The organism is Halomonas sp. AOP43-A1-21 (assembly GCF_052376775.1).
Classification (GTDB): domain Bacteria; phylum Pseudomonadota; class Gammaproteobacteria; order Pseudomonadales; family Halomonadaceae; genus Vreelandella; species Vreelandella colorata.
The window spans coordinates 1-57671 of sequence record NZ_JBQSWC010000034.1 but is presented as its reverse complement, the minus strand read 5'-3'; the positions used below and the strand labels follow the sequence as shown (position 1 = coordinate 57671).

The following is a 57671-nucleotide window of genomic DNA, read 5'->3' as shown; positions in this document are numbered from 1 at the left end:
GGTCGGGGGGAGAGCGCGTGTGATATCTGTAAAGCGCTTTGTCAAGTGTCGCAAGGAACGACCGTTCTCACTGGCTCTTAAAATGCCGCGCAAGGTAAATGACTGACACATAGCGTCTGCCGCACTTTATCCGGCCAAGGACGGCTTAAACAGACGCATAGATGAAGTCGTCTACTTGCTGCAGAATTGCTTCTTAAAATGCTAAGTGGTTATGCAGTGTTGTGATGGATAGGTTTTGATAGATAGATTTTGATAGACAATTTTTGATAGATAGTCTTTGAAAAATTGTTTTGGCAGATTGTTTTGGCAGATTGTTTTTGCGGAATATCTCGACGTGCTATGTTGGTTTAGGCACATAGCTTATGTCTTCAACATATGTTTTAAAAAGGCTTAATAACAATAGAGCTACGCCATGACCTCATCAATCGCTTATCACGACCACTGGGTGTCATTGTCTCACGGACACCTGTTTGCACGCAGCTGGGAACCCTCGGCGCTGAGTTCTGATACACCGATTATTTTATTACACGACTCTCTCGGCTGTACCGCCTTATGGCGTAGCTTTCCAGCAGCGCTATGCGAAAAGACCCGACACCGCGTTATTGCCTATGACCGGCTGGGGTTTGGTCAATCGAGCGCCTGTCTTGAGCCGCCACCGTTGAGCTTTATTGACGATGAACCCGGCACTGATTTTGCCGCTTTATGTGCAGCGCTTGCGATAGACCGCTTTATTGTATTAGGCCATAGCGTGGGCGGCTGCATGGCCATTCACTGTGCTGGCGCTTATGCGTCACGGTGTCTGGGGCTGATTACGATTGCTGCTCAATCGGCTAACGAGGCGCGTACACGTTCTGGTATCGAACAGGCAAAAGCCGCTTTTAAAGCGCCAGAACAGTTTTCAAAGCTGGAAAAATATCACGGTCATAAAGCCCGCTGGGTGTTAGATGCCTGGGTTAATACGTGGCTGCATCCTGACTTCATCAACTGGTCATTGGTACCCGCGCTTGAACGCGTGCATTGCCCCACATTGGTATTGCACGGCGAGAAAGATGAATATGGCTCGCACCGCCAGCCGGAACGTATTGCCCGGTATATCCAAGGCCCGGCGCACTGCGAAATACTTAAAAACCTTCACCACACCCCTCACCGCGAAGATGAAGCGCAGGTGATCAGGCTTATCGACTCGTTTATCGAAGAGCTTTCCCGTTAAGGAGATTGGATGCGTCTGCGTATTTTATCCGACCTGCACTTGGAGCACTTTGCGGACAGCCGCCCGTTATCCGATGTAAAGGCCGATGTTGTGATGTTAGCGGGGGATATTCATCATAAAGCTGAAGGCTTAATCTGGGCACGGGCGCAGTTTCCCACGCTGCCAATTCTGTTTGTGCCGGGGAACCATGAGTTCTATGGCACCTGTATGCCGCTGATGCGCGAAGAGCTTAAGAAAGAGGCCAAGCGGCTTGATATCGAACTGCTGGATAACCGCGCCGTCACGCTCAACGGCGTACGCTTTTATGGCACGACCCTCTGGACCGATTTTGCGCTTTACGCCAGTGATCCGACGAAAAATCCAGCCCATACCGAGTCCAAAGCGCTGCGCTACATGCCCGATTTCAGAATCATCCAAACGTCACCGGGCACGACGTTGACACCCCAAGCGAGTCAGCAGCTGCACACTGAAGCCCTCGCTTGGCTTGAAGGCGAACTGTCCAAGCCGTTTGATGGTCCCAGGGTAGTGATCAGCCATCATGCGCCGCTTCACCACTGCATTCCTGATCAATATTTAGGTGATGCGCTATCCCCAGCCTTTGCCTCTCATCTGCCGCAGTTGATGGGCAAAATGGATCTATGGATACACGGTCACGTTCATGAACCGGTGGATCTTATATATGCCGGTACGCGCGTACTGGCTAACCCTGGCGGATATCCGGATGAGTTTAATTCACCGCTTTTTAAGCCGGATTTAATCATCAATATTTGATGCCTACCGATATTAAGTTGGTTCCGGCAAAATTGCTTAGGGGCTATTGTTCTCCATGAAGGTGCACCCTCTAGGGCAAAATCTTGTTTTTATTGCTTAAAAAAATTACTGGGTTTTTAAAAGATATTTTAGACGCTAGCACTTTGGTCGAAGCTTAAAGCTTTTTACTTGCAGGTGTTGCGCGTGTTGATTATTTTCTAGTTTGTATGATGTATGACAAATAACTAGTTTACTACGATTTTACCTATTGCCATGTAATTAAACATGGATGAGAAAGCATGAGGACGTTTCTGTGAAATTTTCCAAACAAGAAGTAATACAAGCAGTTGGAGATGGACTACTGTCATTTCCCATTACCGATTTTGATCAGAACGGAAAATTTGACGAAAAAAGCTACCGCGAGCGCTTAGCGTGGTTTATCAGCCACGACATTTCTGCCGTGTTTGTAGCTGGTGGTACGGGCGAATTTTTCAATTTGACGCTTGAAGAGTATCGCCAGATTGTTCGTGTAGCGGTGGAAGTAGTCGATGGTAAGCTGCCGGTAATCGCAAGCGCTGGGTTAAGTGTTGAAGCGGGCAAGGCCTTTGCTGATGCCGCCTCTGAAGCCGGTGCCGATGGTATTTTGTTGATGCCCCCGTACCTGACAGAGTGTCCGCAGGATGGATTAGTCGAGTATGCGCGGCAAATTTGTGATGCCACTGATATCAACGTCATTTACTACAACCGAGGGAACGGGGTTCTGAATGCCGAGTCGGTGCAAGCACTCGCGGATGCCTGCTCGAACCTTATCGGTTTGAAAGATGGTAAAGGCGATATTCAGGCACTCAACAAAATCATTAAAACGGTCGGTGATCGCTTAGTGTATGTGGGCGGTGTGCCTACGGCAGAGATTTTCGCAGAAGCGTACCTGTCAATTGGCGTTAATACCTATTCATCTGCGGTATTCAACTTTGTACCCGATATGGCGGTTACGTTTTATAAAGCGCTCCGCAACGGTGATAAAGACGTCGTTAAACGAATCACGAACGATTTCTTTATTCCATTTATTGATCTGCGTGATCAAAAAGCCGGTTACGCGGTTAGCTTGATTAAAGAAGGCGCGGATATTATCGGCCGCCCGGCTGGAAGCGTTCGTGCGCCTTTAACCATGCCCACCCAAGAGCAACGCCAGCAGTTAGAGCGCCTGGTTGGTGTAGCGCGTTCTTTCTAAAAGCTGAAAAAAACCACAAGTAATAATAAGAGGTTTTAAGTGATGAAAACAAAAACTATCCGTCGCCAAGCGCTGTTTGCCCTAACGGGTGTCTCGCTATTAGCCGCTGCTGTTTCTGCCCAAGCCGATAACTGGCGGGGCTGGAATATTCACCCTGACGGTTACCCCAATACGGTAGCGCTTGAAGCCTTTGCCGAGGCAGTTAAAGAGCAAACAGAAGGGCGCGTTACCCCCCGTGTTTACAACAATGCCGTGCTGGGTGATCAGTCTGATGCGATTGAGCAAACCCGCAATGGTGCGTTGGATTTCGCTAATTTCAATATGGGGCCCATGGGACCCATTGTTAAGGAAACGAATGTTTTCTCGCTACCTTTCCTATTTACCGATGTAGACCATATGCACACGGTAATGGATGGCGAGATTGGTCAGCGCTTTGCTGATGCATTGGAAGATAAAGGTCTGGTAGTGCTCTCCTGGTTCGATTCAGGCGCCAGAAGCATTTACAACACCAAGCATCCGATCAACACCCCAGAAGATGTTCAGGGCTTAAAGATCCGGGTCATGAATAACGATCTTTACGTCGAGATGATGGAGGCGCTTGGCGGCAATGCGACGCCAATGGCGTATGGCGAGGTTTACCAGAGTTTAACCACCGGTGTTCTGGATGGTGCTGAAAACAACTACCCCTCCTTTGAATCCAGCAACCACTACGAAGCGGCGGAATACTACTCCTTAACCGAGCATTTGATTATTCCCGAGTGCCTGTGTGTTGCCAAAGCCAGTTGGGACAAGTTATCCGAAGAAGACCAGGAAATCGTTCGTGAAGAAGCGATGAATGCTTCCACCATGCAACGTGAGCTGTGGGTCGAAAGCTCTGAAGAGAGCCGTCAGATTATCTTGGATAACGGCGTGGAAATTAATGAAGTAGAAGATAAAGCGGCTTTCCAAACATTGATGGAGCCGATGTATGAAAACTTTATCGCTAATAACCCGGGCACGGGTGAGCTGATCGAGGAAATCAGAGCCGCTCAATAATTTTCTTATGACTTCCTTTCGGCGGCTTGATGCCGCCGAAAGATTAAAAGGAAATGTGTCGTGAGTATAGAGCTTGAAACACCCAGCAGTAGAAAAAGCACGACAAAAGAAGGCTCTGTAGACCGCGTGTTGGATGGCATGGCTGAGCTATGCGTGCTTGTGGCGGGCATCATGCTGGTCGTTCTTATTGCTACTTTCGGTTGGCTAGTCTTTGGACGTTATGTGCTTAACAACACGCCAACCTGGGTAGAGCAAACCTCCCTGATATTAGTGGTATATATCACCTGTTTGGGCGCCGCTGCCGGCGTCAGATACCACAGCCATCTGAATATCGACTTTGTTCGAGAGAGCTTTCCTCCTTTTCTGCGCGGATTAATGCACCACATCTCGGATCTTTTCATTCTTGTATTTGGTGGTTTTATGGTGGCTCAGGGCTGGAAGCTGGTCATGACAAACATGGAAAGGGCTATTCCAATGATTGGTCTCTCTGAAAGCTGGCGTGCAGCCCCACTGGTAATTTGTGGCGTGCTGATCATGCTGTTTGCAGGGGCGGATATAGTGCAACGATTACTGTCTCGAAACGCTGGGAGGGCATAAGTCATGGGGCTGATGATACTGTTTGGAATTTTTTTTCTCGGCCTTGTCGCAGGTGCACCGGTCGCTTTTGCCGTTGGGCTGGCCGCTGTCGCTGCGTTTATGTATGAAGGGCTACCGCTGTTTGTCGCCTTTCAACGTATCTTATCCGGCATTTCCGTTTTTTCGCTACTGGCGATTCCGTTTTTCATTTTCGCCGGTGAGCTGATGCTTCACGGCGGCATTTCAACCCGGCTTGTTCGCCTGGCCTCCGCTATGGTGGGGAGGATGCGCGGCGGTCTGGGGATGGTCAATATAAGCTCTTCGATGCTGTTTGGCGGCATCTCGGGTTCAGCGGTAGCCGATACGTCTGCCTTGGGCTCGATTCTTATCCCGGTGATGAAAGAGAAGGGCTACGACGCTGACTATGCCGTCAACGTTACGGTGACCTCGTCGGTCGCCGGCGTGGTCATTCCGCCCAGCCATAACATGATTCTCTATGCCGTAGCGGCGGGCGGCGGTATTTCCGTTACCCAGCTTTTTATTGCCGGTATCGTGCCTGGCATCCTGATGTGCTTAAGCCTGGCCGTGGCCGCTTATATCGTGGCCGTTAAGCGTGGCTATAAAGGTGAGGCATTTCCCGGCTGGCAAGCCCTGTTTCTTAGCCTGATCGCCTCGCTGCCTGGCTTGATGACCGCTGTCATTATTGTCGGCGGCGTTCTTTCGGGCATCTTGACGGTAACGGAGTCCGGGGCTTTTGGCGCCATCTACGCCATTATCGTGACCGGGCTTGTCTACCGTGAACTTAAGTGGTCGTCCTTCAAGGCTGCCGTTATTCAGTCGGTTAAAACCACATCGCTGGTCATGATTCTGGTGGGCTGCGCATCGGCTTTCTCTTATATGCTGGCGCTCTATAACGTGCCTGAAATGCTGACCACCGGGTTAATGACGATTTCAGACAAGCCTGTGGTTATCTTTTTGATGCTTAACCTGATTCTACTGGTATTGGGCATGATCATGGATATGGCGGCGTTAATCCTGATCTGCACGCCCATCTTCCTGCCGGTAGCCATGCAGTTTGGCATGGATCCTATCCAATTCGGCATCATTTTAATGATGAACCTGGGGCTGGGTTTATGTACCCCGCCGGTAGGCGCGTGCCTGTTTGTGGGCTGCGTGATCGGGAAAATTAAAATTGAGCATGCAGTTCGCACCATCTGGCCCTTCTTCCTGGCGCTGTTTGTAGCGCTAATGCTGGTGACTTACATCCCGGCAGTTTCATTAACGCTACCTGGCCTTTTTAGATAACGCCATGACAGGAAAATCAGCCATGAGAATAGAAGCGGTCAAGACTTATATTCTGGATCATAAGCTTGAAACAGCGTTTGAAAGTGCTTCGATGTCATTCACGCGCCGCCAGCACTGCTTAGTCGAAATCATTTGTGAAGACGGCACCATTGGGTGGGGCGAGTGCTTGGGGCCTGCCAAGCCCAATGCGGCCATTGTCCAGGTATACGCCCAGGCGCTGATTGGCGAAGACCCGCTGCAAACAGAGAAAGTATGGCTTAACCTTTATAATCGGCTGCGTGATCAGGGCCAGCGTGGCTTAACCATGACTGCTCTGAGCGGTATCGATATTGCGCTTTGGGACATCAAGGGCAAGCACTTCGGCGTACCTGTTTCCACGCTGCTTGGTGGGAGGTTCCGTGAATCTGTGCGCGCCTATGCCACCGGCTCGTTTTGCCGCGAGGGTGTTGAGCGTGTCAGCGACGTAGCGGCGGAAGTAGCGCGCTATCGTCACGAAGGCTTTCATGCCGTAAAGATCAAGATCGGCTTTGATGTTGAAGAAGATCTGAAAGTGATTGAGGCCGTGCGTGAAGCAATCGGGCCGGATGTGCGCCTTATGATTGATGCCAATCACGGCTACGATTATCTGGAAGCCATCGAGGTAGGCCAGCGTGCGGCGGCGTTTGGTATCGACTGGTTTGAAGAGCCGGTACTCCCTGAGCAGATTGAGACTTACCAAGCGGTAAGAGCGAGCCAGCCCATTCCCGTGGCAAGTGGCGAGAACTGGCACGGCCGCTACGCCATGCAGGAGCCGCTTGCACGCAGGGCTATCGATATCATCCAGCCGGATATCTGTGGCGTCGGCGGCTTTAGCGAAATGCGCCGAATTGCAGATATGGCCGCCATGCACGGCGTGCGCTTAGTGCCTCACGTATGGGGAACCGCAGTATGCCTGGCGGCGAGCCTTCAGTTTATGGCTGCACTGCCGCCCAATCCGCCACGGCGCTCGCCACTTGAACCCATCATGGAGTTTGACCGCACTGAAAATCCATTTCGTCAGGCCGTGGTTAAAACGCCCCTAGAGCATCACCAGGGGGTTATGAACATTCCCGATGGCCCTGGCTTGGGGATTGAAATCAACCGCGATGCGCTGATTACCTATGCTTTGAAGGAGTTTTGAGTATGTCCATCCCAGCCAACACGCGTCCACTGGAAGGGGGCGCGCCGCGTTTGAAAGTGCCGGCTGGCGCGACCGACTGCCATATGCATTTGTATCTGCCGGGCTACACCGCACAGCCTGGCGGCCCCGATGTTAAAGAACTGGCGACGGTTGAAAATTATCAAGTAGTACAGCGCAGGCTCTCGCTTGAGCGCGTGGTTGTTACCCAGTCCAATGCTTATCAATTTGATAACAGGGCCGTGCTTGAAGGCGTTACCCAAATCGGGCAGGCAAATGCACGTGCGATTGTTGCCGTCAGGCCTGATGCTACGGAGGCAGATATTGATGCCTTTCATTCTCAAGGTGCCCGGGGCGCCCGTATCATGCAGCTTCCCGGTGGTGCCGTGGGGATGGATCAATTGAGCGACGTTGAAGCGCGCATTCGGCCACTTGGTTGGCACTTGATGGTGCAGTTCAACGGCCGAATGATCAACGACTATATGGCCACTCTCAAGGCCATCCAAACCGACTATATCATTGACCACATTGGCAAATTCATGGATCCCGTAGCGGCTGATGATGAACGCGTAGACCGTATTGTCGAGTTGCTCGACCGGGGCAACGCGTGGATAAAAATATGCGGGGCGTATGAGACCAGTCTAACCGGCGGTCCGGGGTATAACGATGTAGGGCCTGTTGCCAAACGGCTTATTGAGCATGCGCCCGAGCGCGTGCTATGGGGCTCAAATTGGCCGCATGTGGGGGTGCCCCGGGAACGCTATCCTGATGACGCCGAGCAGCTTGATGTACTTTTGGATTGGGCCTCTGACAGCGTCCAGCAAAAAATTCTGGTTGATAACCCGGCCAAGCTTTACGGCTTTTAGATTTCAATTTTGATGGATATCACCTTCGCTCAATGCCAACAAGGCAAACAACAGACTAAGCAGGAGATAGCATGTTTAATCGTATTCTAGTGACTGGGGCGGCTGGCGGATTGGGGAAAAGTTTGCGTCCGCATCTTGCCGGGTTTGCCAAGCATGTCCGCCTTTCGGATATTGCACCTCTGGACAATGCTCAGCCAGGTGAGGAACTGATCCAGGCGGATCTCAGCGATCAACAGGCTGTAGCCGAGCTGGTACGAGGATGCGATGGCATCATTCATCTGGGCGGGATGTCGGTTGAAAGTCCCTGGAATGATATATTGAATGCCAATATTATTGGTACTTACAATCTTTTTGAAGCCGCACGGCTTAATGGTAAACCGCGTATCGTGTTTGCTAGTTCCAACCATGCGATAGGCTTTTATAAGCGCCATCAGCGAATAGATAATCAGGTTCCTCAGCGGCCGGATTCGCTTTACGGCGTCTCAAAATGCTTTGGCGAAAATCTGGCCAGTCTCTATCACGATAAGTTTGGTGTCGAGACACTTAGCGTGCGCATTGGCTCCTGTTTTGACAAGCCCGTTGATACTCGCATGATGGCCACTTGGCTGAGCCTGAATGACTTCATTAGCCTGTTAAAACGTGCCTTTACAACCCCTCGGCTGGAGCATACCGTGGTTTATGGGGCATCTGACAATGCTGAACAGTGGTGGGATAATACTCATGCCGGTTTCCTTGGCTGGGTTCCAAAAGATAGCTCTGAACCCTGGCGGGAAGAGACGGAACAGCGCGATCGTAATCTTGACTGCGATGATGTTGCCGTGCGTTATCACGGTGGCAAATTTGCTGCTATTGGTCATCCAGACGATAGCCAATAGCACATAGAGCGCTGGTTGTACGTTATGGTGCAACTGGATATATACATGGAAAGGATAACAGGCATGGCCAAGCAAACGCCTACTATGGCGTCGTTTCAGGTTAACCGGATCGCTCAGCAGGGCAGTTTATCTGTTCACGTAGCGAACCAGTTGGAGACGCTGATTACCCAGGGGAAAGTGGCGGTTGGCGATAAGCTGCCTACCGAAAATAGCCTGTGTGAATCTTTTGGCGTTAGCCGCACGGTCATTCGCGAAGCTATCACTCATCTCAAGTCTCTGGGATTGGTTGAAACACGCCGTGGTGTCGGCACGTCGGTCTTGCGTTCCTCTAAAGTGGAGGCGCTTCCAGCCGAGCGTATCAATCCCACTACGGTGGAAGACATTCTCTATCTTCTGGAGCTTCGCTTAACGCTTGAGCCCGCCGCGGCGGAACTTGCTGCCTTACGCTACGATGCTGAAGACCAGAAGCGGCTGGAAGCGCAACACCAAGCGTTTGCCAACGCGTACGCCACTCAGTCGCAAGCTCGAGAAGAGGATTACCTGTTCCATTTTGCTATTGCTACGGCGACTAAAAATCCTTTCTTCAAATCGTTCTACGAACAGTGGAGCCAAAGCGTTATCCCTCGCGCCAAACTGCTGAGTAACGATATCAATCCGCTCTCATCCCAACGCTACCTGGAGCGGGTACAGGAAGAGCATGCGCATATCCTTAACGCTATCCTTGCTCGTGACGGCAGCGCCGCACGAGAAATGATGCACCAGCATCTTAGCCGTGCGCGTGATACCTACGCGCAGTACCGCGATCAGGCGTAGCGAGCTATGGGCATCTTCGGGTGTTTACTGCAGCAGAGCGTCGTCATGGGATGGGATGCGCAACATTGATTCAATGATGAACAGACTCCTAAGCAGGTAAGCAATTACCTGCTTTTTTAACGCCTCTATCTAATAAAAATGAAGAGAGTTGATGATGAGCGAAGAGATTACCCTATCGCTTAAGGATGCTGAATCCTTGAGCCTGAACGTACTTCAGCATAATGGTTATAACCAGGCCCATGCAGAAGCCATTACGCGCAATGTGCTGACGGTTCAGCGCGATGAATGCCATTCCCATGGTTTATATCGCCTGATCGGCTGTGTTCAAACGGCGCTCAATGGCGGCGTTGATACGCATGCCGTACCGGAAGTAATTGATCAAGCGCCCAGCGTGGTTAAGGTCAATGCCCGCCAGGGTAACTCCTTGTTAGCGTTTGAAATGGGTAAAGAACAGCTTGTAGAAAAAGCCAGGCAAACAGGGCTAGCCGCGCTGGCGATCAATAACGCCTTTCACTTTTCAGCCCTATGGCCTGAGGTCGAGGCCCTTTCAAGTGAAGGGCTCATTGGCATTGCCATGACCCCCAGCCACGCTTTTGTAGCGCCAGCGGGTGGCACGAAGCCTTTGTTGGGCACCAACCCTATCGCGTTTTCCTGGCCACGTCCGGGTAGCGCGCCGTATACGTTTGATTTTGCGACCAGTGTGGTGGCGCGCGGTGAGATTGAACTGTATAAGCGCGCAGGCAAACAGATTCCCACAGGCTGGGCAATTGATGCTCAAGGTGAAGCGACGACCAGCCCTGTAGATGCGCTGGCGGGGGCGATGCTCACGTTTGGCGGGTATAAGGGTTCGGCGCTGTCTACCATGATTGAGCTATTGGCCGGGCCGCTAATTGGTGATGTGTTGGGCCATGAAACCCAGCCCGCCAACGAACAGAAAACCGGTAAGCCGTTTCATGGTGAGCTGATTATCGCCATATCGCCGGACGTTTTCTTGGGCCAGGATGCTGCTCGTCATCTTCAGCATGCTGAAGTGCTGTTTGAAAACATTTTAGGCCAGGGCGCTCGGCTACCCTCACAGCGCCGTTTTGAGGCCCGAGAAAATAGCCTGCGTGATGGTATCACCCTACCCAAAGCGCTTTATAATGAGCTTATCGCACTGACCCATTGATTCATCGAGAGTAAATAGCACTGTCGTTATACGATAGCGCTTTTATGATCTGCTTTATATTGTCAGAAACAGACACTTCATGAGGATCAACGCTCGTATGGATACACCGCATGTTTGAAGTTGCCGCCATCATCATGCCTATCTTTTTATTGATTGCTGTTGGCTATTTTTCCATGCGGATCCGTATTCTCAACCGCGAGCAAATGCAGGGAGTGGGCCGATTTGTGCTGTATATCGCCCTCCCTGCACTGTTAATCCGCGCCATTACCCAGAACCCTCTGGAAGAAGTTTTCAATATCAACTACCTGCTGGCCTACGGGCTAGGCTCGCTGGGTGTTTTCGGATTGGCGCTTGGGTACACCGTCATGCTGAAAAAACAGCCGCTGACCACCGGAAGTATCAGCGCGCTGGGGATGTCGATGTCCAATAGCGCGTTTAGTGGCTACCCGGTCGCGGTGATGATTATCGGCCCGCCTGCGGCTAATTTTTTAGCTTTGAATATGATCATCGAGAACCTGCTGATCATTCCGCTAGCGCTTATCCTAGCCGAAACGGGTCAGCAGGCCGGTCGCGGCGTTATGAAATCACTCCAGAAAACGCTCAAGCAACTGGTTAAAAATCCCATCCTCATTGGCCTGTTTATCGGAGTTCTGATCGCCGTTACCGATACACATCTGCCTACTTCGGTTATCCAGGCGGTTGATATGTTGGCAAAAGCGGCGGGCCCTGCCGCGCTATTTGCGATTGGCGGCGCGCTCTATGGCCTGCAAATTCGCGGCGTAGTGGGGGAGGTGAGCCAGATCGTTACGGGTAAGCTCATCATTCATCCACTGGGTGTCTTGATCTGCATGTGGCTGATTGCGGGCAATGACGCTTTACTGATTGCCGGTGGCTTACTGTTTGCAGGCGCTCCCATGGCAAGTGTCTATCCGTTGCTAGGCCAACGTTATGGTATGGGCAACGTAGCGGCAGGCGCCTTGATGGCGGGCACGCTCATGTTCTTTATCACCATTAGCATTATCGTTGGCTTGATGACCTATTTCGGCGTGTTGGCTTAACGGCTATTAGCTTCAATAAACGCTTTGGCTCTAGGGTCCTGCATATAGGAAACGTTGAGACGCAACCAGGGGGTTGTCGCATTGTCGGGTAGGAATAGATGGCTCGGCGAAAGCATGATTTCGTAGCGCTGTGCAGCTGCCTTAAGCGTTTCATCATCCGTGGGTGGCTTGGCCCAGACAAACATACCGCCCGCCGGTTCGGTAAACACTTCCCACCCTGATTTTCTTAGTAGCGTTAATGCTAGTGCCATCTGATTGGAAAGCCGGGTTCTTAATCGTTCAGTGAGTTTTCGATAACTGCCGTTTTGCAGCAGCATAACCAGTACCTGTTCTGAAAACAGTGATGCAGAAATGCTGGTCAGCATTTTGATATCTACCAGGCGTTGTACTAGATCCGGGGGAGTAGCGATAAAACCCACGCGAAGTGACGAGGAAAGAGTTTTTGAAAAGCTGGCTAAATAGATAACACGTTTAAGCCCGTCAAGGGCTGCTAACCGTGTGGTTGGAGTATGCTGAAAATCAGCATAAATATCGTCTTCAATGATCCTGAAATCATACTGCTCGGCAAGCTGTAAAACGCGGTGCGCTACGGCGGGAGTCAATGTGCTGCCGGTAGGATTGTGGAAAACGCTATTAATGTAGAAAAGTTTGGGTTGGTGGTGGGCTAACAAACCTTCCAGGCGCTCGATATCGGGCCCATCGGCTAAGCGGGGGACCCCAATCACGCGAATGCGCTGCAAATGCAGTAGCCCAAACAGGTTGTAATAACCGGGTGATTCCACAAATACAACATCGCCGGGCTCAAGCAGCAAACGTACTAACAGATCTAGAGAATGGCTACCGCTGTTGGTTGTCACGATCTGTTGGGCATCTGCGGTAATCGCAAGCGGGCGCAGGCGCTCTTGTAGCAGACGGCGTAAGGTTAAAAGCCCGTGCGGCGTACTGTATTCAAAAATTCCTGAGCGGCTGTGACGGGTAACTTGGCGGATAGCGTAGGTAAGATCGTCGCTCTCGCGCCAAGTGTTGGGCAACCACCCACAGCCGAGCTTGAGGGTGTTCTCTTCTGCGCCGAAAAGCCCCCATAGTCCATTGGTGACTTCCTGTAGCGGGCTAGAAGCGCGCTGTTGGTTGGTCTGTACGGCGACGCTATCCGCAACATAGAAGCCTGAGCCGGGTTTTGAGCGAATTAAACCTGACGACACTAGTCGTTCGTAGGCATCGATGACCGCATTACGGCTGATGTTATGTGTCGCTGCCAAGCGGCGTATTGAAGGTAAACGAAGACCGCCGCCTGCGCCGTTGTGTTGAATCCACTGGCGAAGGCTTTCTTCCAGCTGTTGAGCCATGGGGGTGGCAGCGTGTCGGTCAACCTGTAGTTTCATAAGCGCCCTTGTTGCCCTCAACTGTTCTTCAAAATGGCAGAACAGTGCCTGGGTAATAATGGCTGAGTGTACCTTATCCCGGTTCTTTAAGAGTGCGAACGTAACGGCTCACATGAAAACTGAGGCAGGTACAAAGTGACGAGACGATCGAACGCCCTCAAGCTGGCTTTTGCGCTGTGCATGATTACCACGGCGGTCAATTTACAAGCACCGCTTTATGAAGCATTAGCGGCTCGTGATGGCTTGGGCGTTGGCGCAACAACACTCGCTTTTGCCTGTTATGTAGCGGGTATTATGCCGGTATTGTTGGGGCTTAATGGTTTGTCTGAGCGGGTAGGCTGCAAGCCGTTGATTATTGCTGCACTGCTCTTATGCCTTGTGGCTACTTCCCTAACATTGATCGTGCCAGGTTTAGTGACCCTGGGAGCGGCTCGGTTTTTACTCGGAATAGGCACCGCCCTGACGTCAGCGGTTGCGCCAACCTACATGCACCGGCTGCTCACTGGCGGGGATAGCAGCATGGCAACCAAGTACGTGACAACCAGTACTGCGATGGGATTTGGCCTGGGGGCGGCGGTTACCAGCTTGTTTATCTTCCATACACCCAGCATAACGCCACCCAGCTTATGGTTGTATTTGGGTGCTGGCGTCGTCGCATTAGTGGCCGTTAGTACACTGAAAAACACGGCCCCAAACCCTAACAAGTGCGCGATGCTGCGACTACCCAGCTACCCACCCGGTACGCTCGGCTATGGGTTGGCCATTTTGCTTGCCTGGGCAACGGTGGGGCTGGTGATTGCTATTTTGCCTTCTGCATTACATGCGCACGGTTTAACGGCCTGGAGCGGCTTTGCTACGTTCGGTATTTGTAGCTGTGGGGTGTTATTTCAACCTTGGGCAAGAGCGCTGCGGCCAGCTCATTCCACAGTGCTGGGTCTTGTCATCTTACCGATCGCCTACACAGTGATCGCCTGGGGAGCGGTTCAGGGAATGCTTGTGGCTGTGTTGGTCGGAACGGTTGCCGCTAGTAGCGCCTGTTACGGGTTTATCTATCTAGGTGGCTTGAAGGGAGTGCTGGAAATAGCCAAAGCGGCGTCCACCCAGGTAAGCGCAGGCTATTTTTTGATGGCCTACATAGGATTTAGTCTGCCGGTAATTACCACCGGCGCTTTAATTGATGCCGTAGGCCATGTGGCCGCTTTAACCATCTTTGGGCTAGCGCTATCAATGGGCGCCATCACTACCATTGGCCTGCTGCTAATCAGTCAGGCTAGGTATTCGCAGCATCCGTCAGGCATTAGCTTTTAAGGCGTCCTATCAATCAGCAATCCACAGGAAGGCGCGGCCCAGTGTGTATTGGCGGTAAACACCACATCGCACACCACCGGCGAATAGCAGCGGCGTATCTCATCATCAATACGTTCACGTAGAGCGTCTTGTGCCTTTAACGAGGCGCCGGTGCCTTCTTCGGGCAGAACAATGTGTACCATGACATAAAGCAAGCGGCCGGGCCGCACCATGCGAACACGAACCTCCTGGGTATGCGCGCCTGCCAGCGCCGTGGAGATGGCTTGTCGCACGGGAGCGGCAATGGTTTCATCAGGTGTTTTATTGAGCAGCTCTTTGAGCGCCTGGGACGCCATACGCACGGGTACGCCCAAGCAAAGCAACACCACTGCCATGACCAGAACGGAATCGACATACGCCACCACGTTGTTCCAGTTCAGCCACTCAAACACCATAACCATACAAAACGCTGCGAGTACTGCGGCGGAAATGATGCTATTGACTACCCAATTGAGTTTGTCAGCCGCAATTAGCGGACTATGGGTATAGCGCTGGCTACGATGCATAACCCACGCGGTCACCGAGCAGGCAAGCGTCGCAAACAGCGCGTAGATAACGGCAAGGCCTGCAGCAATTTCCCGACCACCTGTCAGTAAAGCGGCAATGGCGTCCACCAAGGCAAAGACGGATACCCCTAGAATCAGTAGCCCTTTGCATAGGTTAACCAGCGACTCGAAGTAACTGTAACCAAACGGGTAGGATTCGCTATCAGGGCGGCTGGCTAGTTTACTTACCTTGATCGTCACCAACGCTACGCTAAAGTAGATAAGGTTAAATAACCCATCGAGCAAAATAGCCTGGGAATTAGAGGCTAGCGTGGCGGTAATGCCGGCACAGCCGATTAAGAGTGCCATAAAGGCGGAAAATGCCAGCGTGCGTGCTTCTGTCTTCATGAATGTATTGGCTCCAACGCCATTCGTAGAACCCGCAAGCATAGCAATATTGATAGCTTATTCACTAACGATAGCGGCGCCCACAAGGACGAACGGCGATGACTCCACAAAGAGATGTACGTATTCGCCATACCAAGGATTTAACCTTCAGCCTGTTAACCCCGGAAGATGCCTTTGAACTGTTGGCGTTTGAGACCGCAGAGCGGGCGTGGTTTGAGCAGCATATCGAAGCGCGCAGGAAGCAGTTTTATACCCCGCATGGTGTGTCACAGCATATTGTTGAGTGTCTGGCACTCAATGCTCATGGGCGTATGAGCCCTCAGCTTATTCGCCATAAAGGCGTCATTATCGGGCTCGCCAATCTGCGTGATATTGATCAGGGCAGTGCTCAGGTCGGCTATCGCCTTGCTGAAAACGCCTGCGGGCAGGGAATCGCCCAAAAAGCGCTTCATCACCTGATGAAAGAGGCCCGCTGTATTTATGGTCTGGACACGCTGACAGCGACCGTTTCGGTTGAAAACAAGGCATCTCAGCGCGTGCTCGAAAAAGCCAAGTTCACATTAGTTGAAAAACTGTCGGCTTATTCTCACGTAGCCGATCAGCACCTGGAGTGCTTGGTGTATCAATGTGCGCTAAGGGAAAAGATTGAATGCCCGTAAGTTCAAGCTGTTCCCATACGGGCTGATCGTCTTTTGGTAAGTGGTAATAACGTGTACTAACCTTTAAACGCATTAATGGACAAACATTACGCCAACGGGAGGGTTTAACAATGCCTATGCTGAGCGTCGGCACGGAGCAGGGTACGCCGGTAGAGCTTTATTACGAAGTATACGGAGCAGGTAAGCCCGTGGTACTTATCCACGGCTGGCCATTGAGCGGCCGTTCCTGGGAAAAGCAGGTGCCCGCCCTGGTAGAAGCAGGCTACAAGGTTATTACTTACGACCGCCGTGGGTTTGGCTGGTCCACCCAGGCAGATGGCGGGTACGACTACGATACGCTGGCCGCCGACCTGAAAAAGCTGATTGATACGCTTGATCTTAACGATGCCACACTGGTGGGCTTTTCCATGGGCGGTGGAGAAGTGGCCCGCTATATTGGAAGCTACGGCACTGGCCGCGTGACGAAAGGCGTATTTGCCGCTGCCGTTCCGCCTTACCTGTATAAGGCAGATGATAACCCGGATGGTGGGTTGGATGACGCGACCATTAACGGGTTTTTGGACGGTGTTCGCGGTGACCGGATCGCATTTCTGGAAGACTTCACCAAGGATTTTTTCTCAACCTCTGATAACAGTGACTTAATCAGCGAGCCAAATCGACTCTATCATCGCGATATCGCCGCCTTTGCCTCGCCACTAGCCACCTATGAATGCGTCAAAGCGTTTAGCTATACCGACTTTCGCAAAGACCTGCCCAAAATCGACGTGCCTACGCTGATACTCCATGGCGACGGCGATCAAATTGTACCGTTTGAGGTCAGCGGCAAACGCGCCGCCGAGCTTTTACCTGAGGCGAAAACGCATATTATTAAGGGTGGCCCACATGCGATTAACGCAACTCATGCTGATGAGTTTAATAAAGTGCTGATCGATTTTATCAAGAGCTGATTAAACGATTATCTTGCCGTTAGCGCCGCCCCCGGGGCGGCGTTTTTAATGGCGGAGCATTAAAGCGCTAACACCAGGAGTTAACGATGAGTGACGCATCAGCGTTAAGAAAAGTAATGGCACCTACTGGCGTACTGCGCGCCACCATCAATGTCGGTAATCCTGTTCTGGCAGGGCTTGATGTCGAGCACCAGCCGTTTGGTGTGTCGGTTGATCTGGCAACATTGATTGCACATAGACTGGAGGTCGAGCTTGAACTTCAGGTGGTTGCCTCTGCGGGTGAGGCCGTTGACGTTGTCAGCCGAGAGGAAGCCGATATGGGCTTTTTTGCGCTCGACCCCAGGCGCGGCGAGAGCATCGAATTTACCGCACCCTATGTATTCATTGAGGGGTGTTACCTGGTCCGTGAAGACTCTCCGATCACGGCGCAGGAAGAGGTAGATCGCCTCGGGCAGCGTATCGTGGTGGGTAAAGGCAGCGCTTATGATCTGTACCTAAGCCGCACCATTGAACAGGCCGAGCTGGTCAGAGCCCCCACGTCGCCCAAGGTGGTGGCGTTCTTTAGAGAGCATCAGTTGGATATCGCCGCAGGCGTTAAGCAGCAGCTGGAAGCCGGTATCGAAGAGTTTGGTGGCATGCGGTTACTGCCCGGCCACTTCATGACCATTCAGCAGGCCATGGGCGTTCCTAAAGGCCGCTCGCCCGAAGCGGCTGCATTTCTTTCCGCGTTTATTGAAGAAGTCAAAGCGCAAGGTGAGGTAGCCCGTTTGCTGGAGAAGCACGGTGTTCAAGGAGTCTCGGTCGCGCCCAGCGCTTAATGGACTGACGCCAGGCCGCTTGAGTAAGCGGCTTGGCGGATTGATGTTCTTCATCGTTGTTTCTTGGTATCAACCCTCAATCCACACATCAGCTTCTTTAAAGCTCACCTTCCAGGTAGCTAGCGTGACGCTGTCGTCTTCCACGCACTGGCCATCTTCCAAACGAAAGTGCTGCTTGTAAATGGGGGAAGCCACCACGGCGGCGCCCTTTATATCGCCCACAATGCCGTGGGCAATCACATTGGCGTTGGAAAACGGGTCGTGGTGATCAATCGCGTAAAGCTCACGCTCAAAGCCCGGCAAGTAAAATAGCGCGACTTGCGTCGGCCCCTGTGGTGTTTCAAGCCACGCAGCAACCCCGGAAAACGCGACTAGGTCGGTTTTGCTGCACAGTTTATGGCCGGTCGGTGCCTGTCTGCTTTGTGTAACCGTTGCTTGCTTCACTGCGGTAGCGGTCATGGAGTAGCCCTTTAAAGTGATGTTGGTTAGGCAGGCCGTAGCTGGCCGCGCTCACTGGTCATGATGATCGATGGGTCGGGGCGGCTATCGTTGACGTAGCTTCTAAAGCGCTTGAGCTTATCCGGGTCACTGATGGCGCCTGCCCATTCGCACTGATAGTTATCCACCACGGTTTGCATCTGGCGCTCCAGTTCATCACCCATGCCCAAGCTGTCGTTGAGAATCACCTCTTTCAGATACTCCAGCCCGCCTTCCAGGTTTTCCCGCCATACCGAGGTACGCTGCAAGCGATCCGCCGTGCGCACGTAGAACATCAGAAAACGGTCGATGGTGCGGTAGAGGGCTTCGTCGTCAAGATCGGTGGCAAACAGCTCGGCATGGCGTGGGCGCATGCCGCCGTTGCCGCACACGTAGAGGTTCCAGCCGTTTTCGGTGGCGATAATGCCGATATCCTTGCTTTGCGCTTCGGCGCATTCGCGGGTACAGCCTGATACGCCAAATTTGATCTTGTGCGGTGCACGAAGGCCCTTGTAGCGGTTCTCAAGTTTGATCGCCATGCCCACGCTGTCCTGCACGCCGTAGCGACACCAAGTGCTGCCCACGCAGGATTTCACCGTACGCAGCGACTTGCCGTAGGCGTGGCCGGTTTCAAAGCCAGCTTCGATCAGCTCGCCCCAGATATCAGGCAGGTCTTCCAGGCGTGCGCCGAACAGATCAATCCGCTGGCCGCCGGTGATCTTGCTATAAAGGCCGTACTTTTGCGCTACCTGACCCAGCACCACCAGTTTATCCGGTGTAATTTCCCCGCCTGCAATGCGCGGCACGACCGAATAGGTGCCGTTTTTCTGCATATTGGCCATGAAAGTGTCGTTGGTATCCTGAAGCGGGATATGCGCAGCGTCGGTAATCGGCTCGTTAAAGCAGGAGGCGAGAATGGAACCGACCGCAGGCTTGCAGATATCGCAGCCCAAGTGGTGGGTGCTAGGCGCGCCGTGCTTTTCGATCAACTCGCTGAAGGTCTTGATGCCCTCCACGCGCACGATGTCGTAAAGCTCTTGGCGGGTGTGCTGAAAGTGCTCGCAAATCGACTTGTCCACCTCAACGCCGCGTGCGGCCAGCTCATGATCCACCACGCTTTTCAAAAGCGACGCGCAGCCACCGCAGCCGGTGCTGGCGCGGGTGTCACCTTTCACGGATGCCAAGTCGCTGGCGCCTGCGTCAATGGCCGCGCAAATGCTGGCCTTGGTGACGTTATGGCACGAGCAGATCATTGCCGTTTCCGGCAGCGCGTCCGGGCCAAGTGCCGGGGCGGCGCCGCTTTGCGGCAAAATCAATGAGGCGGGCTCTTTGGGCAGCTCGATACCGTTGGCGTAATACTGAAGCAAGGTGTCGTAGACGCTGTTATCGCCCACCAGCATGGCGCCCAAGAGCTTCTTGCCGTCGCTTGAGACCACCATCTTGCGGTAAATCTGGGTAAGTGGGTCAAGGTAGCGAAACATCCGTGCGCCGGGGTTTTGAGTGCCGTGGGCATCGCCAATCGAGCCGACGTCCACACCCAGAAGTTTAAGCTTGGTGCTCATATCGGCACCGGTAAAAGAAGCATCGCCACCGGTGAGCGTCGAAAGCGCTGTCTTTGCCATCTGATAGCCAGGCGCCACCAGGCCAAAAATGCTCTGATTCCACAGCGCCACTTCGCCAATGGCTAAAATCGCCGGGTCGCTGGTTTGGCACTGATCGTTGATCACTACGCCGCCGCGCTCGCCGATCTCCAGGCCGCACTCCCGGGCCAGTTGATCACGCGGGCGAATACCCGCCGAGAACACGATCAGGTCGGTTTCCAGTATTTTGTCATCCTGAAACACCATGCGATGGCGGCTGGCTGCACCATCTTCAATGCGCTGAGTGGCCCGCTCGGTGAGTACCTGAACACCCAAGGCTTCGATTTTTTCGCGCAGCAGCTCGCCGCCCTCGCTATCCACCTGCATGGGCATCAGGCGTGGGGCGAACTCAATCACCGCGGTTTCCAGATTCAATCCGCGCAGTGCGTTGGCCGCTTCCAGACCCAACAGACCGCCGCCCACTACAACGCCGGTGGCCGCACTTTGCGCCGCCTCGCGGATGGCGTCCAGGTCGTCCAGCGTGCGATACACCAGGCAGCCTTCGCGATCGTTACCGGGAATGGGCGGCACGAAAGGGTAAGAGCCGGTGGCCAGTACCAGATGATCATAGGCGTAATGGCCGTGCTCGGTGGCTAGCGTTTTTGCCGCGCGATCGATGGAGATCACCGCTTCGCTGCTGTTGAATGTCACGCCATGGCTTGCGTAGTAGTCGGCATCACACAGGGCCAGCGCTTCGGCGTCGCGGCCCTTGAAGTATTCAGAAAGGTGCACGCGATCATAAGCACGATGGCGCTCTTCGCCAAACACGGTGACGTTCATCTGTGACAGGGCACCGTTTTCAACCAGCTGCTCGACCAGGTGGTGGCCGACCATACCGTTACCAATAATAATCACGTTGCGTTTAGAGGTGATGGACATGGCTAAGCTGCCTCCAGCGTCGATGAGGGAGTGGGTGGGGTATCAAGAAGCAGGGCGTTGGCATCGGCTTCACCAAACAACAACGCCTGGCGGCAGGCGCCCAGATCGGTTTTGGCTAGCGCCTGGGCGAAATACCAGGGGCCGGAATGGGTATCGCCATACAGCACGGCGCCTTCAAGCCTTCCGTTGCGCAGTAACAGGCGGCGGTAGTCGCCGTTTTCCGGGTCGCTGTAATGCAGTACTTCATGTTCTGGCGCGGCCTCCGTGGGGCCAAACGCGTAGAGGGCCAGGCCGCTGATTTTAAGCTTGGTAGCGGTTGGCGCCTCACGATAGCGGACGCTGCCATCGCCACACAGCGTGTTGGCTAACACATCTACCTGGCGCCAGATCGGCTCGACCAGGCCGTAGGTGTGCTGCTCGAACTGGCAACACTCGCCCAATGCATGAATATGCGGGTCGGAGGTAGTGAGCGTGTCATCAACCATGATGGCGCGCTGTGTAGCCAAGCCTGCCTGATGGCCAAGTTCTGCGTTAGGTGTAACGCCGGTTGCCACGATGACGCTTTGGGCAGGCAGGCGCTGGCCATCCTCCAGTACAACGGCGGCCAGGCTTCCCGCGCCGTCGTCTTCAAAATGGCTGATGCGTGCATTGGTTAAGATGGTCAAGCCACGTTGGGTAAGCGTCGTTTCTAGAAGCCCAGCGGCCATGCTATCCAGCTGACGATTCATTAACCGCTTACTTCGCTGTAGAACGCTGACGCTGGCACCCCGCTTGCGAAGCCCTTCAGCGGCCTCGAGCCCCAACAGCCCGCCGCCGACCACGACGCATTCCCCGCCCTGCAAGGCAAACTTTGCGAGCGTGTCGGCATCTTGCAGGGTACGAAACCCATGCACGCCGTTAAGGCCAATGCCGGGTACCTCGGGCAGCGTCGGGCGTGAGCCGGTGGCAATCACCAGGCGGTCATAAGTTAGCGTGCGGCAGGGAGTGACAACGCGCTGTTCTGCACGGTTGATCTCCAGCACGCATTCATTTAAGTGCAGGGTGATACCTTGCTTGGCGTACCACTGCGCATCCCGCAAGGTGAGGGCGCTAGGCGGCATTTCATCGGCGAGCAGTGGCGATAGCAGTATCCGGTTATAAGCGGGAGATGCTTCTGCACCAATCACCGTTATTTGCTGGGGTCGGTGAGGCAATTTAACGACCGCCTCTAGCAGACGCTGGCTCGCCATGCCGTTGCCGATAATGACCAAGTGATCATCAGACGAGCACCGAGAGATAGCGATCATGGGTTGCTCCTTACTGTTTCGCGCTTGGCTGCCAATACCTGTCTACAAAGACCTGGCTACAAATATCTGGCAGCGATAAATGCTGTCGTGGCGCAGCGCTGAAGAAAAAACAATAAAAAAGCCCCTGAGTTAGCGTCCCGGGCAAGTGGATTGCCAGGAAAACCGTATCAGGGGCTTCGTTGCCCGGTAGCTGAGGCCAAACCCGTTCGTGGGTTAAGCACAGAGCAGCCACCGTTGGCTGCCAGCTAGACTTGAATTTATCTAATCAGTACAGGGCAATTAATCAGCCAAACATCGCTCGTTATTTATTTTTATATTACTTATCAATAGGTTGATTTAAATAAATAGGTTGAAGAAAGCGCCTTTTCAGCCGCTTAAGCTCAGCCTGCGCACGCTCTTGGTGCGCTAAGCGGTAAAGATGCACCGAGAGTAGTCAGCGTTTGAAAATAAACTGTCTACACGGTCGGTCGAAAGATATTCTATTGTTTATTAACCTGCTGTTTAAGCTGGTATTTTTATTTTAATAGGCTGGTTGGCGCAGGCCTTGCTATTACCTTGGTAACAAGCAACAAAGCACAGACGGGTTTATCGGCACAATAAAATGCAGCCATCGAGTTTGACGGGCAAATAACAACGCTAACGCCATCAGACGACAGGCCATTAATAAATGTGTCCAATCCCAGCAGTGCGACATTCGGCACCGGTGCAGGTGTCCCTGAGACAACGGCGTCCAGGCAGGCTTCTTATGAGGCTCGCTTGGGCGCTTTTTGCTTTTTAAGCGGGAGGAAATCAGTATGTCCCAGGCCACACGCTCGGCTTGTAAAGCAAACACGACGTGCCCTTATTGCGGTGTCGGCTGCGGCGTAACCGCCACTGTGGCAGGCGGCACAATCAGCGCGGTTGAAGGCGACCGCGACCATCCCGCCAATTTTGGCCGGCTGTGTGTGAAAGGCTCGGCACTGCACGAAACCCTTGGCCACCATGACCGGCTCACCACGCCCTGGGTCGATGGCCAGGCCGTTGACTGGAATGTGGCATTAACCACCTTGGCAGAGCGGTTGCAAACGACTCGCGCAACTTACGGCGCAGAGTCCGTGGGTGCTTACCTTTCAGGTCAGCTATTAACCGAAGATTACTATGTGGCCAATAAGCTGTTTAAAGGCTTTTTAGGCACGCCGCACCTGGATACCAACTCGCGACTCTGCATGGCTTCTGCCGTGGCGGCGTATAAACGCTCGTTGGGCGCAGACGCCGTTCCCTGCAACTATGAAGATATTGAAGAGGCCGAACTGGTGGTGCTGGTGGGCTCGAATCTGGCCTGGAACCACCCGGTGCTTTACCAGCGCTTGAAGGTCGCCAAAACGCGCAATCCGCTGATGCGGGTGGTGGTCATCGACCCGCGCGTGACCGACAGCTGCGAAATTGCCGACCTGTACCTGGGCATCGCACCCGGCAGCGATGCGGTGCTGTTCAATGGCCTGCTGGCCTGGATGGCTGAGAATAACAAGCTGGATCAGCTCTATCTGGATCGTCATACACAAGGTTTCGACGAAGCGCTGCTGGCTGCGAGCCACTGCGACATTGATGACGTGGCGGCGATATGTGATATCGACCCTGAGCGGCTGGAGACCTTTTACTACTGGTTTGCCAGCCAACTCCATGTCGTGACGCTCTACTCCCAGGGCGTCAATCAATCCACCAGCGGTACTGATAAGTGCAATGCGATCATCAACTGCCACCTGGCTGGCGGCAAAATCGGCTTGCCGGGAGCAGGGCCTTTCTCGATTACCGGCCAGCCCAATGCCATGGGCGGGCGCGAAGTGGGCGGGCTTGCCAACCAGCTGGCCGCGCATATGGATTACCACACCCCCGGCGCCCTCGGCCGGGTCACCCGCTTTTGGGCGACGGAAATGTTAATGCCCGAACTGCCCCTGGCGCCTGGCTATAAGGCGATTGAGCTTTTTGACGCGGTTGAGCGGGGCGAAATAAAGGCGCTGTGGATAATGGCCACCAACCCGGCGGTCAGCTTGCCGGATGCCGCCCGCGTGCGGCGTGCGCTTGAAAAGTGCCCGCTGGTGATTGTGTCTGAATGCGCCAGCCATACCGATCTACTGGCCTACGCCGATATCATTCTGCCTGCGACTGGGTGGTCGGAAAAAGACGGCACGGTGACCAACTCCGAGCGGCGTATTTCACGCCAGCGTGGCTTGCTACCCGCGCCAGGCCAAGCGCGTCACGACTGGTGGATTATGTGCGAAGTTGCCAAGCGGTTGGGCTTTAAGGAGGCGTTTGACTATAGCCATCCCCATGAAATTTTTGACGAGCACGCGCGCCTTTCCGGCTTCGAGAATGAGGGGGAGAGCAAACGGCTCTTCGATATTTCCGGTTTGGCGGGGCTTGGGCGAGAGGCCTACGATGCGCTGGCGCCGATTCAGTGGCCGGTTACCTTTTCAGCGCCTCACGGAACGGCGCGGTTGTTTGAAGACGGTGAATTCGCCACGCCTGATGGGCGCGCCAGTTTCATCGCCATAACGCCTCGCCTGCCGGGGCAACGCTTGAGTGACGCCTATCCGCTGCGCCTGAATACCGGGCGTATTCGCGACCAGTGGCACACCATGACACGCACGGCACGTGCGCCCCGGCTGATGAATCATCGCCACGAGCCATTTATCGAACTCCACCCAAGCGATGCCGCGCGCTATGGCATTGGCGATCAGCAGCTGGCAGTATTGTCCGCCGCCAGCGGCGAGTATCGGGGGCGAGTGCGTATCTCAAACGCCCAGCGGCGTGGCGAGGTGTTTATTCCCATGCACTGGAGCGATGCGTTCAGTAAATCGGCGCGTAGCGGCGCCATGCTGGAGGCCATCACCGATCCCGTTTCAGGCCAGCCGGAAGCCAAGCACGGCGCGGTGGCACTGGCGCCGCTGAACACGGCTTGGGAGGCAACGCTGTTGATTGCCCAGCCATTAGGGGATAATAGTCAGGAAGTGCCCGCGTGGTGCAAAAGCGATTACTGGGCGCGCGTACCCATGCAGGGCTGTCAGCGCTGGCAGCTGGCTGATGCAAATCCGGTACATGACTGGCTGGCGCTACTCGCCACGTGGCTACCCGATGAGGCTAGTTTGTGGTGTGAAGACAGCGGTAAGGGTCGCCTGCGCGCTGCGGCTATTGTGCAAGGCAAGCTGCACTGGTGGTTAATGGTTGGCCCGCCGCGCGAATTGCCGGGGCTTGCCTGGCTTGAAGCACGTTTTAACGAAACAGCCATAAGTGATAAGCACCGGCGCCGGCTGCTGGCGGGGTGTGATGATGGCGCAGCGGATACCGGCCCTGTGGTATGCAGCTGCCACCAAGTGGGCCAAACGGCGATTGTTAATGCCATTCGTACCGGTGATAGCAGCGTGGAAGCCTTGGGTGCACGGCTTGCCTGCGGAACCCAGTGCGGTAGTTGTTTGCCTGAATTGAAGTCCCTGATTGAAGAGGAGCGTTCACATGCGCGTGCTAAGCAAGCGTCTACTACACAAGTGGCCTGAGGCTTTGATGTGCTTTACGCAGCGTGTGCTGTCGCCATTTCAGCGCTCCACGCGCAGCGCACCAAGCGTGCCTTCGCTTAAACTACGCGGCGATTGCACGGCCGGGCATGTGTATCTGGTCGGCGCGGGCAGTGGGGATATGGAGCTGTTAACGCTGAAAGCCGCGCGGCTGTTAATGCAGGCTGATGCTATCGTGTATGACCGTTTGGTAGGCGACGATGTGCTGGGGCTGGTTCCGCTTTCCGCCGAGCGCTACTACGTCGGCAAGGCCAGCGGCCATCACAGCATGCCGCAGGCGGAAATTGGCGCCTTGATGGTCAAACTGGCGACCGCCGGCAAATCGGTGGTGCGCTTGAAAGGCGGCGACCCCGGTATATTTGCGCGTATGGGCGAAGAGCTTGCCGCCCTGGCGGATGCCAATGTGCCCGCGCACATTGTGCCCGGCATTACTGCGGCGTCTGCCGCTGCCGCAAGCCTGGGGATTCCGCTCACCGACCGCGGCCACTCTCAGCAGTTGCGCTTTATTACCGCCCAGCTCTGCCGTGAGGGTGGCGCGCCCGACTGGCAAACCCTGGCCCGCCGTGATGAAACCCTGGTGTTTTATATGGGGCTTTCCAAGGTAGAGGCCATTTGTGCAGGGCTACGCCAGGCCGGGCTGCCCGATGAGTGGCCGATCATGCTGGTAGCCAATGCCAGCCTGCCCGAACAGCAGGCGCTGGTGGGTACGCTTAAAGACATGCCCCAACGCCTGGCGGACCATCCGCTGCCGTCACCTTGCGTGATTCTGGTAGGCAGCGTGGTCAGTATGGTGGCGAGCAGCCCCGCGAATGCGCTTGCCTCAGCGGGCATCATCGAAGCGGTCGACCCGGCGTAACGTCGGGAACAGGCGCATCCACAGGCCGACCACCGCCAGCGTGCCCACGCCGCCAATCACCGCGGCGGGCACCACGCCAAACCCGGCCGCCATACTGCCCGCGCGGAACTCGCCCAATTCATTGCTTGAGCCAATAAACAGCATATTGACCGCATTCACCCGGCCGCGCATTTCATCCGGCGTGGCTAGCTGAATCACGGTGGTGCGTACATAAACGCTGATCATGTCGGCCGCACCCGCCACCAGCATGGCAATCATCGATACCCAGAACAGGGTCGAGAACGCGAATACCAGATTCGCCAGACCAAACACGGCCACGGCGGCAAACATCACATGCCCCGCGCGACGCTTGATGCCGCGAACGCCAAGATAAAGCCCCATCAATAGCGCGCCCACCGCAATCGCGCTGCGCAATGCACCCAAGCCTTCCGGGCCCACGTGCAGGACTTCCTGAGCGTAAATGGGCAGCAGTGCCACGACGCCGCCCAGCAGCACGGCAAACAGATCCAAGGATATGGCGCCCAGAATAATCGGCTGATAGCGGATATAGCGAATGCCGGCAGAAAAGCGCTTCCAGGCGGTACTTTCTAGAACCTTGGCTTTCTCGACATAGCGCACCGGTACCAGCACCAGTAAGGCCAGCGCGACGATAAAGCACCCCAAGCACACGGCATAAGCCAGGCTGCCGCCGCCCACACTGTAAAGCACGCCGCCCAGCAAGGGCCCGCTAATCACCGCGACTTTCATGATCGAGCTATTCAGCGCAATGGCCTGAGCAAGCTGAGCGCGGGGCACAATATTGGGCAACATACTTTGCAGCGTCGGGCCGGTAAACGCCCGAGCACAGCCAAACAGAGCCAGCACGGCATAAAATTCAATAACGCTACCGTGATTGGCCTGGGCCAATAAAAGCAGCAGCGCGCTACAAATGCCCTGTACCGCCCAGCTGAGTTGCAGAATGCGCTTGCGCGGAAAGCGGTCGACCACATCGCCTGCGGGCAGCAGTAAAATCACCATAGGCAGAAACTGCGCAAGCCCCACGTAGGCCAGCGACATGGCGTCTCGGGTAATGTCATATACCTGCCAGGCCACCACAATGGCCTGAATCTGCATGGCAAACACTGCCGCTAATCGAGAAAGAAGAAAGCTTAGAAAGCCCGGTTGGCGATGAATGGGAAGCAGCGGGACATCGGTAGCGGCAAGCGTGTCGTTATCGGGGGGCATGGGCGGTATCTTGGTTATTAAAAGAATGTTAGCAAGCGAATTTTCATAATTCTATCGCTTATAGCGCCAAACATGGATCAAAAAGCCCGTACATTACGCTTGGCTAATGGCAAACCGGTTAAGGGCTTTTTTCAACCAGTGGTTGAAGTCACGCGGTGGCTGCCCCATGTTAATTAACACGCTATCAATAGAAAAGGATGTTAATGATGCAAAAAGTTATGCCTAACCCGGGTTTCGGTACTTTTCGCCTGGAAGGCGATACGCTTAAAGAGAGTATCCATGCGGCGCTTGAAGCGGGCTACCGTCATATCGACACTGCCCAGTTTTACGGTAATGAGAAGGGTGTTGGCGAAGCGATTCGTGACAGCAGCGTGCCGCGTGGCGACATCTTTCTGACCACCAAGGTGTGGCACGACAATCTGGCGCCGCAGCGCCTGAAAGAGAGCGTCGATGAAAGCCTAGAAAAGCTCGGCACCGATTACGTTGACCTGCTGCTGATCCACTGGCCATCGCCGGATAACGAAGTGCCGATGAAAGAGTATCTGGCCGCTCTCAAGGAAGTGAAAGCGGTGGGCAAGGCGCGCCATATTGGTGTATCCAACTTCACCATTGAACAGCTTGATAAAGCGGTGGAGATTTTGGGTAAAGGCGAAATCCTCACCAACCAGATTGAAGTGCATCCTTTCCTGCAAAACCGCAAGCTGGTTGAGCGCTGCGAGCATCACGGTATTCAGGTAACGGCCTTTATGCCGCTGGCGGTGGGCAAGGTAATGGACGATGCCACCCTCAAGCAGATCGCTGATGCGCATGGCGTAACGCCTGCGCAAATTGCCCTGGCCTGGGTTAATCAGCGCAACATGATCACGATTCCCTCATCCACCAAGGCACGTAACATTCAAAGCAATATTGCCGCGTTTGATCTTGTATTAAGCGACAGCGAAATGGCCGATATTGCCAAGCTTGATCGCAAGGAGCGCATCGCCAACCCTGACTTTGCACCTAAATGGGATGAGTGATTTTAAATGAGTGCCTGGGAACATTAGGCAGCTCATAATGTCCTAGCGGTGCCTGTTTCAGCAGGCACCGCTTTTATATGAAAGTTGTATAACTCCGCTTTACAGGAAGATTCCATGAAGCAAAAGATTCGCGACAACGCGCTCAAAGCCCAGCTACGCACGCCCATGTTCAAGATGCAGCAGCAAACGCCCAAAAGAGGTAAAGGCAGCTACTCCCGTAAAGGGCGCAAGGCCCAGCGGGGGTATCGCCAAGCCGCTTGATCAGGCGTTTTGGCAATGCTTTTGAAACCATATTAACGTCTTAATCTTTGTACAAAAACTGCTTACACTCGACTATACAGCGTTAAAAATCAGCTCAAGCGTAAGTCCGAACTCGGCTTCCCATCAAAATACTCATTTATGCGCGTAAAATCGCTTGAGAGCCCAGTCCGTTTCCGCTAATTTTTGCCTTGCCTTGCCTTGCCTTGCCTTGCCTTGCCTTGCCTTAGCTCAGCGACGTTTCGCACAATGCCGAATGCATGCCTAAGTCAGACTAATCCGGCGCCAAGACGGGGTTACTGCATAGCACTAGTTCTCGGTGCAAGTAGTTTCAGCGCCAGTAGGCTGGCATGTCTCCAAGCGATAGCCCGACTGGTATATGCTTTTTAGACGTAGGCCATGCTGCCCATCTAATTCGAGTTTGCGCCGAAGACGGCTAACGTGGGTATCGACGGTACGCGTAGAAATATCACCTTTCATTCCCCATATCAGTTCCAGCAAATGTGGACGGGTAAGCAATTCCCCCGTTTTGGAAAAAAACAGGGCTGCAAGGCGGTACTCTCGCTCAGTCAGATTTACGGGCCGCTCATCCAGGTAAACAATACGCTTCTCGATATTGAGCGAATAGGTTTCAGAAAAATTAGCGGCTGTTGTAGAGGGGGTATATCCCATTCGTCGGCTTAATGCATTGACCCTAGCAATCAGCTCTTTGGGTCGGAGAGGCTTGGCCAGGAAATCGTCGGCCCCCTGCTCTAGAGCTTGTACGACGTCATCCTCATGCTGACTAGCGGTAATAAACAGAATCGGGCCTTTCCAGCCGTCATGCTGACGAAGGTGACTAACAACGTCCATGCCACAGCCATCGGGTAAGCGCCAATCAATGATAAGAAAATCGAATAATTGCTGCTGAGTGCTTCTTCGTAGTTCATTGGATCGACCAAACAATGACACCTCATATCCAGCCGAGAGCAAGCACTGTTTTATAAACTGTTGTTGATCCAGATCATCCTCAAGTACACCAATATGCATGGATTAATACCTATCCCCGCTATTTAAGCACTCTTTAACTATGTCGTTATAAACATTGTAAATTACGCAGCAACGTTAGCTAATTAGAGTTTATAGTACCTCCTTGACACAAAGTTTCACAGTTAGCCTTTAGGAGGCCGCTATATACTCAACCTTCAATCAACATGTCTTCTTGGGAGGGGCTTAATCATGGTTCGATATGTAGTTGTCCTAGTGGCTATCTGGTTTTTGACATTGCCGTTTCATGCTAGCGCTTTGGACAAGCCAGAAGGTCCTGTCATGCTGATAGTGACAGGTACATTGGCGCATCCCAATAGTGGTGATGAGGCACATTTTGACCGAGCTATGCTGGAAGCTTTAGAGCAGCATGATACGCTCACGAATACGCCCTGGCATGATGGTCAGGTTCGCTTTTCTGGCCCCTTGGGGCGTGCCATCTTGGAGGCGGTTGGTGGAGACGGCGAACAAATGCGGATCACCGCGTTAAATGATTATGCGGCTACGGTTCCGGTCAGCGATTTTTATCAATATGATGTGATTTTGGCCATGAGTGCGGATGACGAGCCTCTGCGCATTCGTGACCAGGGGCCTCTTTTTGTCATCTACCCTTTTGATGATTCACCAAAGTTATTGAATGAAGTAATACTCTCACGCTCAGTTTGGCAGGTGCATAGGATCGATATTGAATAATAACGCGAATCTTTAATGGATAAGTATCCAATGCTGTCAGGCTTGAAACGCTATTTTTCCCGGCGTGCACGGATTGCCACTTTTTCGGCAATCCTTTTTTTCTTTTCTGCTCTCACCACGGGCGGGGTTATTTTTCAGCGTCAACATGCGCTGGAAAACCGGCTGTTGGAAAACTTGCTTTGGGCGGGCTATCAGCTCGATAGAGAAGTCAGAGAATTCCGTTTAAGTCTTATTGAAGCAACAGCATACCCTGTCTCAGCGGAAGATATTTTATTACGATGGCTCTTCGACGTTGGGTGTGGAATTCGCCCCCTGAGCTGGGCCAGAATATGACCTCCACAGCGGCAGGAGGTATGACATGGACGGCACCCAGATTCTAACACTCGGCCTGGGCTTGGAAGCGCCCTGGATCCTCAAGAACCAGTACCTGGATACCGCCGTGTCGCCCCACCGCTTGGACCTCTATGTCGAGGCGGAGCGAGGCAGTCTCTATCCCTGCCCAGAATGTGGTAAGGCCTGCCAAGCTCATGACTTTGCCGACAAAACCTGGCGGCATCTGAACTTCTTTCAGCATCACTGTTACCTGCATGCTCGCGTGCCGCGCACGAAGTGTCCTGACCATGGCGTCAAGCGCATAGAGGTGCCCTGGGCCCGGCCGGGCAGCGACTTTACCCTGCTGTTCGAGCAAGCGGCCATGTCACTGGTCAAGGAGATGCCGGTACTGGCCGTCTCCCGCCAGTTGGAGATTTCCGACAAACGACTATGGCGCATCGTGCACCACTACGTTGGCCGCATGTTGGGGGAACTGGATCTGTCCAAGGTGGTGACGGTCGGCGTGGACGAAACCGCCTCCCGGCGCGGTCATCGCTATGTCACGGTGTTCCTCGACATGCAGCGCAAGCGGGAACCGGTTATCTTTGCCGTCCCAGGCTGCGGCAAGGATGCCATCCAGGCTTTCAGCGCCTTCCTGGCGGCCCATGGCGGCGACCCGAATAATGTGGTCGAGGTCGTCTGCGATATGTCGCCAGCCTTCCTTAGCGGCGTGACCGAGCACCTTCCCAAGGCCGAGGTAACGGTCGACTGGTTCCATATCGTACAGACCTTCACCAAGCGGCTGGACGAGGTAGGCAAGAAAGAGCGCCGGGAGCAGGGGCACCCCAAGTCGCTGCGCTGGGCCCTGCTGAAGAACCTGGATAACAAGAACCTGACACCCAAACAGCTTTCGGCGCTCCAGGAGTTGGTGGCCGATCAGAGCGCCACGGCCGATGCCTGGGTGATCAAGGAGAAGCTACGCTGGATCCAGAAGGCTCCAACGCCCAGAGCGGCTCGGTGGCGCATCACGAACTACCTCAAGGTCATGCAGGCGGCGGTGTCTGAAAAGCCACTGCTGAAGCCGATGGGGAAAGCCCTGGCGACGCTTGAGCGGCACGCCGACGCGGTGGTCAGACGCTGGCTCTCGGGACTGACGAACGCAAGACTGGAAGGAATGAATGGTCTGTTCCAAGCGGCTCGGTCACGAGCACGTGGCTACCGGAACGAGGCCAACTTTATCGCCATGATCTACCTGATTGGCAGCCCGGTGGGCCGCCTATTCGATCAGGCCAAATCCACGTGAAGTGACGAAGAACCATTACGATACGAGATTCTTTATAGCCGGAAGAACTTATTTTTCCAGGGTGATATTGGTAAGGAGGTTGCACTTATAGAGAGCCTTAAAACGAATGTGCAGGCATCTGAAAATCTCATAATGGAAATCGATTCGTTATTGGAGGATCTCTGGCATAACCCTTCAGGCCTTACCCCTTTACTAATTAATACGTTGCTCGCTAAAACATCTATACTGCAGAAGTTAACCTCTGACGCTCTGGTCGACACCAATGCCAATGTCGCGCGAATGCGTACCGATGAGCGTGAATCTTTGGCACAGCTTTATGGCTTGGCACTTCTGCTGATTACACTTTTGATGATATCGGGCGGGCTCCTTGTCCGTGCGCTTATAAGAGAGGGTCGCTCCAATTTAGAGAAAGCACAAGCGCTTGAAAAGCAGAGCCATGAGCTGAATGTGGCAGCACAGCAGGCCGAGACGGCTAGTCGGGCGAAATCTGAATTCATGGCAGTTATGAGCCATGAAATACGTACTCCACTTAACGGAGTTGTTGGTATGGCCGACTTGTTAAGCGAAGAGGTGAGTACTCCTGATGCAACAGCATATTTAGCTGCGCTTAAGCGCAGTGCCGATAGTTTACGAAGCGTGATTAATGATATTCTGGATTATACTAAAATAGAGTCTGGTAATTTAGATCTCGATATTCAAGCTTTTGATCTACATAAATGTATTGATGAACTATGTATTGGCTATAGCCTGCAATGTAAGACAAAATCCGTTTCCTTTAGCTACGCTAAATCAGCCGATTTGCCCCAGTTTGTAAAGGGAGATGTAGTACGGATTCGACAAATCATAATGAATCTCATCAATAATGCTATTAAGTTTACAGACGAAGGTTTTGTAAAGTTCACGATCCACAGCGAGGCCGGCCATTGGGTTCGTTTCGAGGTGCGTGATACTGGGTGTGGTATTTCTGAGCAAGATCAAGCCCAACTCTTTTCCGCTTTTGCTCAAGTGGATACATCCATTGCACGAAGACATGAAGGAACGGGGCTGGGGCTTGCCATCTGTAAACGGCTTGTTGGATCAATGCAGGGTGATATTGATGTCAACAGCATGGAAGGGGTTGGTAGTCGTTTCTGGTTCTCGATTCGGCTGCCAGAAACGGATGTACTGCCAGAATACTCTACTCAGAAAAGCCTGCGTGGTTTGATTTCTAACCAGCATATCCTGATTGTCGAAGATAACTCATTAAATCAGACGGTCGCTAAGGTAATGCTTGAGCGGTTAGGGCAACGAGTAAGTATTGCTGATAATGGTGAGGCAGCGCTTACGTTACTCAAAGCACATAGTAGCGATGTCGACCTGGTACTTATGGATATGCAAATGCCGGTGCTGGATGGCGTGCAAACAACACAGCAGTGGCGTGAATTTGAACAGCTTCATCAGTTATCTCGGTTACCTATTGTCGCCATGACGGCCAATGTGATGCCAGAGCATCGCGAGCGCTGCCTGCAAAGTGGCATGGATGACATGATACATAAACCGTTTACTCGCGATGAACTCTACCAAGTCTTATGCCGTTGTATCTTGCAAAAGGAGAGCGTTAACGCGCCTATCTCAGATACCGAGAGGGAAACAGATGCCGGTGTATTAAAGCAACCCGAGGAAAAGGGGAAAATTCTTGATACACGCCTCTGCGAAGAATTAAAAGACACTTTTGATTCGAATACTCTCGATAACTTGCTGACAACATTCTTGAAGCGTCTTGATATCCGCGGAGAGCGCCTTGCTGCCGCTTTAAAGGCTGGCGAGCGAGATGTTTTTTGTCAAGAAGCCCATTCGCTTAAGGGAGCGGCGGCCTCTTTGGGATGTACTGCTATAGCGGCCCTGGCAAACCGTCTTGAAGCCCTCGCGCTAGTCGATCTTGGCAGTGAACTTGAGCTGTCTTTACAGCAACTACCGGCTTTGGAAAAATCTACTCAGCTCGCGCTAGAACAGGCTGGCATGCTTAGTTCATTAAAGTCCAATTCAGACATCCGATGACTGAACCAAGCGTTAAAAGCCTCTGCTGTTAATGGGCGAGAGATAAAGTATCCCTGACCTAATGGGCATTTTGCTTCCCTGAGCAAGCGCTGCTGCGCTTGAGTCTCGATACCTTCGGCTATTACCGTCAGTCCTAAGCGCTTTCCCAAATCGATAATGGATAGTGTAATGGCGTGGGCAGCTTGGTCCTGGTCTATCAGCGATACAAAGCTACGGTCAATTTTAAGCTTGCTAAAGGGGAGGCGATGAAGCTGAATCATTGAGGAGTAGCCGGTGCCAAAGTCATCTAGCGCGAGCTGGCAGCCTCGCTCAAGCAGTGCTTCAAGTACGTGCCGGGCATATGCCAAGCACTCAATGCCCGCTGATTCGGTCAGTTCTAGTGTAATACGATCCAAGGCGGAGTGGTGCTTACGCGTTAGTTGATCAAAGGTTTGTAAAACGCTCTCGGCTTTGACCAGTTCTGCAGGGACGTTGATGGCAATATCCAGTTTCCAGCCCATTGCCTGCCATTCTGCCTGTTGCTTCAGGGCAAGCTCAAGAATGCACCATGTCATGGGCACCATCAGCCCACTTTGTTCAGCCAAGGGAATAAAACTGTCGGGATAAAGTACGCCGCGCTCGGAGTCCTGCCAGCGGACCAATGCTTCAACGCCTATGATGCTTCCGCTCTCAAGATCTAGTTGGGGCTGGTAAACTAAAAAGAGCTTTTTATCGCCAATCGCCGCTTCCAGCTCCTCCACTGATGGCGCTTTGAGAGAAGTTTCAAGTGGCTTCAGAAAAGAGGCAAGTCCTATAAGAAGGTCAGATTTCGGCAAAAAGCCCAACATACGTAAGCCTTTGCCTTTGCCTACCTCGATAGCATGTGTAGCCGTCTCCTTCGAGCAGCTACTAATAAGAAGAATGGCAGCGTTCAGGCGCAGATCGTGAAGATAGTCGAGAATGTCTAAACCGGTAAACTCGCCAAGGCCAAAATCAAGGAGAATCAGGTCCACGTTGAGAAGGGATGGGCGGCGCGCCAGCTCTCCCAGGCTTCCAACAGTTACAGCCCGGTAGCCCTGTTTTTCCAATAACAGTTTGCCTAATAATTGAATTTCGGGATCATCATCAATCACCAATGCATTACAGGCCATATCGATTCCTTGAAAAGCTTATTTATGCCAATGAAAATTTTGTGGCTCGACTATCGTCTCGTCATTATTCAAGAGGTCGCTATCACCGAGGGCTTGCTGATAAACCCTCGGTAGCAGACTAACTCAGAAAGATTCCCACTCAGGATGTTGTAAAGAAGAGAACTGATGCCGTGGTAACGATGTTGACCTAGCACTTTTATTCTCCTGTTTCCTCTCAGCCAGCGCCAAGGGCTGTGTTGCGATATCGCTTAACTTGAAGGCACCTACTAATACGCTTAAGCGAGAGGCCTGTTCGCTTAGCTCTGCTGCTGCGCTGGACTCTTCTACCAGGGATGCATTGTGCTGAGTCATGCTATCCAGCTCGTTGACGGCATCATTGACTTGCCCAATTCCCACACTTTGCTCTTTGGCGCCAGCGCTAATTTCAGCAATTACATCGGAAACGCGTTCAATGCTGTGGACCATTTCTTCCATCAGTTGCCCAGTGCTTTTTACTTGATTGACGCCCGCCCCAGTTCGGCTCATCGAAGTATTGATGAGGGTGGCAATACTTTTTGAGGCGTCGCTTGAACGGCTGGCTAAGGTGCGTACTTCTTGGGCAACGACAGCGAAACCTCTGCCGTGCTCTCCCGCACGAGCCGCCTCAACTGAAGCATTCAATGCTAAGATATTCGTTTGAAAGGCGATGCTCTCAATAAGACTGACGATATTACTTATTTCAGAAGAGGATTCGCTAATGGTATCCATCGTCTGTTCAACACTGCGCATCGCACTGCGTCCCTGATTGGCTAATTCGCGACTCGATAGTGCCAGTTGATCTGCCTGCTGTGCAGAGTCAGAGGCATTGGTAACCACTGCCGCGATTTGCTCCATGGAAGCTGATGTCTGCTGTAAATTGGCAGCAGCTTGCTCCGTACGCGTTGCAAGCTCCTGACTACCTTTGGCAATTTCTGTGGATGCGTGCTGAAGGCTGACAGTGCTTTGGCTAACAGCTTGAAGCGTCCCGTCAATATGCTTGATAAAAGTATCAAACTCATGAGCTAACTCACCAATCTCGTCCCGGCGTTGGCTATTGATGCGGGCCGTCAAATCACCGTCTCCTTGGGTAATTTCTTTAATGCGCCGACTTATTTGACGAAGTGCCTTGGACATCATCAAAGGACCCAGCAGAGCAATCAACGTTGCCGCGATAAAGACGATTAAAGAAAAAACAATCGTAGTCGTCTGCTGCAATCGAATTCTTTCCAAGACAGCCTTTTCTGCCGCAATAATTGCAGTTTCAATATTGGCTCCTGAAATATCATATAAATCTCGCAACGCATTAAAATGCTCTAGTGAAGAACTTGAGGAAAGAGTCAGTGCATTGACTGTTTCACCTCTCTCATGCATTGCAAAAACGCGCTCAGCCTCCTGTTTCCAGTCGCTATACAATACTTCAAAATCAGCTAACTGATCAGTAATGCTCGGATCAGCACGCATCAGCTCAGCAGATGTAACCATGCGCTCATAAGCCTGCTGCGCATTCTCCTCAAATTCATCGATAAGAGCTGATGCCTGCTCTGTACCAGGCGATGAGAGGAGAAACTCTATTTCAGCGACCCTCGCCTGGTAAAGATCTCTATCTCCATTGAGGATGGTTGTTGAAGCAGGGATGTAGTGAGATATAAATGAATCGAGTCGGCTTTTTACCATATTGACGAGTAATATATCAGCCAGCACAACTGCTAGTAGCGCAAGTGCGACGCTTATAAAAGCAAAGGCATATTTTACTTTTATCAGGTGGAATTTTTTCATGTGCACTACCCTTGTCATGTTGGAGGATGAGTGCACATTACTCTTAAAGTATTAGATTAAGCGACCTACTTATTGGCTTGGTCACGTTTGTTTACGTTTATCCTCATTAGAGAGCCAAAGAGTCATTGGTTAGCTAGAACAGCAGCACTCAGCTCGCCTATTGATAACCCTTCGCTTGTAAATAGAAAAGATGTGCATATCGGCCCTTGAGTGCGAGAAGCTCTTCATGAGTGCCGCGTTCCAGCACGCGGCCATGGTTAATGACTAAAATCAGCTCGGCACTGCGCACCGTCGAAAAGCGGTGCGAGATGAGGATGGTCATTTTATCGTGGCTATGCTCGCGAAAGCGGGTAAATATATCGGCTTCAGCGGCAGCGTCCATCGCCGCGGTGGGCTCATCCAGCACTAGAATATCAGCCTCCTCGCGCATGTAGGCACGCGAGAGCGCTATTTTTTGCCACTGCCCGCCGGAGAGTTCCTGGCCATCTTTAAACCAGCGGCCTAGTTGGGTGTTATAGCCTTGGGGCATGCGTTTGATAAAGCCGTCGGCCATACCGTTGTGGGCCGCTTTCTGCCAGCGCGTTTGATCATTAAATGCCTGAATGTCGCCCACACCCAGGTTTTCGCCTACCTGCAGCTGGTAGCGCACGAAATCCTGAAAAATCACCCCGATACGCTTGCGCAACGCGCCGGTTTCCCAGTCGCGCAGGTCGCTGCCATCCAGCAGAATACGCCCGTGGGTGGGTTGATAAAGCCGCGTCAAAAGCTTGATCAGGGTTGTCTTGCCCGAGCCGTTTTCGCCCACCAGTGCCAGGCTCTGGCCGGGCGCCAGGTGCAGGGAGATATTCTGCAGTACCTGCTTGCCGCCTGGATAGGCAAAGCTGACGTCCTCGAAGCGCAGCCCGTCGCCTGCGCTCTCACCCTGTGTCAGGCTGCCGCCTTCAGGTTGAGTAGACTGCTCCAGGTACTCGTAGAGGTTGGATAAGTAAAGGTTGTCTTCATACATGCCGCTGATCGCGGTGAGGCTTGCCGAAAGCGCCGACTGGCCCTGCTTGAATACCATCAGATACATGGTCATCTGGCCCAGGGTCAGCGCACCGGCGATGGTTTCAATCACCACCCAGGCGTAAGCGGCGTAAAAAGTCAGCGTGCCGAGCAGGCCCAGCACGAACCCCCAGCCCTCCCGGTGCAGCGTCAGAAGGCGGTCTTCGGCAAACAGGCGGGTAAAGATATCCCGGTAACGCTGTAGAAATAGCCCTTCAAGACCGAACAGCTTGACCTCCTTGATACTGTCTTCACGCGCCAGCACGGTTTCCAGGTAGCCCTGCATACGCGTTTCCGGTGAACGGCGGCGGAACAGGCGAAAGGCGTCGCCGGAAAACTTGGCCTCCGAGATAAATACCGGCAGTGCGCCCACCGCCAGTATCAGCAGCGCCCAGGGCGAAAACTGAATCAGCAGAACGCTGAAGCTGCCGAGCGAAATGGCGTTCTGCATCAGACCAAAGGTTTTATTGACCAGGGCAAGGGGGCGTGTCGAGGCTTCACGGCGGGCGCGGGTGAGCTGGTCATATAGCTCGGAGTCTTCGAACTGGCCAAGCGAGAGTGTCCCGGCCTTTTCCAGAATCATCACGTTGACCTTTTGCCCCAACAGCGCGCGTAGCAGCGCCTGCTGGGCGGAAAGCCCGCGCTGGGCGAGGGCAATGAGGCCGATAATCAGCGCCTCGACCCCCACCAGCTTCAACACCGGGGTGATGGACGTCAGTAGATCAGGGTCATCTGCCGCTTGATGCGCCGCCATGGCGCTGACCACTCCGTCGACAATCAGCTGGCCCACCCAGGCGGCAACGGCGGGCAGTACGCCTGCCACCAGTGTGCATAAGGCCAGGCCAAACATCATCCAGCGTGAGGTTTCCCACACCAGGCCAAGGGCACGCTGGCTGTAGCGAAAAACGCTGAAAAAACCGCTAAGCGGTGAGGAGCTTGAGTGGGGCGAAGACTGTTGCATGGCGTGGCTGAGCGGCATCCAGAAAAAAGGAGTGCCATGATGCGATGGAAAGGCGTGGATAGCTAGTCTGACTGCCGGGGGAAATGGCCGACAGTCAGAAGGGATCAGCAGAGTGGGTCAGGCAATGACAAAGGCGCCGTACACAAGGGCCGCCATGACCACGAAGGCTGGGTAGATCTTGAAGCGCACCAGCGCTATCGCGGCGACCACGCCAATGATCACCGTGTGCAGCCAGCCTGCACCGTTGACGCCTTCGAGCAGAAAGCCAAGCGTCAGCCAGGCCATCATCATGGCTATCACCGGGCGCACCCACTGGCTCATACGCTTGACCTGGGGGGACTCGCGGTGGCGATACAAAAGCCCCAGCGCGGCAATCATCAGCAAAAGCGAAGGCACCACCGTGGCTGCAACCGCTACAAAGGCGCCGCCAATACCCGCCACTTCATAGCCTACGTAGCCGGCCATCTTGGTGGCAATGGGGCTCGGCAACGCGTTGCCGAGCGCCAGGGTTTCGGCAAACGTCTGCGAGGTCATCCAGCCGTAACGGCCGACGACCTCGGCTTCGATCAAGGGAATGATGGCCGGGCCGCCGCCGTAACCCACGATATTGGGAATGAAAAACGCCAGGAAAAGCTCCCAATAGATCATGCCGAGCGCTCCGCTTTCTTGAATTTGGAGAAGGGGATAAACGCGGCCAGCAGAATCGCGCCGATGATGAAGCCCGGGTGGACGCCCAGCCAGTAAATCAGCACCCCGGAAACGATCGCCATTACGCCACTGACCAGCCAGCCAAGCGCCTTTTGCGATTTATCAAAGAAGTCCCAGGCCAGTTGGCCCATCATGATCATGACCACCGGCACCACGGCTTGCCCCATGCCGCGAATCCACGCAACATCGCGGTAGCGGCTGAAAATGCCCAGCATGACGATCATCGCCGCAATCATGGGTAGAATAACCGCCGTAACGGCAACGGCGCAGCCTAAGGGGCCGCCGACACGATAGCCGATGTAACCGGGCATCTTGGTGGCAATCGGGCCGGGCAGGGTATTGCCAATAGCCAATATATCGGCAAACTCTTCGTCGGTAAGCCACTTGTAACGGGCGACCACTTCGGCATGCACTAGCGGTATCATCGAAGGACCACCACCAAAGCCGAAAATACCGACCCGAAAGAAGGCCCAGAACAGTGCTGTCTGTTTCATTGGCAAAATACGCTATAGGAAATTAGTTGGAAAAACATATTTTTTCACTTTTTATCGTTTATATTTAAAAAAATCGATTATTTATCTGGCGTAGAATATAGGCGAGAGTACTCAGAGGCGTCAACACTGAATAAGTAGTGCGTACGTAACGGTGGATGAAAGGACCCTACCATGAATCAATATATTCAGCCTTCAGCAAGTACGGCATCAAGTCGTATTTACGATACCTTACGCAAGGATCTAGTGAACGGACGCTTCGCGGCGGGTGAAAAACTTGCCATCAATGCGCTCAAAGACCAGTACCAGGTAGGCCTGAGCCCTTTGCGGGAGGCGTTAAACAAGCTGGCGGCCTATGGATTGCTCCTTCAGGAAAACCAGCGTGGCTTTCGAGTACCGACGCTTTCCCATCGCGAGCTGGATGATATAGCGCAAACGCGCTTGTCACTTGAAGGCATGGCCTTTGAACAGGCTATCGCCCATGGCGATGCCGCTTGGGAAGCGGAGCTGCTGGCGGCGGAACACCGCCTGAAATGTGCCGATATGACGCTGGATAAGGACGATGAATGGGAGCGGTTGCACACCCAGTTTCATCGTACGCTAGTAGCGCCATGTGGCTCCGTATGGCTACTCCGCTTTATTGAGCAGCTGCATGATCAATTTGATCGTTACCGCCGGCTGGGTCCTAAAATGCCGGTGATTCGCCAGGAACTGGACCAGCAGCACCATGAGTTGGTGGAGCTTGCCTTGAAGCGCGATGTGAAAGCGGCGCGCAAGCTTCTGGATGAGCATATTCGCAAATCCTATGATGTGGCGCTTCAGCGGTTTACCCAGCATGGTGAAGGAGCGCCCAATAAGCGCTGAGCAGCGCTTGAGTTTAATGATAACGATAGGTGTACACTGGCGCCCATCAAACATGCGATCGAGCGGGTGTAAAAGAGAGTAATGCAATATTCAGATAACGACGTAATCGAGCAAACGATGAGCTGGGTGCGCAATTTTATTGTGGCGCAAAACGTATGTCCTTTTGCTCAGCGTGAAGTGGAACGCGCCTCTATCCGTGTGGAAATCGTGCGCTCCAAAAAACTTGAAGTTGCGTTAGAAGAACTCATGGTGGAAGTGCAGTGGCTGGATGAGCATCCAGATACGGAAACCACGCTGCTGGTTTTCCCCACACTATTCAAGCATTTTGATCACTACCTGGATTATGTGGAACTGGCCGAAAGCATCTTGGCCGAGCAGGGCTACGAAGGTGTTTACCAGCTAGCTACCTTCCATCCCGATTACTGTTTTGAAGACGCCGAGCCTGACGATGCCTCGAACTATACCAACCGCTCGCCCTACGCGATGGTGCATTTACTGCGCGAAGCGAGTGTCGAAAAGGCCATCGAGTTTTATGGCGACACGTCGGTAATTCCTGAACGCAACGTCGCACATTTAACGGCTATGGGAAGTAGTGAAGCGGAGCGCTACCTTCAGGAAGCGTTAGCGCAACGCGCCTCTTCTGCTAAAAGCCCCTAATACGTACGGCAGCGATCTGCTCGTCGCTTATTTAACACTCGCGCTCAAGCATTCTAGGCTGGACTGAAGGCGCGGGAGTGCTAAAGAACTCAGAAGGCTGGTATGTGTGATCGCGAGGAGTCGCCGTCGACGTGCTGATCTCTTCCAGCAATATGGGGCTGAATATGGCGCTTATGTGAGTGCTGTCTGGTGCTTGCTCTTTAGCAGCTAATGTCGGCTGCCTGTCGTTTACCGCGCTATAACCATACTCTTCAAAGCTAAGAGCCGGGCTGTCATTGAGGACATTATTCTGGGCTTGGGCAGCACGTTGAAGAGGTCTTACTACAAATACATGGATTGCGCCTTTAAACGCAATATAAAGGGCTCCCGCTAAGGCAATGAGCAGGGCCACTGTCATTAATACTATCCTGCTGTCTTTCTGTTCGCTGCTGGTTAACTGGTTTGCCCATTCAAGTATATGTCGGTCGATGTTAACTGCGGTCTTGCTGACGGCGGAAAGGTGTACGTCGGTTGCATTTCGAAAAGTCTGGAAATGATCTAAATAGCGTTGCAGTGGGTTGTCTATCAAGCGTTTATAAGTGTCAAGCATCGCGTCAATCAAAGGGCGCTGTGCAGAGTGGGAAGGTAAATCGAGTTCTTGAACCGCCTGGCTTGCATGCTCAAGGTTGTCCCGCGTCTGGCTCAATGTCGTCGCCGCTTGGTCAATATCGCTACTTAGGCGTGCCAACCGCTGGCGTACTTCCATTAAATGAATATTTGCTTGGCGGGTAGCGTCAGTTAGGTGGGCGGTGATTTCTTTGGAGAACGTTAGCTGAGGTCCTGGCGAGTGCCCGTTTTTTAAGTGCAGTAGGCCCAGCAGCACAATCATGCCCAACAGGGCGATAAATATCCATGCAAATAGCGGTTTGAAAAAAGCAGGTTTCATAGTGGGCTTTGCGTGCAGGTTTAACTGCCATCGTCTGAATTTGCCGACGGCAAGGGCGAGCCATGATACGCGATTGGCAACGCATCGGGCAGCGAATGCTGCCCGATAACTGAAAATAACGGTGTATTAAAAAGCTTCCCACTCAGGTTCGGCAGAGGCACGCTTGCTAGGCAGTGAGGTTCTGCTGGCTGGTAAAGGGCGGGCTGATTTTAATGGTGCTGATTGCGTCTGGCTTGAATGGGGTAATTTAAACGCGCTCACAAGCTCTGCCAAGCGGCTAGCTTCATCCTCAAGTGATGCCGATGCAGTGCTGGTCTCTTCTACTAAGGACACGTTTTCCTGAGTCGCGGAGTCCATTTGCGCAATTGCGGTGCTAATTTGGGTAATACCCGAGTCCTGTTCTTTGGCCGCCAGTGACAGCTCCTGCATCATATCGGTCACTTGACGGATAGCCGTATTGACCTCGCCCATACTTTCCCCATTGTGCATCGCCTGATTGGCACCTTCGGCAATACGCTGGGCAATATCCTCAATCATCGTGCGTATTTCTTTCGATGAGTTGGACGTCTTAGTCGCCAATGAGCGAACTTCGCTGGCAACGACGGCAAAGCCGCGGCCATGTTCGCCCGCGCGTGCTGCCTCAACCGAGGCGTTCAGCGCCAGGATATTAGTCTGAAAAGCGATAGAGTCGATTACTTGCACAATGTCATGCACTTTATGCGAGTCTTTTTCGAGCGCTTGCATCCATTGCCCGGCACGCTGGGCTTCGCTTTGACCATGCTCGGCTTTATGCGCGGCATTAACAGTCATCTTTTCGGCCTGCGTGGCCGTGTCAGCATTTTGGCGCACAATAGAGGAAATCTCATCCATACTCGCTGCCGTTTGCTGAAGCGCCGCTGCCTGCTGCTCGGTGCGCGAAGCAAGGTCCTGGCTACCGCTGGCAATTTCCCGGGAACTGTTGGCGACGGCCCGGCTGCTTTGGTTGAGGGTTTCCACCATCTGTTGCAAGCGCTCCTGCATCGTGCTCATCGCGCTATACAGGCGGCCTATTTCATTACGCCCGCGTGATTCGATGGCGTTAGTTAAATTGCCTTGGGATACGCTTTCACATAGCGCAACGGCGCGCTGCAGAGGGCGAACGATAATCCGGTTAATGCCGAGCTGTACGGCGATATAGATCATTAATGCCAAAACGATTAAGCCAATACTAATCAACATATTGTGCTGACTGCGGGTATGCGCATTTGAAACGGTAGTTGATGCTAGGCTTTGTGCATTGAGGTTGAAGCTACGCACACCATTGGTAAACGCATCAAACTGTTCGTTAAGGCGTTCGGCGTGATCGATCAGCGGTGCCACATTCCCGGCGTTAAGGTCGCGTCTGAGCGAATCAGTAATCAAAAGCTGGTACGCCGATTCGATCGCGGCAATTAAGGGCATTCGTGGCGAGTTGCTGGGTACCTCAATGGCATGAAATGCATCAAAACGCGAATCCGCACGTTCCAACGCCGCCTGAGCAAATCCCAGCGCTTGCTGAGCTAACGCAGTGTTGCCACGTGCGTTATAGTCTGTATAACGCGCTAAGCGTACCCGAAGCTCCATTAGATTAACTTCTGAACGGTTAATAGACGCTACCTGTTGGGCCGCCACTTCATCCAACTCGTTTAAGCTTGTTATTGCTCTTTTCTCTGCCTGTATGCCAAGCGCTGCCACAACAATCAACATGACAACGAGTAAACCTAATGCCCCGGCCAGGGCATATTTTACGGATAAATCTTTCATTACGTTCATTTCTCACTTAAGGGGGAGCAATAGAGCAGCAAGATAGGCAGCCACATCACAATGAACTAGAGAGCTTCATTGTGGTGGTCGTAATATCGGCCTTAAGTGAGAAAAATTAAGGGTGTAAGCGATTAAATTACAAGGATTTATACATAATATGCGTGTCTACTAACCCTTGCGTCGCATGGCGGTAGGCATTAGGAACCGTGCCCACAATGCTAAATCCTAACCGTTGCCAGAGCGCCACCGCGACATCGTTAGTGGAAACGACGGCGTTAAACTGCATGGCTTGAAAGTTGAACTCACGCGCTAATTGCTGTGAATGCTCGCACATCGCCCGGGCAACGCCTTTACCGCGAGCGGCAGCGGTCACCATATAGCCGCAGTTACAGATATGATCGCCGGGGCCGGCTGCATTGGCTTTTAAGTAGTAGCTACCGATTAATTCGCCTGCTGCATCCTTAACCGCATAGGTGACTTTGGGCGCTTGGCACCAGAGCCGATAGGCCGCATCGTAGCTGATATCAGGGTCAATCGCGTAGGTTTGCTGGTCTGCGATAATGGCCTGAAAGGTTGGCCAAAAGATAACGAAGTCATCTTGTGTCATAGGCGTGAACGTGAGGGAAGACGCATTATTTGAAGACATTGTATTTGAAGACATCGTATTTGATGACATAGCCAGTACCTGATGGAAATAAGTAGGACAGCGTTAACCGCTATGATAATAAGCGCCATAACGCAGCGGTGGCCATTCCCGCAGTAATCGCAACGAGCGGCTTATGCAGTATCAGCATGGCGCTTAACGTGGCGAGCAGACCAAGCCGAGCGCCCCAATCCCCCTGAGCTGCCAGCGGTACAACAACAGCGACCAGAACGGACCCCGCCATAGCGTTGATAAATCGCTCTACCTTAGGGCCAATAGGGATACGTGACATGATGATCGAGCCACCGATACGGGTGGTAAACGTCACCAGTGCCATGATAACGATAGCAAGTAGCGCAGTAGCTGGAGTTAGCGGCACGCCTATTGTCCTTTTTGTTGATTCGCCTGAGGCAATAGCATGCCCGCCAAACCACCCGCCAGCGCACCCACAATAACGTGAGCGTTGGGCGGCAAATAATAAAGCGCGAGCAGCGCGGCCACGCCAGCCACGCCCCAGGGAAGTAGCATCGTAAGCGACGGTTTGTTTTTACCGCCTACCAGCATGGAAAGTAAGAAACAGCCCATGATGACGTCTAATCCAAACCGTTCGGGCTGGCTGATCCCGCTACCAAACGCGACCCCCAACAGCGTGCCCAGCACCCAGGAGAGCCATAAGGCAATACCGCCGCCAAAAAGAGCGCCGACATTGGTTTCTCCTCGCTGATGGTCAGCTGCCGCCATGGCCCAGTTGGAGTCACTCATCATCCCAAGGCAGGCATAACGCTGGCCTGAGGGAAGGTGGCGCAGCCAGGGGTAAAGCGAAGCGCCCATCAATAAGTGACGGGCGTTAATGGCAAACGTGGTGGCAATAAGCGCTGTGAGCGGAATGGTGGGTCCCCACAGCTCCAGTGCCGCAAACTGAGCGGTGCCCGCGAACACCAGGCTGCTCATCAGCAGCGTTTCCCAGCTGCTTAAACCATGTTGGATAGCGGCAACGCCAAACGCTAAGCCAAACGCAACCACGAACAGGGAAAGCGGGGCCATTCGCTTGAAGCCCCATAACGTACCTTTTGCGTCTAGCTTTGCGCTCACCGCGCGGCCTCTGCAACAATCTCATAGCTGCGCAGACGGTCAGCATGATTATAAAAGTCGCTATTGATCATCAGCTCATCCGCGCCGGTACGTTCTTGGAAAGCCGTCAATTCTGCTTTGACCGTTTCAGGACCACCGATAATCGCTGCGCCTAAAAATTGGCTTACCTGCGCCTGCTCCATAGGTGACCAGTCCAGCTGCTCTACTGGGGGCAGCGACTGGGTCGGTTTGCCACGAATAAGGTTTAGAAACTTCTGCTGAGCCGTGGTCGCAAGGTAGTGCGCCAGCGCATCGTTTTCAGCAGCGATAACCGGTAAACCTACCATGGCATGGGGTTTGTCCAGATGTTCAGACGGGCGGAAATTATCGCGATACAGGCGCAGGGCTTCAAACAGATAGCCAGGGGCGAACTGAGCGGCAAAGGCGAAGGGAAGGCCAAGCTTGGCCGCTAGCTGGGCGCTATAGCCGCTGGAACCCAACAGCCAAATAGGCACGTTGGTTCCCTGGCCAGGCACCGCTTTCACCTGCTGGCCGGGCTCGGCGTCTGCCAGGTAGCGGAGTAGCTCGCTTAACTGCTCGGGGAAGTCGTCCACGCCTGCATGCATGCTGCGCCGCATAGCGCGCATGGTCGCACCGTCAGAGCCGGGCGCGCGGCCTAAGCCCAGATCAATTCGGTCAGGATAAAGAGTTTCCAACGTGCCAAACTGCTCGGCGATGACCAGCGGCGGATGATTGGGCAGCATAATCCCGCCACTACCCACCCGAATAGTGGAGGTCTGGCCCGCTACATGGCCAATTAATACTGAAGTTGCCGCGCTGGCGATTCCGGCAATATTGTGATGTTCGGCAAGCCAGTAGCGGGTATAGCCCAACTGTTCGGTTCGCTGAGCGAGAGAAACACTGTCCCGAAACGTTTCAGCAGCGCTTCCGCCTTGGCGTATCGGAGCAAGGTCGAGAACGGAAAGCGCTGTCGAAGAAAGCTGGCTCATAATTCACCTACTATTGAAAACGTGGGGCGTGGGTGAACGGTCAGGACGTGTACATAGTAGAAAGTACATGAACAGATCATTAGCACGCTTGGTTGTAGGTGTTATGCGGGCTAAGAAGACGAAATACAAGGAGCAGCCCGCTTTGAGCTGGCTAACATGTTTACTCAGCTATTCAATCGGCGGGGTAGGGCGAATCAGTATTTCATTAACATCGACATGAGCCGGTTGAGAAAGTGCATAGATAACCGCGTTTGCGATATCGCGGTCTTCCAGGGCATTATCAGGCGATTCATCAAAAAACGGCGTATCGACCATGCCGGGCTCAATCAGGGTAACCCGCATCCCGCTACCCCGTAACTCTTCACGAAGGTTATAGCCAATCCCCGTTACTGCCCACTTGGTGGCGCTGTACATGGAGCCTGGAATGGTGGTTCGGCCGGCGGCAGAACCCGTCATCAGTACATGGCCTTTACTACGTTTAAGCGCAGGAAGGCTTGCCTGAAGAGTAAGGCCCACGCCATATATATTGGTCAGAATCATCTCGTGCCAGGCAGCATGATTGGCGCCGCTAAACCCGCCCGGCGAGCCGCCTTGCCCGGCGTTGGCAAACACCGCATCCAGGCGGCCAAAGGTCTCCAGCGCCTGATCGATCATCGCCTGCTGCTGATCCATATCAGTGACATCAAGCTCGCAGGTAAGTACGTTCTCAGGCCCAAGCTCCTGGGCAAGTGCGGCGAGTTTGTCGGCTGAACGGGCGGCGAGTACAAGCTGGTAGCCTTCGCGCGCGGCGGCTCTTGCCGTGGCTGCGCCAATACCGCTTGAGGCACCGGTAATCAATAATACGCCGTGTTGCATGGTTGGCACTCCTTGCTAAGCCATAAACAGGAGTTTTCAGAATGGCTAATACGACGCTATCTTGCAAACCGTCGCCAACTTTAGGCAGCTAAGCTTAAGAGGGCTACTAAGCCTTTTTGAGTATAGAAGAGAGATCAAGAATAGCCTGCGCCATATCCGCCATGCTTTTGCTTTGATCCATGGAGGTTTTGCGCAGGAAGCGGTAGGCCTCTTCTTCGGTCATGGACTGGTGCGCCATGATCAAGCCTTTGGCGCGCTCGACCAGCTTGCGCTCGCGCAATGCCTTGCGGGTATTTTCCAGCTCATCGCTCAACCCTTGTAAACGGCTTGATTGTGCCTGAGTAAGCTCAATCAATGACCGTCCAAGCGGTGAGGTCAACGCGCTAGCGGTTAAGTCTCCAAATGGCTGTGTAGGACTAAGCGCGAGGAGCTGCTCACAAGGGGCGGGCGTATGAGGACCGGGCTTGGCTTTGGCGTGTTCAAGCGCGGCTTTCGCCTGGGCTATTTTGCGATAGCAAAGCGCCGCTAGCTGGGTATTTAAAGCGTCTTCGACGATTTTAAGCGCATCAATGCGAAGCGTGGTGAGCTCGTACCACGTTTCACCCAGAACGTTGGTGGTAACGTGCTGTGAGGTAGATTGGCAGGCAGCCTCACGCAGCTGGTGAATGCCGGTTAACGTACTGGTTGAAACCGCCTGCTGCCAGGCGAGTTCAGCGTCCGGCGTGGCAAACTCAACGAAGGTATCAAAGCAGCGCTGCTGATCCTCGACCAACTGGCCGAGTAACTGGCGATGCGTTTTATCAAAGTGACCTTGAGTAAAGCCAAATGCACCGCAGGCCCGCTCCTGGCCCGCAAGTTCCTTGCCTTGCATCAAGTGGAAGATCGCCACAAGCGTACGGGTAATCTCCGGGTCGTCGGAGGTATCGGCGGCTTCAAAAACAATTGCCAGTAAACCGCTGATTAAATGGTTAAAAGCCTGGGTCGCGGCATCGGGGGAGATCGCCATGAGATCAATGGCGCTGCGCAGAGCAGCTATGTCGTCAAGAGCGTTCCATACGGCTGCGATGCGCCGTAATAAGCGCGCTGCACCCTGAGGGCGCACTTCCTGGGTCAGTACCTCCAGCCGTTGCCGCATGAGTATCTCAGCTTCCTGGCTATGTTTGAGGTAGTCGCGGCGCTGGGTTTTAAAGCGTGAGCCTTGAGAAACGAGGTAGATCGTTGAGGCGCCACGCTCACGCTGGAGTACGTGAATAAAGCGGCTAATATCGGCGACAATTTCCGAGGTCGTCGCTAAATGGGTCAGGTTATCGATATCACAACGAATGGCGGTTAAGAGTAGCTGCTGGGCAGATGACATAGTGATTTTCCTTTTACTCGCCGCCTTGATCTATCTCCCCGGGGCAGCCGCCACCGGGGATGAAAGGTCTTGATTGAGCATAATGCGGGGTTTTAACGTAATGAAAGAGCCCCTGCGCCGGTATCGTCGCCCACGGCATCACGGTAGGCGCTGGCTTCCTGCGCTTCCGTTGCATCGCTAAAGCGCACAGCCAGTACGCATGAGGCGAGTACCAGTACGGTCAGCCCCAGATAAAACAGTCCTTGCTGGTAGCTTAAGTTTTCGCTACGAAACAAAAACGCCGCCGATACGGCGCCGACATTACCGCCGGCACCCACAATACCCGCCACGGCGCCCAGGGCTTTTTTGTTGATAAACGGCACCACGCCAAACGTTGCCCCTTCAGCCATTTGAACGAACAGGCTAAAGACCAGCATGATGCCAATAGCAAGACTCAAAATATGCATTTGAGAAAATGCGATCAGCGCAATGCCTTCGCAGATCAAGGCAATAAACAGCCAGCGCACGCGGCCCTTCAAGCCCCCTTGCTTGGCGAACAAATCTGAGAAAACACCGCCCAGCGTGCGGGCAAATATATTCATCAGGCCAAACAGACCGGCGATTAGCCCAGCGGTTGCCAAGCTTAAGTTGAACTGGTCAAAAAAGTAGATAGCCGCAATATTGTTGATCGTAAGTTCAACGCCAAAGCACAGCCCATAAACGACAAACAGCGCCCACACGCGGATATCTTTTGCCGCGGTGAGAAAGCTTTGCAGCGCGCCATATTCCTTGGTGGCTTCCGGCAGCTCACCCCGCGCGCGCAGGTCGCTAAAGTTACCGTCCGGTGCATCCTGGGTGAGAAACCAGTAGCCAATGCCGGTGATAAACAGCACCACACCCGGCACTACCATGGCAAGGCGCCAGCCGAGCGCCTCATTAACGCCGAGCATTAACATCCCGGAGAATATAAGCGGCATCAGGATTTGCGTGGTGCCGCCACCTAAATTGCCCCAGCCCGCACTGGTCGCATTGGCCGTGCCCACCACATTAGGCGCAAACATCATGGTGGTGTGGTACTGGGTGATGACAAATGAGGCGCCAATTGCGCCAATTGCCAGGCGCGCCAGGAAAAAGCTTTCAAAACTGTCGGCAAAGCCGATACTCATAACGGGAATGGAGCCTAACACCAGTAGGCCAGTGTAGGTTTTACGCGGCCCTAGCCGGTCACACAGTAGCCCTATTAATAGCCGCACGATAACGGTAATCGCGACGGAGGCGATAATTGTATTACCGATTTGAGTCTGGGTCAGAGAAAGGTCTTCACGCACGATCGCCATCAGCGGCGCGATGCCGAACCAGCCAAAAAAACAGATATGAAAAGCAAACCACGACAGATGAAAGGCACGCATCTGAGGGGTTGAGAAATTGAGTAGGCGAATACGATTGGCTTTATTGCGTATGTCCATGGGATGGCCTCACGGGATCTTGAACCAGTTGAGCATCACGCAACGCCGAGTCGCTCTATCGCGTCGCGTATTTACGAGAACATGCCTTCGCCATTGAAGGTCAGGCTCGACGCACTCGTACCCCGCTGGGCCTGGTCTACGCCTACCACCACAAAGCCTTGTTAAGCAATTAGTTTGCCATATAGGGTTTTAATTAAACCTATCAGTTAGTTGATGTGTTGAATAAAAGGGTGGGCAGGGAGGGATAAGAGATTGGGCGGGGAAGGAAAATAGGCGGTGCGCCATTGGCGAGCATGCCAGGAGCGGCATGCGTCACCATAGTGCCGTTTATTCGTGCAGGTAAACCGAATCGATATCCAGTGTTGAGTGATTGCCTATCGCTTCAAAATGCTCATCGAGCCAGCGCTGTGCAGCTGCCCGCCCTTGCTCAAAAAGATAGGAAAGAAACGCCCATTCAGAGTTCAGCTTGCTGGAGACGGAAAGCTCTTCCAGTGCCTGCTCACCGCTAATACGATGGAAAAGCGCCTGCTGATAGCAATTTGTAATGCCCTGTTCTTCAAGTGCGTGCTGTAACAGCGCAATCATGCGTATTTCTTTAATCAATGCCGCGTTAAAGGTAATTTCGTTTAAGCGGTTCAGAATCGACGAGGCAGAGGTAGGCACCGTATCCCGGCTGATAGGATTGATTTGTACCAGCAGGATATCCCGCGAGCTGCATTCTTCCATGAGCGGGAAAAGCGCCGGGTTGCCCATATAGCCCCCGTCCCAGTAAGCCTCACCGTCAATTTCTACGGCTTGGAACATTAGGGGTAAACAGGCAGAAGCCATTACCGCATCCAGGCTCATTTCCTCACGGCGAAAAACGCGCTGCTTGCCGGTGCGTACATTGGTGGCCGCTACAAACAGCTTGAGCTGATCGCACTGACGCACGCGCTCAAAATCGATGTGTTCAGCGACGATCTCACGCAGCGGGTTAACGTTAAGCGGATTGAATTGATAAGGCGATACCAGGCGCGTCATGATATCCATCGCGATATAGCCCGGCGAGTGATCAAGGCTCCAGTTGCCGGTCCAGATATCCATGGGAGATCTGCGTACCGGACTTGCCATGCCGGCGCGACTGACGGCCTGCCAAAAATCTGTAAGTGCTTGCCTGGCCAACAGCTTGTCACCCCGGGTGAGGGCATCCGCCATGACTACACCATTCATCGCGCCAGCACTGGTGCCGCTAATGCCTTCTATTTCGATCCGATCATCTTCAAGCAGCCGGTCGATCACGCCCCATGAATAAGCACCGTGAGCGCCACCGCCCTGTAGAGCTAGGTCTAGCTTCTTTACTTGAGTCATAAGGCCTCATGCGTTAGTAAGCTTATGCCATGCTGCATTGCCACTTGGTTAGCATGGCATAACAACGCCTGCTTGGCCTAAGAACCTGTCAACGTTGCGCCAAGTGGGTGGAATTTAACGTGTTGCAGCGCAGGAAGTTGGAGGTGGCGAGCCACTCCTTATCCGGGTAATAGGCAAACACATACTGATCTTCGCGCAAGCTATCGATGAGTGGATAAGTAATATCCTGACGCACCGCCGGGCAGCCATGGCTGCGGCCCAGGCGACCGGTTTGAGCAATAAAGTCATCACTGACGTAATCCGCCCCATGAATCACAATCGCGCGCTCATAGGCCAGATCATTCACATCGGGCTCAAGCCCATTGAGCCTCAGCGAATAGCCGTTGCGCCCATAGTAGCTATTCATGGTGCGAAACAGGCCTAGGCTGGACTGATGGCTCTCGGGGGTATTGGAGAACGCTTCGGCGTAAGCATCACCCGACCCTTGGCCGTGGGAGACCAGCTCTTCGAACAGCAGTTTATGCTGGCGCAGATCAAACACCCACATCCGCGGCTCGGTTGATGGAAGAGAGTAGTCAATAACCGCGAACCGCTCGGCATTGGGATTCGCACAGTTAAGCGCCTGGGCGGCAAGACGCAGAGCTTCCGGTGTGGCGGAAGGGGCGAGCTGCAGAAGTTGGTGCTGAAGCGATGACACGCCGGGAGGAGGTGTAGACGCTACGCTTGCAAAGAAACTGTTGGCTTGAAGAGGTAGGCTAATTAACGCGAAAGGTAAGCAACATAATAAAGAAAGAGAGCGTAAACGGGTTACCATATGGAGCAGTCCTGCAGACGATATCGATGACGAAAATAAGTAAACGGCTATGATAAAAGTAAGCATGCCGCGAATGGGAACTTATAGTAACGCAAGGAGAGGGTGATGAACGAGATGCAGTCACTAAGACAATGGGCGATAGGGGCCGCTCTAGGTCTGGCGCTGTCCCAAATCCCCTTCGGAATAATGCCAGCGCACGCGGCTAATGAGCTGCTTCAACAAGCACTTACTCAGCAGGGCCAGATCGGCAGCCAAGGGCAGTTGCCGGTTGAAGAATTTTATCAATTGCGCAACGAAACGTTGGCTTGGCAGAGTGAATCAGCAGTAGAAGCATTGGTTGCTGCACTTAATACTCTTGAAAGCGATGGTTTGAATCCTGCGGACTACCGTGCTGACAGATTGATGAGCGCTTTTCAAAATAGCCAGAATGCTGGGGAGTCTGCTCAGGCAGCTTTCGACATTCAGGCAACCCAGGCGCTGCTGCTGGCGCTTGATCATCTGGAACGTGGCAAGGTTAACCCCCGAGACGTTGAACCCAGCTGGGACGTTGCGCGCCCTGAGCGGCACTACTCGCTCTTGAGAGTCACTCACGCGGTTGATGATCAGGATTTAGAGCGTGCGTTTAGCTTGGCGCGGCCAGCCTCCAGCGAGTATCAGCAGCTGCGTGAGGCGTTAAGCCAGTATCGGCACATCGCTACCTTGGGCAGTGCGCCCTACCTTGGTGCGCGGGAGGAGTCGCTGCGTCCGGGAGATGTCGACGATGACGTGACCACACTGCGCCAGCGCCTGACACTTTGGGGGGAAACCGGCCTGCTCACAGCGGATAGCAGTGCCTACCCGATGATCGGTGTGCAGGTGGCTGGGGGCGATAAGCGCACTTTTGATGCCGAGCTTGAAGCGGCGGTAAAACGTTTTCAGCGCCGCCACCAGCTTAAAGAGGACGGCGTCGTGGGTGAGCAAACGCGCCTGGCGCTTAATGCGACCGCTACCTCTCGGGTGGATCAGTTGCGGGTCAATCTGGAGCGTGCCCGCTGGATAGGCCCCATGCAGTCTAGTGAGCCGCGTGTCTGGGTAGATATTGCAGGCTACCAGCTGCACTATATCCGGCCAAACGGCCAGCAGTGGAATGCTCGGGTGGTCGTCGGGTCTTCGCGTCGTGAAACGCCCATTATCCATTCATCTATCAGCCATCTGACGATCAATCCCAGCTGGACGATTCCGCCCACCATCATGCGAGAAGATGTCCTGCCCCGGGTACGTCAGAACGCCGACTATTTGGCCCAGCATAATATGCAGGTGATTAATATGTCCGGCGCACAGCTAGACCCCGCCGAAGTGGATTGGCAGCGCCCTGGTGGCATTATGCTGCGTCAGGTCGCAGGTAACAGCAATCCTTTAGGGCGGGTGGTAGTGCGCTTTCCCAATAATGACATGATCTATCTGCACGACACGCCGGCACAGGGGCTCTTTCGACGTAATCAGCGCGCGTTAAGCTCAGGCTGCGTACGCGTGGAAGGAGTACGTGAATTCGCCCAGATGTTGCTACAGGATAGTGGCAGCCGCTATCAGCTCAGTACGCTTTTAAATAGCGGCGGTAGCGACCGTAACGTGAATCTGCCTCAACGCATTCCTGTGGCGCTGCATTACTTAACCGCCTGGCCTAATGCTCAGGGGGAAGTAGAGTTCCGCTCGGATATCTACCGCCGCGATGCCTCGCTATTGGCTGCACTGCAACGCGCTGTGTAAATTGATCCGCACGCGCCAGCGTATATAGGAGATGCTCAGGTTTGCGCTTCTCCATGTGGTAGAAGTATTACGTAAGGTAGAAACATTAACGCCGCCCAAAATTGGGCGGCGTTAATGGGTATGGCTTAAGTAGACATCTGGTTACTCAGCATCTTGCTCTGGCTGATAATTTGCAACGCTGATGGTACCCGTTTGGCCGCTTTCAAGCGCCGCAAGCATCGGCTCGGCCTGACGCTGGAAGGCAACCAGCGTATCGCCGTTTAATCCCATGTCTTCAGGCAAATCTATCGACATGGCGTTTACCGGTGAGTTGTTGACGATGACTTCATAATGCAGGTGAGGGCCGGTGCTGCGGCCGGTATTGCCAGAAAGCGCGATACGTTCGCCCATGGTTACCCGATCGCCTTGACTCACCAGCGGCTGGGAAAGGTGTAGGTAGCGCGTGCGGTAGCCGTTATCATGGCGTACAACGATGTAGCGCCCTGCTGCCGGATGATTGGCCACCCGCTCGACGCGGCCGTTAGCCGGGGCAATAACGGAGGTGCCAATCGGCATGGCAAAATCGGTACCATTATGTGGGCTTATGCGGCCAGTGACCGGATGCTTACGCTGAGGGTTAAAGTTCGAGCTCAAGCGGTAGCTGCCCTCAAACGGGTAGCGCGCAAACGAGGGGTCGAGGCTATTGCCATCAGGTGTATAGAAGTGGTCGTCGGTAGCATTGCGAACTACGGTCAGGTCCATGCGCTCGCCGTTGTATTTCACCGCCAGAACGCGTGAGTCGAGCGCTTCGCCTTCAATCATGTCGGATTCGACCAGAACCTGAAATTGATCGCCACGGCGGCTGTCACGACGGAAATCCAGCTTTTTCTCCAGCAGTTTGGTCAGCTCGGTGACTGAGCCGCTACTTAGGCCGGTGGCTTGAGCGGAGCGGGCAAAACTACCGCTAACGCTACCTGCATATAAGCGCTGAACCGGTTCTCCCTGACGCTCAATGGCAGTTACGGCAAACTGGTTATCCTCACTTTCGACCAACACCCCGTCGCGGGTGTTTTTCATCATACGAAGTGATAACAGGCGACCGCTCTCGTCGAGCATATAGTCGAAACTATGGCCTGCGCGCCAATTAGTCAGCATTCTCGGTTCGGGCAAATCATCAAGCAGGGTTAATACTTCGCTATAACCTAAACCCAGCTCATTTTGTGCCAGCACTGCGAAGGTTTCACCGGATTCAACAATATGTGTTTTCCATTCCGGTACAAACGGCTCTTCCGCAGCAAGTTCAAGCTCCAGAAACGAGACATCGCCAAACAGATCGATTCCGTAATCTTCATAAGAAGTGGCATCGGCGATTTCGACAGAAGAGCTAGGGTCGATATCGAGCATGCCGCTCGTCAGCGTACCGACAACGATGGCCATGTGCAGTGCGCCGTTATCGATGGGGCTGTTGTGTAATGTTGGAGTGCTAGGCGAACGATGATCTGCTAGAGAGGCTTCTGCGCTTGAGATAACGTCCAGATCAACAATTTCTTTAACCGTTAAATCGCTTAGTGGAATGTGTTCGCGGGTGGCATCAATCGCGCGGGTGGCTCGATTGATGGCATCAGCGACAGGCGTTCGCTCTTGATTAAGAGAAGGAATGCCCGGCGCTGAATCGCTGGGAAGCGGTACTAAAACGCTTTCCAGCGGAGTGTGGGGCTGATTTAAATCTTGATATGTAGTGATTAACTTTTGTGCGCCCAGCACTGTGACCATAGTCGCCACAGGTAACAGTAACAATTTATGCGTGCGGGGCAGCGAATGGAGGATTCGCAACATGGGTAAATAGACCGCCAAGTTCGTGATCAAAAAGTAACATGAAAGTAGACGGAACCATACCCCATGAGGAAGGGGGTTCATAGACTGTATATCCATACATAAAGGATACTTCTGCTAAAAAGCAGAAAAAGCTAACTAACATTACTATTTTTGAACACTGTTTGCTAATAAAGGTAAACGATTCGACCCAAAAACCATTTTCTGAGGGTTTACTCTCTTGCCCATGCCAAGCTTAAACTGGCGCTAATTAATGACCTAATCATAGACAAGCACAGCGCGATGTAAAGGTTGTATGACGATTAGTTGGTTTTAAAAAATTTAGAATAAATTTAATGTATATTTTTATACTATAAATCAATGGTTTATTTTTTATTTAAAATAAATTAAGCAATTTCTTGACCTTCGGAAAACTTAATCTGAAGCTTATCAACGGTCTGGTAGAAATCGAATGCACAAGTGGAAATCATTTTTTTTGTAACAAAAAGTTAACTAGGGGCTTTTCGGGGCAATTTGTTCCCCCCACGTTACTCAGCGTGGACATTATTAATAGGGGCACTGAGAAGGCTAA

Annotated in this window: 51 protein-coding genes; 27 read left to right on the top strand and 24 right to left on the bottom strand. The window is 53.3% G+C overall.

The window, feature by feature from the left end; genetic code table 11:
• The first annotated feature begins 412 nt into the window (after window positions 1-412).
• The 12 genes from ACT3R7_RS16910 (at window position 413) to ACT3R7_RS16855 (ending at window position 12043) form a co-directional block, all read left to right on the top strand.
• The gene (locus ACT3R7_RS16910; protein WP_193053438.1) at window positions 413-1210 is read left to right on the top strand and encodes an alpha/beta fold hydrolase; all 798 of its coding nucleotides are present in this window, start codon (window positions 413-415) and stop codon (window positions 1208-1210) included.
• 9 nt (window positions 1211-1219) lie between these two features.
• Complete coding sequence (locus ACT3R7_RS16905) at window positions 1220-1981, top strand: metallophosphoesterase (RefSeq protein ID WP_193053439.1); 762 nt, start codon at window positions 1220-1222, stop codon at window positions 1979-1981.
• A gap of 292 nt (window positions 1982-2273) precedes the next feature.
• A complete protein-coding gene (gene kdgD / locus ACT3R7_RS16900; RefSeq protein WP_193053440.1) occupies window positions 2274-3191 on the top strand; it encodes a 5-dehydro-4-deoxyglucarate dehydratase in 918 nt (305 codons plus the stop codon).
• Between the two features lie 42 nt (window positions 3192-3233).
• Window positions 3234-4226, top strand: coding sequence for a TRAP transporter substrate-binding protein (locus ACT3R7_RS16895; RefSeq protein ID WP_193056813.1), 993 nt, complete (start codon window positions 3234-3236; stop codon window positions 4224-4226).
• A gap of 60 nt (window positions 4227-4286) precedes the next feature.
• The gene (locus tag ACT3R7_RS16890) at window positions 4287-4823 is read left to right on the top strand and encodes a TRAP transporter small permease (RefSeq protein ID WP_193053442.1); all 537 of its coding nucleotides are present in this window, start codon (window positions 4287-4289) and stop codon (window positions 4821-4823) included.
• Between the two features lie 3 nt (window positions 4824-4826).
• Complete coding sequence (locus tag ACT3R7_RS16885) at window positions 4827-6107, top strand: TRAP transporter large permease (protein ID WP_193053443.1); 1281 nt, start codon at window positions 4827-4829, stop codon at window positions 6105-6107.
• Between the two features lie 22 nt (window positions 6108-6129).
• The gene (locus ACT3R7_RS16880; RefSeq protein WP_193053444.1) at window positions 6130-7266 is read left to right on the top strand and encodes a mandelate racemase/muconate lactonizing enzyme family protein; all 1137 of its coding nucleotides are present in this window, start codon (window positions 6130-6132) and stop codon (window positions 7264-7266) included.
• Window positions 7267-7268: 2 nt separating this feature from the next.
• Complete coding sequence (locus tag ACT3R7_RS16875; protein ID WP_193053445.1) at window positions 7269-8129, top strand: amidohydrolase family protein; 861 nt, start codon at window positions 7269-7271, stop codon at window positions 8127-8129.
• Between the two features lie 71 nt (window positions 8130-8200).
• Window positions 8201-9004 (top strand): NAD-dependent epimerase/dehydratase family protein, encoded by an 804-nt coding sequence (locus ACT3R7_RS16870; protein WP_193053446.1) that lies wholly within the window; start codon window positions 8201-8203, stop codon window positions 9002-9004.
• A gap of 63 nt (window positions 9005-9067) precedes the next feature.
• Window positions 9068-9817 (top strand): FadR/GntR family transcriptional regulator, encoded by a 750-nt coding sequence (locus tag ACT3R7_RS16865; protein ID WP_226912116.1) that lies wholly within the window; start codon window positions 9068-9070, stop codon window positions 9815-9817.
• A 151-nt stretch (window positions 9818-9968) separates the two neighbouring features.
• Window positions 9969-10985, top strand: a complete 1017-nt coding sequence (locus ACT3R7_RS16860; protein WP_287077032.1) for an Ldh family oxidoreductase — start codon at window positions 9969-9971, stop codon at window positions 10983-10985.
• A gap of 110 nt (window positions 10986-11095) precedes the next feature.
• Entirely contained in the window at window positions 11096-12043 is a 948-nt protein-coding gene (locus tag ACT3R7_RS16855) for an AEC family transporter (RefSeq protein ID WP_193053447.1), read from the top strand.
• Here ACT3R7_RS16855 and ACT3R7_RS16850 read toward each other — a convergent pair.
• Window positions 12040-13425 (bottom strand): aminotransferase-like domain-containing protein, encoded by a 1386-nt coding sequence (locus tag ACT3R7_RS16850; RefSeq protein ID WP_193053448.1) that lies wholly within the window; start codon window positions 13423-13425, stop codon window positions 12040-12042. The two genes, ACT3R7_RS16855 and ACT3R7_RS16850, sit on opposite strands and share 4 nt — an antisense overlap.
• 135 nt (window positions 13426-13560) lie before the next feature.
• Here ACT3R7_RS16850 and ACT3R7_RS16845 point away from each other — a divergent pair, with 135 nt between their 5' ends.
• Window positions 13561-14733 (top strand): MFS transporter, encoded by a 1173-nt coding sequence (locus ACT3R7_RS16845; protein WP_328515003.1) that lies wholly within the window; start codon window positions 13561-13563, stop codon window positions 14731-14733.
• On the opposite strand, the gene ACT3R7_RS16840 is transcribed toward ACT3R7_RS16845, so the two are convergent.
• Window positions 14730-15665 carry a cation diffusion facilitator family transporter gene (locus ACT3R7_RS16840; RefSeq protein ID WP_193053449.1) on the bottom strand — a complete coding sequence of 312 codons (936 nt, stop codon included), beginning with the start codon at window positions 15663-15665 and terminating at the stop codon, window positions 14730-14732. The genes ACT3R7_RS16845 and ACT3R7_RS16840 overlap by 4 nt on opposite strands.
• 98 nt (window positions 15666-15763) lie before the next feature.
• On the opposite strand from ACT3R7_RS16840, the gene ACT3R7_RS16835 reads away from it, so the two are divergent.
• From ACT3R7_RS16835 to ACT3R7_RS16825, 3 genes are all read left to right on the top strand, one after another.
• Window positions 15764-16324 (top strand): GNAT family N-acetyltransferase, encoded by a 561-nt coding sequence (locus ACT3R7_RS16835; RefSeq protein WP_193053450.1) that lies wholly within the window; start codon window positions 15764-15766, stop codon window positions 16322-16324.
• 110 nt (window positions 16325-16434) lie between these two features.
• Window positions 16435-17271 carry an alpha/beta fold hydrolase gene (locus ACT3R7_RS16830; protein ID WP_193053451.1) on the top strand — a complete coding sequence of 279 codons (837 nt, stop codon included), beginning with the start codon at window positions 16435-16437 and terminating at the stop codon, window positions 17269-17271.
• Between the two features lie 86 nt (window positions 17272-17357).
• Window positions 17358-18089 carry an ABC transporter substrate-binding protein gene (locus ACT3R7_RS16825; RefSeq protein ID WP_193053452.1) on the top strand — a complete coding sequence of 244 codons (732 nt, stop codon included), beginning with the start codon at window positions 17358-17360 and terminating at the stop codon, window positions 18087-18089.
• Window positions 18090-18158: 69 nt separating this feature from the next.
• Here the strand turns inward: ACT3R7_RS16825 and nirD are convergent, their stop codons facing one another.
• From nirD to ACT3R7_RS16810, 3 genes are read right to left on the bottom strand one after another with little or no spacing between them, the layout of a single operon-like run.
• On the bottom strand, window positions 18159-18548 hold the full coding sequence (gene nirD / locus ACT3R7_RS16820; protein WP_193053453.1) for a nitrite reductase small subunit NirD: 390 nt from the start codon (window positions 18546-18548) through the stop codon (window positions 18159-18161).
• A gap of 26 nt (window positions 18549-18574) precedes the next feature.
• Window positions 18575-21085, bottom strand: a complete 2511-nt coding sequence (gene nirB / locus ACT3R7_RS16815) for a nitrite reductase large subunit NirB (protein ID WP_193053454.1) — start codon at window positions 21083-21085, stop codon at window positions 18575-18577.
• Between the two features lie 2 nt (window positions 21086-21087).
• The gene (locus tag ACT3R7_RS16810; RefSeq protein WP_193053455.1) at window positions 21088-22371 is read right to left on the bottom strand and encodes an NAD(P)/FAD-dependent oxidoreductase; all 1284 of its coding nucleotides are present in this window, start codon (window positions 22369-22371) and stop codon (window positions 21088-21090) included.
• Window positions 22372-23165: 794 nt separating this feature from the next.
• Between ACT3R7_RS16810 and ACT3R7_RS16805 the strand changes: the two genes are divergently transcribed.
• Both ACT3R7_RS16805 and cobA read left to right on the top strand, forming a co-directional pair.
• Window positions 23166-25901 (top strand): nitrate reductase, encoded by a 2736-nt coding sequence (locus ACT3R7_RS16805; protein ID WP_193092694.1) that lies wholly within the window; start codon window positions 23166-23168, stop codon window positions 25899-25901.
• Window positions 25861-26775 (top strand): uroporphyrinogen-III C-methyltransferase, encoded by a 915-nt coding sequence (gene cobA / locus ACT3R7_RS16800; RefSeq protein WP_193092695.1) that lies wholly within the window; start codon window positions 25861-25863, stop codon window positions 26773-26775. Before ACT3R7_RS16805 ends, cobA begins: the two co-directional genes overlap by 41 nt.
• Here the strand turns inward: cobA and ACT3R7_RS16795 are convergent.
• Complete coding sequence (locus ACT3R7_RS16795) at window positions 26740-27999, bottom strand: MFS transporter (RefSeq protein WP_193092696.1); 1260 nt, start codon at window positions 27997-27999, stop codon at window positions 26740-26742. The two genes, cobA and ACT3R7_RS16795, sit on opposite strands and share 36 nt — an antisense overlap.
• Before the next feature lie 197 nt (window positions 28000-28196).
• Here ACT3R7_RS16795 and dkgB point away from each other — a divergent pair, with 197 nt between their 5' ends.
• Both dkgB and arfA read left to right on the top strand, forming a co-directional pair.
• Window positions 28197-29015, top strand: a complete 819-nt coding sequence (gene dkgB, locus ACT3R7_RS16790; RefSeq protein WP_193092697.1) for a 2,5-didehydrogluconate reductase DkgB — start codon at window positions 28197-28199, stop codon at window positions 29013-29015.
• Between the two features lie 114 nt (window positions 29016-29129).
• Window positions 29130-29276, top strand: coding sequence for an alternative ribosome rescue factor ArfA (gene arfA, locus ACT3R7_RS16785; protein WP_018917849.1), 147 nt, complete (start codon window positions 29130-29132; stop codon window positions 29274-29276).
• A gap of 306 nt (window positions 29277-29582) precedes the next feature.
• Here arfA and ACT3R7_RS16780 read toward each other — a convergent pair whose 3' ends face one another.
• Window positions 29583-30302, bottom strand: a complete 720-nt coding sequence (locus ACT3R7_RS16780) for a response regulator transcription factor (protein WP_193092944.1) — start codon at window positions 30300-30302, stop codon at window positions 29583-29585.
• A 213-nt stretch (window positions 30303-30515) separates the two neighbouring features.
• On the opposite strand from ACT3R7_RS16780, the gene ACT3R7_RS16775 reads away from it, so the two are divergent.
• The 4 genes from ACT3R7_RS16775 to ACT3R7_RS16760 all read left to right on the top strand — a co-directional run bounded on the left by ACT3R7_RS16775 (window position 30516) and on the right by ACT3R7_RS16760 (window position 34644).
• Window positions 30516-30992, top strand: coding sequence for a putative pterin-binding protein (locus ACT3R7_RS16775; RefSeq protein WP_192539929.1), 477 nt, complete (start codon window positions 30516-30518; stop codon window positions 30990-30992).
• A gap of 15 nt (window positions 30993-31007) precedes the next feature.
• Complete coding sequence (locus ACT3R7_RS16770; protein WP_496199308.1) at window positions 31008-31325, top strand: hypothetical protein; 318 nt, start codon at window positions 31008-31010, stop codon at window positions 31323-31325.
• A gap of 25 nt (window positions 31326-31350) precedes the next feature.
• Entirely contained in the window at window positions 31351-32607 is a 1257-nt protein-coding gene (locus tag ACT3R7_RS16765) for an ISL3 family transposase (protein ID WP_496199307.1), read from the top strand.
• Between the two features lie 108 nt (window positions 32608-32715).
• Window positions 32716-34644 carry an ATP-binding protein gene (locus ACT3R7_RS16760; protein ID WP_441675407.1) on the top strand — a complete coding sequence of 643 codons (1929 nt, stop codon included), beginning with the start codon at window positions 32716-32718 and terminating at the stop codon, window positions 34642-34644.
• On the opposite strand, the gene ACT3R7_RS16755 is transcribed toward ACT3R7_RS16760, so the two are convergent.
• From ACT3R7_RS16755 to ACT3R7_RS16735, 5 genes are all read right to left on the bottom strand, one after another.
• Window positions 34581-35774, bottom strand: coding sequence for an EAL domain-containing response regulator (locus ACT3R7_RS16755; RefSeq protein ID WP_192537999.1), 1194 nt, complete (start codon window positions 35772-35774; stop codon window positions 34581-34583). The two genes, ACT3R7_RS16760 and ACT3R7_RS16755, sit on opposite strands and share 64 nt — an antisense overlap.
• Before the next feature lie 123 nt (window positions 35775-35897).
• Window positions 35898-37568, bottom strand: a complete 1671-nt coding sequence (locus ACT3R7_RS16750) for a methyl-accepting chemotaxis protein (protein WP_192538000.1) — start codon at window positions 37566-37568, stop codon at window positions 35898-35900.
• Between the two features lie 157 nt (window positions 37569-37725).
• Window positions 37726-39573 (bottom strand): ABC transporter ATP-binding protein, encoded by a 1848-nt coding sequence (locus tag ACT3R7_RS16745; RefSeq protein ID WP_192538001.1) that lies wholly within the window; start codon window positions 39571-39573, stop codon window positions 37726-37728.
• Between the two features lie 117 nt (window positions 39574-39690).
• A complete protein-coding gene (locus tag ACT3R7_RS16740; RefSeq protein ID WP_192538002.1) occupies window positions 39691-40221 on the bottom strand; it encodes a chromate transporter in 531 nt (176 codons plus the stop codon).
• Window positions 40218-40775, bottom strand: a complete 558-nt coding sequence (locus tag ACT3R7_RS16735; protein WP_192538003.1) for a chromate transporter — start codon at window positions 40773-40775, stop codon at window positions 40218-40220. The genes ACT3R7_RS16740 and ACT3R7_RS16735 overlap by 4 nt, the downstream gene beginning before the upstream one ends.
• 171 nt (window positions 40776-40946) lie before the next feature.
• Here ACT3R7_RS16735 and ACT3R7_RS16730 point away from each other — a divergent pair, with 171 nt between their 5' ends.
• Window positions 40947-41636 (top strand): GntR family transcriptional regulator, encoded by a 690-nt coding sequence (locus tag ACT3R7_RS16730; protein WP_192538004.1) that lies wholly within the window; start codon window positions 40947-40949, stop codon window positions 41634-41636.
• Between the two features lie 81 nt (window positions 41637-41717).
• Window positions 41718-42293, top strand: a complete 576-nt coding sequence (locus ACT3R7_RS16725; RefSeq protein WP_192538005.1) for a DUF1415 domain-containing protein — start codon at window positions 41718-41720, stop codon at window positions 42291-42293.
• A 31-nt stretch (window positions 42294-42324) separates the two neighbouring features.
• Here ACT3R7_RS16725 and ACT3R7_RS16720 read toward each other — a convergent pair whose 3' ends face one another.
• The 11 genes from ACT3R7_RS16720 to ACT3R7_RS16670 all read right to left on the bottom strand — a co-directional run bounded on the left by ACT3R7_RS16720 (window position 42325) and on the right by ACT3R7_RS16670 (window position 53542).
• Window positions 42325-43167: a hypothetical protein gene (locus ACT3R7_RS16720; RefSeq protein ID WP_192538006.1), complete on the bottom strand. Its 843-nt coding sequence runs from the start codon at window positions 43165-43167 to the stop codon at window positions 42325-42327.
• 177 nt (window positions 43168-43344) lie between these two features.
• Window positions 43345-45000 (bottom strand): methyl-accepting chemotaxis protein, encoded by a 1656-nt coding sequence (locus ACT3R7_RS16715; protein WP_192538007.1) that lies wholly within the window; start codon window positions 44998-45000, stop codon window positions 43345-43347.
• A 136-nt stretch (window positions 45001-45136) separates the two neighbouring features.
• Window positions 45137-45646: a GNAT family N-acetyltransferase gene (locus ACT3R7_RS16710; protein ID WP_192538008.1), complete on the bottom strand. Its 510-nt coding sequence runs from the start codon at window positions 45644-45646 to the stop codon at window positions 45137-45139.
• Window positions 45647-45716: 70 nt separating this feature from the next.
• On the bottom strand, window positions 45717-46022 hold the full coding sequence (locus tag ACT3R7_RS16705; protein WP_318782754.1) for an AzlD family protein: 306 nt from the start codon (window positions 46020-46022) through the stop codon (window positions 45717-45719).
• 2 nt (window positions 46023-46024) lie between these two features.
• Window positions 46025-46735 carry an AzlC family ABC transporter permease gene (locus ACT3R7_RS16700; RefSeq protein ID WP_192538009.1) on the bottom strand — a complete coding sequence of 237 codons (711 nt, stop codon included), beginning with the start codon at window positions 46733-46735 and terminating at the stop codon, window positions 46025-46027.
• Window positions 46732-47724 (bottom strand): LLM class flavin-dependent oxidoreductase, encoded by a 993-nt coding sequence (locus tag ACT3R7_RS16695; protein ID WP_192538010.1) that lies wholly within the window; start codon window positions 47722-47724, stop codon window positions 46732-46734. Before ACT3R7_RS16695 ends, ACT3R7_RS16700 begins: the two co-directional genes overlap by 4 nt.
• Window positions 47725-47892: 168 nt before the next feature.
• Window positions 47893-48579 (bottom strand): SDR family oxidoreductase, encoded by a 687-nt coding sequence (locus tag ACT3R7_RS16690; RefSeq protein ID WP_192538011.1) that lies wholly within the window; start codon window positions 48577-48579, stop codon window positions 47893-47895.
• Window positions 48580-48685: 106 nt separating this feature from the next.
• Window positions 48686-49936, bottom strand: a complete 1251-nt coding sequence (locus ACT3R7_RS16685; protein WP_496199306.1) for a nitrate- and nitrite sensing domain-containing protein — start codon at window positions 49934-49936, stop codon at window positions 48686-48688.
• Between the two features lie 92 nt (window positions 49937-50028).
• Window positions 50029-51381 (bottom strand): NarK family nitrate/nitrite MFS transporter, encoded by a 1353-nt coding sequence (locus tag ACT3R7_RS16680; protein WP_192538013.1) that lies wholly within the window; start codon window positions 51379-51381, stop codon window positions 50029-50031.
• A 327-nt stretch (window positions 51382-51708) separates the two neighbouring features.
• On the bottom strand, window positions 51709-52728 hold the full coding sequence (locus ACT3R7_RS16675) for a patatin-like phospholipase family protein (protein ID WP_192538014.1): 1020 nt from the start codon (window positions 52726-52728) through the stop codon (window positions 51709-51711).
• Window positions 52729-52816: 88 nt separating this feature from the next.
• Entirely contained in the window at window positions 52817-53542 is a 726-nt protein-coding gene (locus tag ACT3R7_RS16670) for a murein L,D-transpeptidase catalytic domain family protein (RefSeq protein WP_192538015.1), read from the bottom strand.
• Window positions 53543-53647: 105 nt separating this feature from the next.
• Here ACT3R7_RS16670 and ACT3R7_RS16665 point away from each other — a divergent pair, with 105 nt between their 5' ends.
• Window positions 53648-55288, top strand: a complete 1641-nt coding sequence (locus ACT3R7_RS16665) for a L,D-transpeptidase family protein (RefSeq protein ID WP_192538016.1) — start codon at window positions 53648-53650, stop codon at window positions 55286-55288.
• Between the two features lie 141 nt (window positions 55289-55429).
• On the opposite strand, the gene ACT3R7_RS16660 is transcribed toward ACT3R7_RS16665, so the two are convergent.
• Window positions 55430-57103 (bottom strand): peptidoglycan DD-metalloendopeptidase family protein, encoded by a 1674-nt coding sequence (locus tag ACT3R7_RS16660; protein ID WP_192538056.1) that lies wholly within the window; start codon window positions 57101-57103, stop codon window positions 55430-55432.
• Between the last annotated feature and the right edge of the window lie 568 nt (window positions 57104-57671).

Coding starts and splice junctions, on each gene's coding strand:
- nirB (WP_193053454.1), bottom strand. CDS start 21,085: ATGTCCATCACCTCTAAACGCAACGTGATTATTATTGGTAACGGTATG.
- ACT3R7_RS16710 (WP_192538008.1), bottom strand. CDS start 45,646: ATGTCTTCAAATAATGCGTCTTCCCTCACGTTCACGCCTATGACACAA.
- ACT3R7_RS16825 (WP_193053452.1), top strand. CDS start 17,358: ATGAGTGACGCATCAGCGTTAAGAAAAGTAATGGCACCTACTGGCGTA.
- ACT3R7_RS16765 (WP_496199307.1), top strand. CDS start 31,351: ATGGACGGCACCCAGATTCTAACACTCGGCCTGGGCTTGGAAGCGCCC.
- ACT3R7_RS16870 (WP_193053446.1), top strand. CDS start 8,201: ATGTTTAATCGTATTCTAGTGACTGGGGCGGCTGGCGGATTGGGGAAA.
- ACT3R7_RS16665 (WP_192538016.1), top strand. CDS start 53,648: ATGAACGAGATGCAGTCACTAAGACAATGGGCGATAGGGGCCGCTCTA.
- nirD (WP_193053453.1), bottom strand. CDS start 18,548: ATGACCGCTACCGCAGTGAAGCAAGCAACGGTTACACAAAGCAGACAG.
- ACT3R7_RS16740 (WP_192538002.1), bottom strand. CDS start 40,221: ATGATCTATTGGGAGCTTTTCCTGGCGTTTTTCATTCCCAATATCGTG.
- ACT3R7_RS16725 (WP_192538005.1), top strand. CDS start 41,718: ATGCAATATTCAGATAACGACGTAATCGAGCAAACGATGAGCTGGGTG.
- ACT3R7_RS16895 (WP_193056813.1), top strand. CDS start 3,234: ATGAAAACAAAAACTATCCGTCGCCAAGCGCTGTTTGCCCTAACGGGT.
- ACT3R7_RS16695 (WP_192538010.1), bottom strand. CDS start 47,724: ATGAGCCAGCTTTCTTCGACAGCGCTTTCCGTTCTCGACCTTGCTCCG.
- ACT3R7_RS16755 (WP_192537999.1), bottom strand. CDS start 35,774: ATGGCCTGTAATGCATTGGTGATTGATGATGATCCCGAAATTCAATTA.
- ACT3R7_RS16875 (WP_193053445.1), top strand. CDS start 7,269: ATGTCCATCCCAGCCAACACGCGTCCACTGGAAGGGGGCGCGCCGCGT.
- ACT3R7_RS16730 (WP_192538004.1), top strand. CDS start 40,947: ATGAATCAATATATTCAGCCTTCAGCAAGTACGGCATCAAGTCGTATT.
- ACT3R7_RS16715 (WP_192538007.1), bottom strand. CDS start 45,000: ATGAAAGATTTATCCGTAAAATATGCCCTGGCCGGGGCATTAGGTTTA.
- ACT3R7_RS16880 (WP_193053444.1), top strand. CDS start 6,130: ATGAGAATAGAAGCGGTCAAGACTTATATTCTGGATCATAAGCTTGAA.
- dkgB (WP_193092697.1), top strand. CDS start 28,197: ATGTTAATGATGCAAAAAGTTATGCCTAACCCGGGTTTCGGTACTTTT.
- ACT3R7_RS16850 (WP_193053448.1), bottom strand. CDS start 13,425: ATGAAACTACAGGTTGACCGACACGCTGCCACCCCCATGGCTCAACAG.
- ACT3R7_RS16865 (WP_226912116.1), top strand. CDS start 9,068: ATGGCCAAGCAAACGCCTACTATGGCGTCGTTTCAGGTTAACCGGATC.
- ACT3R7_RS16770 (WP_496199308.1), top strand. CDS start 31,008: ATGGATAAGTATCCAATGCTGTCAGGCTTGAAACGCTATTTTTCCCGG.
- ACT3R7_RS16750 (WP_192538000.1), bottom strand. CDS start 37,568: ATGAAAAAATTCCACCTGATAAAAGTAAAATATGCCTTTGCTTTTATA.
- ACT3R7_RS16685 (WP_496199306.1), bottom strand. CDS start 49,936: ATGTCATCTGCCCAGCAGCTACTCTTAACCGCCATTCGTTGTGATATC.
- ACT3R7_RS16810 (WP_193053455.1), bottom strand. CDS start 22,371: ATGATCGCTATCTCTCGGTGCTCGTCTGATGATCACTTGGTCATTATC.
- ACT3R7_RS16830 (WP_193053451.1), top strand. CDS start 16,435: ATGCCTATGCTGAGCGTCGGCACGGAGCAGGGTACGCCGGTAGAGCTT.
- ACT3R7_RS16660 (WP_192538056.1), bottom strand. CDS start 57,103: ATGTTGCGAATCCTCCATTCGCTGCCCCGCACGCATAAATTGTTACTG.
- ACT3R7_RS16805 (WP_193092694.1), top strand. CDS start 23,166: ATGTCCCAGGCCACACGCTCGGCTTGTAAAGCAAACACGACGTGCCCT.
- ACT3R7_RS16885 (WP_193053443.1), top strand. CDS start 4,827: ATGGGGCTGATGATACTGTTTGGAATTTTTTTTCTCGGCCTTGTCGCA.
- ACT3R7_RS16680 (WP_192538013.1), bottom strand. CDS start 51,381: ATGGACATACGCAATAAAGCCAATCGTATTCGCCTACTCAATTTCTCA.
- ACT3R7_RS16795 (WP_193092696.1), bottom strand. CDS start 27,999: ATGCCCCCCGATAACGACACGCTTGCCGCTACCGATGTCCCGCTGCTT.
- ACT3R7_RS16840 (WP_193053449.1), bottom strand. CDS start 15,665: ATGAAGACAGAAGCACGCACGCTGGCATTTTCCGCCTTTATGGCACTC.
- ACT3R7_RS16860 (WP_287077032.1), top strand. CDS start 9,969: ATGATGAGCGAAGAGATTACCCTATCGCTTAAGGATGCTGAATCCTTG.
- ACT3R7_RS16910 (WP_193053438.1), top strand. CDS start 413: ATGACCTCATCAATCGCTTATCACGACCACTGGGTGTCATTGTCTCAC.
- ACT3R7_RS16675 (WP_192538014.1), bottom strand. CDS start 52,728: ATGACTCAAGTAAAGAAGCTAGACCTAGCTCTACAGGGCGGTGGCGCT.
- ACT3R7_RS16835 (WP_193053450.1), top strand. CDS start 15,764: ATGACTCCACAAAGAGATGTACGTATTCGCCATACCAAGGATTTAACC.
- ACT3R7_RS16745 (WP_192538001.1), bottom strand. CDS start 39,573: ATGCAACAGTCTTCGCCCCACTCAAGCTCCTCACCGCTTAGCGGTTTT.
- ACT3R7_RS16780 (WP_193092944.1), bottom strand. CDS start 30,302: ATGCATATTGGTGTACTTGAGGATGATCTGGATCAACAACAGTTTATA.
- ACT3R7_RS16690 (WP_192538011.1), bottom strand. CDS start 48,579: ATGCAACACGGCGTATTATTGATTACCGGTGCCTCAAGCGGTATTGGC.
- ACT3R7_RS16905 (WP_193053439.1), top strand. CDS start 1,220: ATGCGTCTGCGTATTTTATCCGACCTGCACTTGGAGCACTTTGCGGAC.
- arfA (WP_018917849.1), top strand. CDS start 29,130: ATGAAGCAAAAGATTCGCGACAACGCGCTCAAAGCCCAGCTACGCACG.
- cobA (WP_193092695.1), top strand. CDS start 25,861: ATGCGCGTGCTAAGCAAGCGTCTACTACACAAGTGGCCTGAGGCTTTG.
- ACT3R7_RS16735 (WP_192538003.1), bottom strand. CDS start 40,775: ATGAAACAGACAGCACTGTTCTGGGCCTTCTTTCGGGTCGGTATTTTC.
- ACT3R7_RS16670 (WP_192538015.1), bottom strand. CDS start 53,542: ATGGTAACCCGTTTACGCTCTCTTTCTTTATTATGTTGCTTACCTTTC.
- ACT3R7_RS16855 (WP_193053447.1), top strand. CDS start 11,096: ATGTTTGAAGTTGCCGCCATCATCATGCCTATCTTTTTATTGATTGCT.